The following is a 40,611-nucleotide window of genomic DNA, read 5'->3' on the forward strand; positions in this document are numbered from 1 at the left end:
GAAAGCAGAAAGGCGTTCGGTCGCTGATGCGAAGTAACTTTTCCAGTTCGGAATGTTCTTCTTAAACGGTAGATTGGTGAGATAAATATCTTCTTGCTTAGTCGGTACTTTCATATCGTTGGTAAACGCTGGAAAGACCTTCTGAAGATCGTTTAGATCGATACCAGACTTTGCCGGGTTCTTATAGTAGTACGCATGAATACCATCATCATTTTGCACTTCATAAAAATGGGCATCCATTAACACTTGTTCAAATTGCTTAGAACTGTTTTGTTCAATAGATTTTTTGAATTGCTCAAATTCATTAACAACAAGCATCGCCGTTTTTGGGCGAAAATTGTTGGCTGGCGATACTACAAGACGCGCACCAAGACCAGTTAAATTAGGCCATTTAACTTCATTCACTTTATAGTCTCCTACTTGGTCACATAGCATGATCCAAGACTTTAAAACGACTCTTACGAGTACTTATATGTGCTTATATTAAACTAAAAAATTAACTTTGAGGGAGGGTTTAGGCGTTATTCTTTAAAATAGTATATACCGAGTAAATAGCACTGTTTAAATACCTATCATTTTTAATAAAACCATCTAAAACCGTGCACTATTCTTTCTTTTTTTATAAATAAAAATGCCACCGTATAGGTGACATCTTGCTTAAAGCTGATGGTTACATTTTAACAAATTCGTTTTTAGCGAGTTCGTCTGGTTGGGTGCCATCTTCTACACCTACAATAATTCCAGTACCACGAATAAAGTAGCCACTATTATTCGGATATTGGACCAAGGTAACATTATGCTCAAGGTTACTTTCTAAAAAGGTAGTGCCGTATCCCCAAAACTTATTTAATCCTTGCCATGGAGCATCCTTAATATAATTGTTTTGGGCATATTGAATGGTGTATTGACCAATTGGAAGAGATATATTGACAGTTTGCTTTTTGGGTACCTGAACAACGGCTCGTAACCTTTTAGTGGCCTTATCTCGAATGATAAACACAGTATCAACATTTTGAGATTCCATTGAAACAGGACCAAAATGTTGTGTGTTTTCCATACTGGAAACATTAATCACTTCTTTTTTAAATGGCATGGCTGCACTATTGGCTACCATTTTTTGATGTTCAGCATAGTCTTTTGCCATTTGTAGACCGTTTTCAGGTTCATTCGGTTGGCCTGGATTGGCTGACTCTACTGATTGAGCTTGTTTCGATATTGCCCGTGTAGCACTTTGAGCAAAGAGATCGACCAATCCGAAATGATTAGCCACAGATATAATTGCAACTGCTAGACCAAAACCAGCAAATTGCTTTGGAATTGCTATTGCCATAGTGCCCCCTGATTCCATTTATAAGATTTAAATAAAAAAAAGATGCCACCCACAGGGGATAGCATCCAAGATCTCAAAATTGCTTATAGTGCCAATTCAGGATCGCTATTCTTTTGTTTGCTTAATTCTGGATCTGCTTGTACTTCAATGTTGGTCATGAGCTTAGTCCAATATTCATCGTATTCAGCTTGTGACATCTCATTAATGACTTCATTCCATTTAACTAGGTTCTCATGTTGATCTGTACCCGGTTGGAAGAAGTGCATTGCATTTCTGACATACTGCTGATGATCAGCAAAACGCAGTTCAGCAATATTTTCCTGAATATAGTCCAGGCCTTTCACCGTAAATTCGCGAATCTCCTTCATGATTGCATCTTTTTCTATACCATGCGGTTGAGTTACAGAAGATGAACCACCTTCAGGACATGGGTAAACAAGCCAATCATTACGCAAGTTCATTTCTGCTAAGGTCACTTGTAAGTACTGCTCACCACTACGGGCAAACATTTCATGTGCGGTCGTCCAATACGGCTTCTTAGCACTTGTTAAGCCCTCTAATACCATCGCATTTTTGTAGAAATCAGTTTTTAGCTGAGATTGATTAGTTGATGTTAAGCGATCGTTCGTCTGTAAGCTTAAAGAAATTAACTTTAAGTGTTCATCTGACAATGGTTTAGGGCTGTTTTCTTTGATGAAGTCGAGTGCACATATCGCAAACTGACTACGCAACATTTGTCGATAATCACGGAATACAACTGATCTAAAGACTGTACTGTTCGCTGCACCAAGTACTTGCGCTGCAAAGACACGATCATGATCAATTTCAGAACGAGATTGCGAGATATATTTGTTGAGCTCAGTCCGTGGGATTGGATACTCATTTTCAGACAAGAACTTATGCAAGCCTTGGGCAACGTGCATATAACGTCTATGTTGTATGGCGTCCTTTTGGAAAAGTTCAGGATCTTCATGACGATTAGCGAAGTTAATCAATGAAGATAGTTCAGTATGCAACTTGCCACGTTCCGCAATAAACGTATTAATTTTCTCTTTTATGCTGTCTCTATCTGGCGTAAACAAATCAACAATGTCAGGTTGATCTACCAATGTTTTATCCAAAATCGTTTTGATGCTGGTTTCATAAAACTTGACTTGATTCTCAAGATTCGTGCGAAGTACTTCTATCGAGTCATCCTTTTTCATTGGCAAGTAATACATCGCTTGATTTACTTTGGCTGCAGCTTGCAACAAATCTTGGTTAATGTTGGCATACTTCTCAGACTTAATGTTATTCAATTCTGCAAAACGAGTTAGATAAGGCTGTACGTTTTCCATCATCATTTTTGGTTGATTGCGTGTCATCGCACTAAAAATGAGATGGTCATAGGCATGGAAAAATTCATGACCAAACGAGCCAAAACCTGAATTCTTGGTTAAGTTAATCACACGGTTAGATGGCTCGTAATGTGCCATCGCAGCGGAACGTCCACGCGAACCAAAAGCAACACCCAACATACCGTTAAAGCCAACAAATTTCGGATCTATATCAAGTGCCTTAGCAAGAGCGAAACAACCGTCATATGCGTTATTTAATGCGATTTGACGATCGCTCTGGTTCAAGTACTCGCCAAACTCTACGGCTTTAAATCCAAAGGTCGCTTGCAAGGTATGTGCTGTAACATCTTGGCCATTACGTGAAGCAATGTTTTCCGTCACAACCACATCACTGAGCTTGAATGCCTTACGCATAGTACGAGGCTTAGCATACTCTTTGAATAGGGCATCTAAGGTACTCGCCGTGTCATCTACAATGTTCGATACATTCTTTTCAGATAACGAGACTTCTTGAGTATCATCATTCTCTGCAGTTGCGTCTTTGGTTTTTTTAGCAGTTAACAGATCCATTACTTGTTCAGATAGACCAGCATCAGATCTGCTAAATAGCGTACTCGAATCTATAATGTTGCCACTTCTAAAAGTAACAGTCGCTTTTACTTTGTCTTGGAACGGTTTGGCATCAATCGCACTACGTATTTTTTTATAGATAGAGTAGGTGCCTTTAACTGGCGGTAACTCTTTCCGTAAATGATGAAGTGCTTCAGTGAGCGTTTTACGTGCTTCACTACTATCGGTTTTCGCCAATTCAGAACTAATAATCATGTCAGTGGCAGCATATTCAGCATAGCTTTCTACCAATGAAAATAATGACCGATCTAATGATTTAAACGCCGTGAACAGATCTTTGTCTTCATTCAAACGAACGTATAAATCACATGCATTAGGAATAAATTCACGAACTGTTTTTGCTTCCATTAAAGCATCACGCATACTTAAAACAGCGTCATAGTATCCAGCACCTACTTTTTTAAACTGTTCTTCAGTGGCATTTTCAAGCGGATAACGTGGCTGATCATTCGTCATCTTGCGTACAGCGTCAGTCAGCAAGTGAATGTAAATATCTCGACCAGCTTCTTTTGCTTGTAAAACCGATTCCTTTTTCCAAATTTTGTCACGCGTAATTAGGTTTTTGACTTGCAAAAGCGACATATCTTGAATCTGACTGAGCGATAAACGTGGACCATACAGATCCTTTTTCGCACCAGGCATTTTCATACCCGTATCTTCAATAAGTCCAACTTCAGAACGTGACTCAGTGGCTTTCGGTTTGGTTGTTTTTGGCTCTTTTGGTGCTTCAGCTTCAGGCTTACCCTCAGACTCAAACAGTGATGTTTGCTCTGGAGCAACTGGCTCAGTCGGCTCTACAACTTCTACCGTTGCTTCCTGTACTTCTGGTTCAGTAGGCTTTTGAACTTCAGGTTCAGTTACGATCGGTTCTTCAACCAATGGTTCTTGGGCAACTTCTACAACAGGTGCGCTTTGAACCATATGTTCAGGTTTATATACTTGATCGCGAGACTTAAATAATTCTGCTTTTTTGAATGATTTTGCAAAATCAGTAATTAAGAAGTTCTTAGAGTTCGGGTGCTTTGGCGTAGGAAGAATTTTATAGCCTTGATCAACAAATTGCTGATGTTCGGCATTATTCACAATGGCCAGTTTTAACGGAGATTGATCATCGGCAACTTTAATCGCGAGATCGAACCGGTCTTTAGATTCAAGTAGCTTTTCACCAAAGGTAAAATCAATTTTATTGACCAATGTTGAAATATTAACAGCCACAATCTCATTAAGGCCTTTAACATCAATATTTTCAAAACCGGGTGATAATGGCACCTTGATTGTCTGCAGTATGTTTTCACGTAACCCAAGATCATTTAATACTTGGTCCACAAGATGCGCTTTTATCCCGTTTAACTGGAAGTCTTTAAACAATCCACCACGCTCGTTGAATTTAGCAAACTGCTCAACATTATCAAAAACCCGTAATTGATCATGCTGTAAAACTGGTGTGTCTTTATCTATGACAGAAATCACTAAATCAGCACCGTCATTGGCCACAATAATTTTGGAGCCGTTTTCAAACGCTTGATCCATTTCTTTTTGATGGATGTAGTCGGTAAAGACGTTCATCAAATCAACATTGGTCATCACATCATTGCTTTTCACAAAATCGATTAGATCTTGTTTCGCCGTTGGATCGATGTATTGATTATCGGCATCACGCAAAGTTAATGCCTTGTAATCGTCCAACTCAGGGTTAAACAATACCTTTTCTTTAAGGTGTAGGTTTTCGATCGACTGGAAGATCTGATAGCGTTTTTCTAATGAGTCGATCAAGTACTGCATTTGCTCTTGCGTACTTAAAACTGAATCATTGCTAAGCGTCAAAGCTTTAAACAGCGCCTTATCGTCTGCAGCTAAGTCATTCAGACTTGATTTAACGATTAAGCGATCGGTAGACGGAATCTGTTCACCGCTGAAATATAAGTTAATCGCACCGTGCTTTTGTTCATCAGCTGGTGAAACCGTGAGATAAAAATTTATCTCAGGAAACTCAAACTCTTTGATACGTTCTGGATTGGTGATAATGCTTAAAAGAGATCCCGTTTTTGTCTCGAGAGATTTATTTTTTAGTGCCGTCCATTCTTCAATAGAACGATTTTCAAATGACTGCAGTAGGGCAGAATTGATTAAATCACGGTTGAGGTTAAATCCATTCTTGAGTGAGTCTGGAGTCGATTGTAATGCTTCAAGCACAAGCCCATGTTTAAAGAGATTGCCAAAGTCATTTTCACTGTTAACATCGGTCTTTTCAAGTGGCAAGAAACTTGATGCATGCTCATAGACATTCTTAACTTCAATATCAAGCTTTAAGCCTTTTTCATATTTCGGTACCGCTTCCTTGGTCAAAATACGATTAAGAATTACATTCTTAAGGTCATCATAGGTCAGCTTGTTTTTGCTGATCGGATTAGAGCTCAGGATATGTTCAAACGAAGAAGCACCATTAATCATAATGGTTTTTTGCTTTTGTAATGAACTAACCTTTTGACCTAGATCCATCGGCAGTAAGCGAATGAAGTTCTGATCAGATGCTATCGTACTGCTATACACCGCCAAAGAACGTGCGCTAACTTCAGGCTCAACCATCAAAGCGTTACCTTCAGCTAGGTAGGTTTTTACCGCTTCTTCAGTCAACGTGACGACATTTTCAATTTTCGAGTCTTTTGGCGCCGTGACTTCATTGTAGGTCGGTGTTAGATAACCTAGTGCCATCAAAATATGCTTGTGCTCATTATTAATAATGGCAGTAACCGCTTCAGATTTAGACTCTTCACCCACGGCATTTTGATAAAAGTCTTGTAGATAGCGCTTATACGCCATACTTACCGCGACCTTTTTATTTAAGGCAAAAAGCTGTTCTTGTGTATTTGAGTTGAAGTGGTCTTTATGTATCACCTTAGGCAGATAGTTTTGAAAGCTGTCTACCACATAGATTTCATCTTTTTCGAGTGTTTCTTTTAAAGACAAAACTTCATTGGTCGCAGCAAAAACAATCGCGTTGGCCAGTGCATTACCAGGATTCGTGCGTACACGTAATTCCTCATTTATCGCATGATTGAGTTGCGACCTAATATCAGGTAATCGGTTAAGGATAGGGGAGTCAGGATTGTTGCCAATATTGCTACTCAGCTCAGAAAGCACATGAGCCACATCGATACGCTTATTAAAACCCTTGTAGTTACCGTCCTGTTCTAACAGGTTATAGAATCGCTCTAAGCTTTCATCCGATAAATATTGTGATGCAATGCTATGGGCATCACCATCACCAAGCGCCGTAAATTGGCTATTAATACTATGCAGTTGTTGAAGAATACGAGGCATTTGCTGATGAAATGAAAAGTAGTTTTTACCTACATTTTCAGCACTGGTCGCAATCATGTCCTCAATACTGTTATCCAGCACTGATACAGCATTCGAGAACACCATATCGTTAAAATCTGGCATTGCAGATTCTTGAGATGGTGAATATCCCAAAATAGAATATTCAAACTTTTCGACTGCAGATAACTCTTGATCTTGTTCATCATAATAATGAACCACATCAAACTGGTTAACAGCTTCATTCCAAAGCCCGTTAGGTTCTTCACCTAGATCAACGTTGAAATGATAAATGTCAATGTCATTTGAGGTGTGAGTAGCTTCAAACTCGTTCGCCTCATCCAATAGACGTTGCATTTCATCTTGCAATTCATCATCGGTGACAACGCTTTGTAGGAAGTTATCCAGATCCGTGCCGTATTCTTCACGGTCTATCACTGAATCAAAAAAACTATCATAAAGATTGTTCAGACGCGTAGAAGCAATGTTTAACTGACTTAATGCCAATTCCATTTCATAAGCTTGATCGTCATAGGCTTGCTGATCCAAAACATACGCATTTTCAGTAGCAACAGCGACTTGAATCGCAACCGCTTTTTCAATACGCTCACTGATGGTATGTGTTGCTTTCGCTTCAACAATCGCTTGACGTTCTTCTTTGAGCTTTGCAATTTTTTGTAGGTATTCTTGCTTAATTTTTCGCATTAAAGCGAGTTTAGTCAAAGAGTCCTTAATGACTGGTTCTGGAATGTTCGGCTTAAACTTGGTGTGTCTAAAAAAGTGATCAATTCGATTGAACAAACGTTTTACTGGAACCTTAGGTTCAGGCGGTATGGTTTGCTTAATTTGATTGAGATCCAAGCTTTCTAAACTTGTACCGATGTCATCCAAACTTTCATAAATTAATTCACGATCAAAACTGCTATCACCAATTGAGTAGGGATCAAATGTTCTTAAATTATTAATATTATTTTGAACGCTTTGGATCAGGTCCTTAATCTTATCGGCAAGGTCGAATTCTTCTACATCTAAAGTTTGGTTGTTGTATTCCCAAACTTTCCAATCATTGTCCACCAGCTGTAACGCAGTTGTTTCTATACCAAATGGTGCCAATGCTGACGGGATGCTGTTTTCTTCGTATGAATACAAACAGTCATTGATTTTCGTGACTAAGGTTTGAAGCTTGATCAATCCTTGGTGATTAACGGCATGATCATCCGATCTAAGCGCATTCACAATTGGATCAATGCTCGTATTCAGCCCCTTATTCAGCTCTCGAATATCAATAAATTGCTTCGGTAAGCTGTTATACGCTGGCCATGCTGGATGTGAAGATATTTTATAATTGGTCAGCTCAGGAATTTGCGTAATATCTTTTAGGGCAAGTACTTCACCGCCTGAATTAACCGAAATCACTAGCTGTTTGCTTAGTTCAATAGGCTCTATCGTATCTTCTATGAGTCCAGCATTTAGCGCTGCTTCTTTATCAACATAATAACGAGTCAGTGTTTTATCTGCTTGGTACCCGTAATTGTCTAAATCAGCCAACGGCAATGGATCTACGGACTGCAGTAATGTCGGTAGCTTATTCCAGCCTAAATCTGCTTTATTGAATTGTTTAACCGCACCCATAATGGTTGTATTTGGGGCAAACGGTTTTTGCTGTTTTGCTTGGTAAAGCACAACGGACTTTTGATTATTGAGTTCAAATAGGGATTGCCACTGGTTTTTTTCAGCACTACTCATTGGGTTTTGCAGATATATATCTGACATATCCATTTCAATGAGGTCATTTTTAGAGTCGTAAGGAAAAACAGATTTTATGTCAGCAAGAGAGAGACTATCTTGCGAACTCTTATACATAAAACTAAGGTCGTTATTTTGCTCATTGGTGATATAAACAAACTTTCCAGTCTTTTTTAAACCTGTTAAGAAGCTGTTTAAGGATGTGTTCAACTTTTTCTCTAAAAGCTCAACATCTTTAATCTTAATAATGGCTGCTTGGTTTCTTAAATCAGTTTTAGGGGTTACTACAAGTTGAGCGCCAAAGCTACTCAGATCCAACCATTTCTTTTTAGTTGACATATAAACTCCATGGCAATATGTATAAGCATCTTTTAATTAAAATATCAAAGCACCATCGGTTACTTTTGAACGGTATATACTAAAGATTATAAGAGAATTTATATAAAGAAACTATCTAAAAGGGTTTTAAACAAAGAAAGGGATGGCTTAAAACCATCCCTTTTTTTTAAGTTTTTTTCATTATCAGCCTGATAATGAAAAAATCAGGCTATTTACTTGCCATTGTTTGTGAAAGTGCAATCCTACGAATGTTACCCGTAGACTTAGAACGATCAGTCACTTCAATTGAGCCGTCAGTTAATTTGCTTTCAGCAGAAACTAGCGCAGCCAATACCGCTTCTTTACGTTCATTTGACTTGTATTGTTGATATTGCAAGTTCAAGCGTTCAGTACTTTGAATTAAACCATCGACCATCAAACCACGTTCATCTTTAATCGCTTGTGATTTAGCAAAGTCTTTGTAATCTTGCCCTGAACCTAAATAACGAGAGACACTTTTTTCCAAGTGTTGCATCGGTGCAAGTTTGGTACTTGAATCATGACTATTGGTACCACCACCAGCAACAGGGGAGTATTGCGCTTGAATTGCTTTCAAAGAGGTAATTGCTGGAGAAGTTAAAGCATCTTTCGCCAGTTTAGCCATCACATAATCTTGACCAGCAGATGTTTTCGCAATTCTACCGTCAATTGGAGCATCAGGTAGACCAACCATGTTGTTGATCAATGCATTTTGAGCACGAGCCATCGCCGTGTCTGGCGCTGCAGTCGTGAATAAAGTTGAAGCTTGTAAACTTAGACCAGCATTTTCACCAGCAGCACCACATAGTCCAGACGCAGCCTGAGAAGTGGTACAAAACTCATTATGAGCTTGTAACATAGCTTCTTGTGCTTTGTGAGGGTTCATGTAGACACCAGGCGCAGCAACCACTTCAGAGCCAACTTTATTTAAAATTGAACTATCAGCAGATTTATTGTCTTGTTGAGCTTGTTCACGATCGCCTAAAACTTCACACGCTTTAAATGCTTGGCCATGTGCACCAAACTCAAATTGAGCTTTTTTCATTTGCTCACTTTGTTTAACAGCTTGGTACGCCGTTACAAGACTTTGTGCGTTTTTATGTGCGTTATCTGAAATACCTTGAGCAGATACAGCCTCTTGTTTCGTCAGGATCTTAATCGCTGCCGTCACATCATCTTGTTGCTTTTTAATGCCCAAAGATAAGTTTGTGTCCAACGCACGTAACGCAGCGCTTTCCACCGCATCAGCCTGTTGAATAAGCATATTCAAGGTATTTACTGCCATCGGGTTGCCCACGGAAGCACAGTAATAAGCAGATGCAGAACCGCTAATAATGGCGAGGGTTAAACCGAGTGCACTAATTTTTGAACGAGAGCCGTGCGCTTGTGGCGCTTTCATAACTTTACGTGATGTTCTTTTCGGAGTACGCATTATTTAGTCTCCTTAAAATTGAGGCATAGTTTGTGAAAGCTTAACTTTCACTGACTGGCCGTATTTCGTTTTCACATCATCTTTTATCGGCTGAGATTTCGCTAAAAGTAATGCAGACAATAAACCTTCTTCACGCAAACTTTGCTTGTAAGTTTGAAGATCTAAATAAACAGAAACGCCGTTAATGATATTGGCTTCTTTAAGTAGACCGCGTGGATCTTGCATCGCCATCGCCATTTGCCATTTTTTAGCTTCAGGACCACCGTAGTAACGTGCGATTGTTTGGTCGATCAAATCGTTGGCAGACACCATTTTGCCGTCAATATCTTTGAATGATTTTGTATTTTGCGCGTCAATAACCGCCAAGCTATACGCTGGCATAGCAAGTAAAGCTGTTTTTTGGTTGGTTGCTTGCAAATAATCTCGACCAGCTGGAGTACGTGCCGTTGCATTAGACAATGATTTATCTGGTGTACCTAAAATGTTTTCACGCACGTAATGTCTTGCAAGAGCTTCTTTTGAGCCAGGTGCAACAGACTTAAACAGTAGGGAAGCATTGGTATCGCCACCCGGTAATTTAGACAACGTACATTGACCAGCTTGTGCTTCAGCAACCGTACAGAATTCAGCTTTATGCACGTTTAGGCGTTGATTAATCACTTCCTGTTGAGAGCCAACTAATTTACCGCCGACTTGAGAAGTTTGAGTCGCCATATCAGCTGCTTGATCAATCACTTGACCAGATGCACTCGACATATTTGTATTTTCAGCCAAAACCTCACAAGACTTAAAGCCTTGACCAGTATTGGCGCCATAAGCAAATTGTGCTTTTTTCATGGTATCTGACTGTAAAAGCGCTTGAATACCAGAGGCAATAGTTTGGGTGTTTTTAGTTGTCGCATCGGTAATTTGGTTAGCAGCTTGCGCCTTTTGCTTCACCGCAACTTTAAGCGCTGCAACGATGTTTTCAGTCGAATCATCTAACTTTCTACGGGTACTTTGAGATACTTGTTGAATATCATTTGCTTGGTTGCTTGCATGCTTAGGAATCTGAGAAGACATCTCGCTCATAATCGTACCCAAACCAACCGTAGCCCATTCAGCAAAAACAGGACTACTAATCACCAAAGTTGCACCTAAAATGACAGGTACAAACTTTGATTTTCCTTTAGGCTGTCTTAAAGTATTTTTACGCTTTCTCATAGTCATTACTCAAAGAATTTGGCTGAAGCATTGGAGTTTGGTGTAGTGCGTTGCATCACATTATTAGCCACCGAATAGTTAGCCAGTGATGAAAGAGTACTTCCAGCCATGTATTTATTTTGAAAATCAACGCAAGTTGATGAAGAGCATTCCATCAATCCGACTGGAACAACGTTGTTAGATGCAATTGACGAGTAGTTCAATGCAACAGTCGCTTGCTGTTCAGAAAGTCGAGAACGAGAAAAAACAAAAGCAGTATCAATGTCGCCATACTGCAGACCATTTGGAATCAAATTACAGACACCCATTTTTGCTTCTTCTACGCCACACGAGGTCGCCAAGTGAAACGCATATGGTGAGGTTGCTTCATCTGTTGAATTTGAGAAAAGTTTCCCTGAAACATCTTGCATGTATTTAGAAACGTTAAAGTCTTTTAAGTTTCTATTGAGATCGGTTTGTTCACGTTCTTCAAGAGCCGTACAAAAAGCTGAATCAGGGAGGGCAGCATTCGTACCAGAATTTAAAATCGCTTTTTTGATCTCAATATTTTTATCGACACTTTGAATACCAGCAACGATCATTTCTGAATCACGCGTTTGGTTATCAACAATTTGATTTGCACTGACCGCTGTTTGTTGAGTAGATACACGCACAGCAGAACGTACCATCAATTGCTGAGCTTGTATTGCAAGCTCAGAAAGGATAGTGCCAAGACTAAAAGCATTGGTAAAAAGTGGTACGGATAATAGACCAACCGTTAAAGTACCCACCGCAATTGCTTTAACAGGTGAAAACTGATTAACAGTAATTCTTCTTTTACGCAGATTATTTCTATTTTTCATACCACCCCCAACTTAAGAGAAAAAGTCTTTAATTGATTGGGTGACAGAAGTAGATTCTGAACTTGAAGTTTTTGCGTTAGACGGTGTGCTAGTACTGGCTTTTTGATCAGTTGAATAAGAAACTGGACTAGTCGAGCTACTACCATTGATTGTATAAGTATCTCCACCCTCAAAAGCACCGCTAGGCATAACTAGACCAGGATCAAGTTTACCAAGTTGACCATTCACAGCAGTACCAAGCGCACCCGATACATCAGTATATTGACCAGCTTTGTTGATTTCACCTATAACATCATTCAATGGGCCAACAAGTTCAGTACTTGCAGTTTTCATTGCGTCACACGCTTTTTTAGTCGCGTAATCGACAACCATTTGTTGCGCTGCATTGATGATTGTATCAAGTGATGGAATAGTCACAGAAAGGTCAATGATTTTACCGATGTCAGCAAAACAGCCACCTTGACTAGCTGGACTGAACATTTTGTTAATATCGATTGGACGACCCCAAACCGTCATTTGTAGATCTAAGTTGTCTTTAACGACTTTACCGATCCCATCAGTTGCACATGATTCAATATTGGTTTGAATGTTTTGAGCAGCTGCTTGTTCACCTTTTTTAACCGCCATGAAGTTGTTTTCAGCAGCAGTAGAGTTGAATGACGAATTAGAACTGGTAGACGAATAATATCCGCTATTTGAATTCGACAAAGGCGTATCACCACCAGAGCTACTTGCAATGGTCGATGATGTTGCGATGTTTAAGTTACCCATGTTTTGAGTATTACTGGTAACAGAAGCAACGGAACTTTGTTGAACTGCAATAGCACTTGAACACCCAATAACGGTAGCAACAAAAATGCTTAAAGCACTTTTAGTTTTAAAAGCTGGCTTAACATTTTGTAGATTAGGGTTAGTCCTTAAAGTCTTGCCCCGAACTTGTTGTAGCCTTTTAGCTTTCTTGTGATTGTTACGCATATCTAGCCCTTTAAAAGAGTTATGATTAATGTTTTTTAGAAGCAAGTTCGCAAAGCACTACAACATCTTTTACTACAGCTTCACTACTTAAATATAAGGTAGCTATAAGGTGTTTTAACTCATATATCCTTTTAGCGAACTTATATATAGAATCATAATACCATTCTTCACCATATTGTAGTATATACTTCTCATTGGTTAAACATAGTTTTATGAATTCTTTTAAAATAGGACGCTTAAAAATAATAGCTGTCGTAATATATATAAACTGAGTACTAACCAAACACATTAAAGTATTAATTAGCTCTACTTCCTCTTTTAAGCATTCCTGTAAAACCGATGGCTTTAGGGTTTTAGAAAAACCTTCCTCAGTCACAATATCTTTTAAAAAACCTGAATCCGAGTACTTATTTTTCAGAAAATTACTTAATTCATGCACGTTCTTTAAGTAAATATTGATCTGATCTTTAGACGCAGTTTTGAAATGTTCCTCTACACGTTTTGGATCGTTTAACGTGATGTCGAGCATTTCAGATTCATTGTTTTTTTGATTTAAAAGCACAAAAGCGGTGAAGCTGGTAACTTTGCGTGTTTCGCCAAGATAGCCACTACTGCAAGCATTCAAAAAAACAAGGCAATGCTGTTCAGTAAGATACAAGCCGTATTCTTTTGGTGTACCTGGTTCAAAGAAATTGAGTGAACGCTTATCAAAATGAAAAGTGTTCTCTAAGGTCTGACAAAAGTAGTTAATAGAGTGTACAAAAGCTTCTGGTACAAAGGTTGTAGGCTCTTGAGACAATGCTATGTTTTGGCTTTCTATGCTCATTCCCACGATTTAGTCCTCTTTGAGAGGTAGGGCGTAATAGCCCATTTGACTTAAAACACGTAAAGGAATATCAAAGTTAAGACTTTGCGTTAGACCAGATTTAGGGTTAAAGGTTTTAGCTGAAGCTATAAACAAAGTTTGCTCATTAATAAACACTTGAATGCTATTCGTGACTTTTTGTTCATCAAGTATGACGCCACATACAATATCTAATTTCACATCAAACGTATAAGCATCCATTTGAACGTCTATTGATTCCCAATCGATCGTCATGAACAAGTTTTGGTTTTCAAATTCCAAATTACCTTCTTCAAGAGCTTTATGGATTAATCCCTTTTCTAATAATTCCAAGTAAAACGCATGTAAAGGCGTTGCATCTGCAAAACCATGAGGATTAAACGGCGTTCTTGTCGGTTCAGTGATTTTAGTTTGAATCATGTTTAACTCCATTAAAGGGTATTTAGATTCTATCTTAAAACACCCTAAATGTTTTTATTTAAAATTAATTAAAACCCATTGCTATAAGTTGAAGCGCTTTCTTTAGTTTTAACGTTTTCAAGATTGCTTTGCGTAATAGTATCTTTGTAATGCTGACTAAACGTATTTTTACCCGTTTCGTTTATGTTCTTAAGCTCATTTTTAATGACCTTAAGATAGTCTTGATATTTTGGTGACTGTTCTACATAAACTTCGGTCGCTGCAATTGAGAACATGTTCTTATCATTGGTTGCGATCGGAAATAGGGCAGTATAGGAAGCATCTTGCTTGAGCTGGTCTACAGTTGTTTGTTGCTCAATGATCTTCGCCTGATAGTCCAACAATGTTTTATTGATGTTTTCATGACTATGGATAACGAAATTCAACTGTCTGTCATTCGGACGTTCAAGGGTAAACGGCTGATCGATACCAGAAAGCTTATTACAGATCTCCATATTGTATCGGTAGGCTTCAAACGAGTCTGAAAAGTGATTAAAGTCTTTTCGGAGAGCATTATTGTTTTCTAAGTCTTGCTGAAAGTCTTGAAAGCATTGCAATACATATTCATCTTCATTTTTTTCAACGAATAATTGAGCGATGTTGGAGCACTGGTGCCGTTCGCAGAGATCCGCAAGCTTTTGAATGCTTTTAACCTCATTTTTCTTTTCTAAGATATTGCGTAAATGTAGCTGAGTTGCCCGATACTCTTGCATCAACATATTGTGATGCTCGACAAATAGCTCATAATCGCTTTTAAGGTACGGACTGGCACCTTCAATCTCACGCTCTACCTTTTCATGCTTAGAGTTGATTTGAACACGCTCACGCGTGGTATTCACTGTATTTTGACCAAAACCACCTAAGATTTTATCAAAAGTAATCATCGCATCGATGTCGCCAGTTACGTTTTTATAGAGATCCATGATTAACGCCCCAATGTTTGATCATTGTCATGATCGTTTCTACGTGCGACTTCTAAATCTATATGCTTATCAAGGTCACTCAAAAATTGAGATGTCGTATTTTTCTCAAGCTTTACTTGGTCTAAGTAGTTTTTAGTATTGAGATTCAAACCATCTTGGAGCGCTTCTAAGCGTAGGCCAGTTTTATCAAAATCAGCTTCAAGGATCTGATTCACTTCTTTGATTTTTTCCATGTCTTGCTGTTCTAGACGGTGTAACTTCACATCCTCATGAATCGCAGCGATATAGTGATCGGTTAAGATCTCTTGCTTTAAGTGCTGAAGCGCAATTTCCACGTTTCCTGTTTCGGCAATCACGGCGTTGAAGCTGTCAAAGATTTGACCTGTTTCAGCCGAGTTTCTAAATTCAACACTACGAGGCTCAACACTATTAAGGTTTACAAACTTGGCATCACCATACGCAGTAGGTAGTACTAGATGATCATCCATACATTCAAAAAGTTGCTTATATTCAGCATTCATAAGATTTGATGCTGCTTGAAGCTTTAAATCTTGTTGTAACGTGTCTAGGCGTTGGTTGAGATGTAGAAAGCTTTGAACATACATCTCGTTTTGAGAGTTTTCAGGCGCAACAACGGTTGAGGCCATACCTTTAACAACATTTTTCAGTTGCGTATTTTGAATCTGATCAGCAATTTGATTAAGCGCGTTAATGTGATCGGCTTTCACAAGGTTATTGTTTTTCAGTTGTTCAATAAATTGATTTTGTTCAATCACTTTTTCACTTTCCTTTTCGCTGAATAACGAATCTTTAATTTGTTGTTTCACCTGGTCCAAGTTAGAGAAGAGGTGAAGTACTTCTTGTTCATTGCTGTTATTGACTGCATTTAGCAATGTAACAAACACATCATGGCTGATTAGTTGTTGCTGATTATTTTCCGCATTCTGAAATTCAGCAATTTGACTACGGCTAATGACTTCAACACCAACATCATTGATATAGCTTGCGCCAATCGGGGAGAGTTGATTATCTGGAGCTTTTACGGCGTAGTACTCGCCTGATTTGCCATCATCTTTGGCGCATAGACCAATATATGTATTGCCATCTTGCGTAATGATTTTTGAACCGATGCTATTGAGTGCTGCAGAGGGTTGTAACGTACTCAAAGTTTGAATCAATTCTTTTTCGCGATTTTGATGAATTGCATTACTTACTGCCTGGTAAACTTCAGGATCTAAATAAGTCACCTGATTGGCAGATTCTTCATTGAGCGCCGTGACAGTATTCCACTCTAAAATATCTTTACGCGGTATCGTTGTAATACCGGCATTAATAATATCTTCCGTGGTAATTTGACGATCAAGGTTAGTAATGGCCACGGCGTTGTATTCGGGTGCAATTGATTTATGACCTTCCGAATCTGAAGTCAGTACCACGAATTGACCGTAATCCGTTTTCACCATGGCACCTACAACACTGAGCTTGCCTTCCAAAATCATTTTTGAAAGTTCAAGTTCACGTTCGGCAGATCTGGCATAAGTATTAGTCTGTTCTGCAGTATTGTTGATGGTATCGGCTTTGAGCTTGTCTAAATATTCACTTGAAAATTTACCAAGCGCATTTAACTCGTCTATCGGCTCGACAGACTCCAGCTCATACAGTGGAACGGTAGAGGATTCATTCACGATGTCTTTAAGATAAAGCACATCTTGTTCAGTGATATTTTCGAGATCTTCAATCACCGAAAGAGGCACAACGATCGCACGTTTATCCAGATTATCGGAAGCTATATCCAAAACAACCATATTGGTTTGGGTTGTTTCATCTTCATAAACCATACCGACAAACTGTTCAATTTCAGCATAAGAAACATTGTTGTGACGGTCTTTAAAGAATGCTTCTAAGTCAGAATCATGATCAACATAAATACTGTCATAAGGGTTCATTGGTTTACCGTCATTGTTTTGGTCTTGGCTTTGCGGTGCTGATTGAGTTGCCGACTGTTCTGCAGTATTGCCTTTAAACTTACCCAAAAGGTTTGAAAGTTTAGATTTGACTTTCTTTACTTGATCCGAAATTATTTGACCTGATTGATAGGCACGTTGAATAAACTGATCTTTGTATGAAGCTTTGGCTTCTTCAGTCATTTGTTCTGGATCTTGCCCTAATGGATATTCGGCACCAAGGAACATACGTGCTTGTTCTAAGTACTGAGAACAAATGGGTTCAAAAAAGCGACCTTCAAACTCATGGATCTTTTCAGACTTAATGCCTTCATGCAGTTCTTCAATTGAGAGAAACGTTACTTTGTCTTCAATCGCTTCTAAATAGAACGGCGTAATCGGGGTAGGTGCATCGCTACCTTCCACTTGAGGCGGTAAATCTGCTTCTTTAACTAGTTTGATAAATGGGGTAGAGGATTCAACACCTTCGACAGAATCCTTACCGACTACATCAATCACGATGTATTGTTCACCGTCAATGGCATAGACTTTACCGACATTTAGATCGAATTCTTCTAAGGTAACGCCGTCACGGTCTTTATTCAGTTGAGTGGTATATGGATCGTTTAAAAGAGGCAACATTTGCTCTTTAGAGATCGGTTTTAAAATATCGGCATTCTTACCAAGTTCAGTCAATTTTGATTTATCGGCTGTATTGGCAAGCTGTTCGGGTTGTTGTGCGTCTGGATGGTTACTTTTAACGGTAACATCAGGATTGATTGGTTTATCCCAAATGTTTTTCAGGTTATCAAGGCTTTTGTTCTTGTTGAACATGGCCATAATCGCTGCAATGATCAACTTGATTGTTTTCTTAACCAGTTCAATCATGACTGCAATCATTTTTGCACTGAGCGCAGCGAGTTCATCAGCGACCGTTCGTGGATGGCCGTGGCTATTTTCACGCGCTAAAGGAGGACGTTCGTTACCTTCCTCATTTCGCATATCCTTAAAGCTTTTAGAGGCAACGCTACTTGCAGCCAAACTTGCTTTGTCTTGTGGACCACCAGCAATGTTTAATGTGCTCTTTGGTGTACCTTTTGGTGCATTCGGATCAGCTGATTCAACATCTTCCTTTACTGTCTCTTTAGTCTTCTGATTTTCTTTATGTTCTTTCAAAAGTAGAGCAGCTTGTAACTGGTCGCTATGTTCACGGGTTTCTAATAACTGAATTACTTCCTTGGTTAACGTGTCCGTATTGAATTCAAGATAGTGAATCTCAAGTTGTTCAAGTCGAGCAGCTGTATGGTCGCTATTCACACGCCATTGATCCATGACGATAGATTTTGGCACTAAGCCAAGTTCTTCAGCTTCAATCCCACGAATTAAGCAAAAGTCACGCACTTGGCGCATCAATGCGTTAATTTGGTTTTTATCGGTTAATTCACCTGAAAAATAGGTATTCGGTGCACCCGTAACTTCGTTGTAGATCTGCTGTTTTGCTTCACGCACGACTTGGTTTTGGTTAATCAGGCCTTCAATCGCGAATTGACGATTACTCAGGAAGTTGAGGGCATTTTCTTTAGTTGCACCCTTCAGGCTTAAACCATAGTAGGGCTGAGTGATAAAAGATTTTGTCTCAAAGTTAAAGAGGGTTTTTTCAGCCACTTGAACGGCTTCAAATGGATTCTCTTCTTTGGAAAGGAGGAAATCAGGATCATTGTCTGATAGGTATAATTTAGAGTCTGCAGTTGTATAAACACGGTCTTCAACTGGCAATGAACTGTTATTTTCAGCAATATTGCCTAATCCTTGGTCCAGTGCGTTTTTAGTCTGGATTTTATTCAGAGCCGCAATAAACTTAAGATCATCATCATTCTGCAGATCAAGCCCGATGTCTGCAAAGAATTCTAATTGACTGGCTGGCTCTCTTTGCTCAAGTGCATCAAATACTTTACCAATCAGAACAGGATCAAGTTCAGCTAAATCATTGACAGTGACAGCGGAAAGATCAAACGTGTTTTCAGGAATGATGGACCGTTCATTCTCGTAATTCGGGTAACTACTACGCTCATAATCACCTTCGTCAAAAAACATCGGTTCATCATCGTTCAACCGAGTATCTTCAAGAGGGGGAGCGTAATCATAATCTGGGTGCCCAGGAGGTACAGAGTTACCGCCCATAGGCTGATCATATTGTTCATACTGATCATACTGATCATACTGATTATTTTGATACCCATCATCTTGCATGACTGGCGGTTCTTCCATTAATGGAGGTTCAGATAGGGGATCATTGGGATATGGTTCAGACTGGTATTGTTGCGATTGATCTTGTGCAACATTGTTTTGTTGTGGCGTAGGCTGGATGGATTGAAATTCCACGCCGTCCAAACTTAAATCATCCCACTGTTCCAGGCCCTCATTGAAAGTTAATGATTGGCCGTCTTGCAGTTGATCAAGTGTTTGCTCGTCAAAATTATCTTGTTTAGGGCTTTGGTCCATATTTGATCCTTATGACAGGTGGCCTTCCTGGTTTTAAGAGTCCTTTTTAGAATCTGTATCAACATTCCAAATAAAGTCTTCTTTAAAGTCAGAATTAAAACCAGTTGTGATGTCTAATTCACTGTCAAAATCCACTAAATCTGAGTTATTAGAAGATTCCTCTAAGGGATTAGAGTTGCACATAAAATACCTGTATTTGTTTTTTAAAACGTCAATGTGATCGTCACGGATATGATACATGGTATATACGAACTAGACCACACGTAATTGTTATTCACGTATGGTCTGGTATATACCTTTTAAGGGAGGGTTTTAGAAAGATAATTGCTGGATTTCTTGATCGTTATCTAAGGTTTTACCCTTAGGTAACTCAGCCTTATAAGCTGGCTCTTCTGGAGGATTAAGCATACGGTTAATTTCATTTAAAAAGTAATCATTACCATCAGGAAGCTTAGATTTTAAATCCAAAAAGGCAGCTTCAATTTTGGTTGTACTGTCCAGCTCGTCAACAAAGCGTTCAACATCCTTGAGATCAAGCGCAAATCTAAACTCATTACGGCCTGGCTCAGTAAAGTGGATGTTCAACGATTCATCTGTTTTACCGCCTTTAGGATCATGGAATACGTTGGTATTCGACATAAAGCGATTGAACTGTTTTGCAACAGATTTCACCGTCACATTAAAGCAGTCTGACCCGTTGTAGTAGAACTCAATACTTGCTTTCTTGTACGGGAAATTAACCTTAGTACCCACATAGTTATTGCGGTTGAAATCAATGTTTACAGGCAATTGATTAAAGAAGTTCGCAATCTCTTTAACTTGCTTAAACGTCACTTGGTTTTCAAGAGAGCTTTCAAACAAGTCAGTTGGTGTATTTGATGGCAATAATAACGCACGGTTACGCATACCATCAGCATCGGTAAATATAACGGTTGAATGTCGTAGATCTAGTGAGCTGACAATCTTATGTGCCTTGAACATATTGCCCGTTAAGGTAATCGCTTGTCGTGTGACATCACCAGACGGCGCTTTCTCAAAATAGGTACGCGTATAACGGGAATAATTGTTTTGTTCAGTAAATAAGTTCACCAAGGGTTGACGATCCTCAACATGACGTCTATTCACATCAGCATAAGAATAAAATTCAGGATTGAAGCGTTTTAGGATAATACGTCCTTTTTCACTCACTGGAGCTACCCAATCCAAGTCTTGCTTGGCATTTTGCATGGTGTAATTGATCAGTGGAACTTTAAACGACTTCTTATCACCAGGGTAAACCAAATCAAGCTTAACCGCATTCGGTGTGATTGCACCTACACGTAACGGCGGTAGGTCTAGACGTAGCAAAGCACCTGTTTTGTGATCTGGCGTCACTTCATCATCAAAAAGACTAGGTTTTGAGATAAGGAACAATAACCCATGCGCTGAATGACCTTCTTTTTCGTTCCTTTCCATAGAACGAGCCAAGAATTTTAGATCCTGAACAATTCGATACATGCGATCAAAGTTAGAGGTCAAAATAGGATCATTGGCAAGATAAACCGCTTCAGCTACTTTTTCAAAAGCATCTGCAGAGTGATCATCAGGTTTACGAAATTGAATATCATCAATGTGTTTTACATTGGCTTCAACAACACCGAAATGATCAAATACTTCGTGTCGATAATCACGAATCACTTCACCACGCATTTGCCCATTTTTGAAAAATAACTTTTGCTTAGCAAAGCCTTCATATTTTTGGTACATCAATGCCTCAAAGTTATAGGCATAGTGTAGTAGTCCGTGTACCGTTTCATTGATGTTTTCATTGATACGTTTAAATTGACGCACCAGATAATCATCACTTTCTTTGAACATGAGTTTTAGATTGTCAGCACGTAATGGCTCAACATGTTCAATGTATTGCAGACCTTCAAAACGCACAGGTAGATCAAAGGTATTGATCTTGGCTGCTTCTGTTTCTGAAGTCACGGTAAAGAAGTTGTCCTTCACTTCAAACTCACGGACTTTTTTAGCTTTCCAGTCTAAAAAGTTGGTCTTGAGAGGGTTACGACCCAACAAGTCTAATTCACGGATCTTATCGTTATAGTCAACAACCAAGTCTTGATAAACCTGTTCTTGCTGACTAATCGGCATCAAAATCAGTTTAGATAGCAACTGGTTCACATGATAGTTTTGCGCCGTGCGATATGATGGTCCTTTTTCATCATCCGAAATATCAATATCAAGTGTGTTCGCCAAGTTTACGTTATTTTTTAAATAGTCCAACGCTACCCGGTTGCCAATGTAGTTGAGCATGTCAGGATAATCGTTTTCGTTAAACTTGGTTTCTGAGTTGGCAGAGACGTTCGCTGATAGGGTAGACAGTTTACGCATCATCATTAAGTGCATACGTGTTTCTGCTGGAATACCCGAATCTACTGTCGTCATAATCGGATGTGATTCTTCACCACGGCGACCCACACGACCGATCATCTGAATCGTATCGGTAGAGTTCTCAGGTTTTTGCAAGAAAAACAACTCACGTTGGCGCAAGTGATCCGATGGAATTGTAGGATCAGGGTTTTTGGCTGCATGTAGAGAAATACCCGTACAACCAGAGCGAGTCACAATAACAACATCGATTTCACCAGATTGGAATTTTGATTGAACCAAAATCTTACCTTGTGTCGTATTGTTCTCTTGTTTATTAACCTTCCATTTGCCGTCTCTTGTTTCCGTTAAGTGGATCTGACGGCCAGAGATTTCATCAATCTTGAAGCCAGCTTTTGTCACCTTGTTACGTAGTACGTCCAAAGGCATCAAAGGTAGGTCAGGGAACTTTTGAATCTTTTCTTTGATACGATCCAAAATGATTTTATACGGACTTACCACTGGATCGCCGTTTTCATTAAATGTCACTTCCGTACTGAGCTTCTTAACGAACGAGTTACCGTAGTTATCTTCAGCTTTCACCACATCGATGCGATCTAACATCACTTCAAGCAAGTCACGGAATTGTGGGAGTTCATCTAAAACAGAAATTTGACTTTGCAGATAGCTACCGCGCTTATATTCAAGCTTAGTCAATTCCTTTTGAATATTTTTCGCTGCTTTTTCATCGCCAGCGTCACGGTTTTCTTTGATCATGAGTTTTTGAAGCTCATTTTCAAGAAATTCAATTTCTGACGATACCGACTTGAAGTTATTAAACGCTTTTTCTTTTTCAGGCGAATCAGCGGTAACGTCTTGCGCCGTATCTGCTTTTAAAATCGCTTCCATGCGACTTTGCATCAAAATGTTGAATAGACTCTCACCCGTATTTTCCAAACCAATCACGGGCTTTCTACCCTCATGTAATGCCTGAATCACAGCATCACTTGTAGAGTCAGTTTTCAATGCCAATAGGAATTGCTTTTGGATCTGGTACATTCGAGATCCAAAGTTCATCACACTCAAACTTAAACGGTTTTTCGGATCGTCTGAATCCTGATGAAAGTCTAAATTGGCAACAGCATCATCATCATTGGCAATGTTTTCTAGCGCATCGAGGCGAATATCTTTAGAAAATTTCACCATGTCCGTCAAGATGTCAGAAAGAACATCTGAGTAATTGTGAAATTTCTTAATTTCCTCTTCAGTTGGCACAAAGGTTTGAATGGTAATGTGCGAGAGATCTTGCTCTCTACGAATCATGGCAGAGCTGTCTACCAAACCTTCAGAAATAAACTCCAAAATTGGACCATCTGCATTATCGATAACCTTTTGTAAGTCATTACGAGATACGGATCGAGGGAACAATTTATGGAAGAATTCAAGATTTTCAGGTTTCTTAATTGCCGATGCAGACTGGAAATTAATTAGATTGGTCTGATCAATAACATCTAAGAAAAATTGACTTGTAGCTGATTTCAAGGATGCTGCACGGTGCGTTTCATCCATCACCAAAACAGTGTCTTGATTAATAAAACGAGTCAATAACGCACGTTTCCGGTTTGGTCGGTTAAATTGGCTATACGTTGCCAATACCAAGTCATGTTGCGCTGGAATATCTTCAATTTCCTTAGGTAGATCTTGGCCAGTGAATAAAACCTCTTCAGTACCAAAGCGGTTAATCACAGCATCCGAGTTAAAGATAAACGGATCTTTAAAGAACTTGTCACTGTCTGTAGCAACAATATCACGCCAAATGTCGTTCAAGAGTTGCGTTGTATCTGTAAGGAAAACAGGGGGCTTTCCTCTTAACGCACTATATCGTAAACACGCAGCTGCAATACGACCTTTACCTAAACCCGTCTGGTCGCCAATAAGCACAGGTAAGTTTTGGTCAAAACGTAAAATGATATGGGCAACCGCATCGACCTGTTCACATGCAAAAGCGGACTTTAGTGCATCAAAATTGTCATATTGCAATTTCTTAGCGACATAGGCATCAACAAGAGTAGGGTAGTTACCATTATCGACTTCAGCTTGGAAATTGATACCCCCAAAACCTAATACATTTTGGATGTGTGTAGTCAATTGAGCATTTGCCTGATTAATCGCTTTAATCTGGTTTTTAGCCACTAAAGCAATTGGCTCAGATGCCATAGACATCGGTATATACTTAACTTGGTATATATTTTCCGGAGTTGGTTCTGTTGTGTTTTCAGCATTAGGAACAGGAACAATCGGCTGTAAATTTGATTGGTCAGATTCAACAGTCGGTTCTTCTTTTTGCTCAGTACCGATCGCTAATTCAGAATTTAACTTAGCAATCTCTTCAGCAGTTAAACCCGGTTCCTGTTTTACTTGCTCTACCGCTGGTTCTTCAGCTGGTGTTTGTTCAGGTGTTTCACCCTCATTGGTCGCCGTGGTATCACCTACTTGAAGATTAACGTCATCGTCAAGGTCTTCATCCAGATTTTGGTTCTCGTGCGGATTCTTTACCTCAGGCACGAAATCATTGTCATTTTCATTTTCAAACGTTGGTGTAGCTTCAGTTGGTGTAGGTACATCATCATCTGAACTGGTTGTTTGCGTACTAACTTCAACGGTTCCGAAGTCAAAAGAAACTTTATTCGGTTTTGATTTAGGTTTACGACCAAACATCGGTTTTGGTTTGACAGCTTCCTCTTGCTTAATCTCTTCTTCTTTAGCGACCACGACTTCATCAAACATAGTGACTGCAGACGTAGGCGTTACACTTGATGCAATATCTTCAAGTGGCGAAACAGGCTGTTCATCACCTAGACTGGCAAACAAATCGTCATTTTCTTTTTCAACAGGCTTAACCTCAACAACAGGTTCAACCACTGGTGCTTGTTGTGCTTGTTGCTCAACTGGAGTCGGAGTAGTTGGCTTGAAGTATAGATCCTTATTCGGATTCAAACGATTATAGATTACGTTATTAGCCCATCCCCAAAGTTCGTCATAGTCCGTAATGACTTTCAACTTATCTGGTACCACAGAAGATTGGTAAGTTTGTAGTAACGCTTGTTCGTTTTTACGATTGCCTACCACTAACATACGAACATTTTGATTAGCGCCGTTTCGTGCATATGCATTGCCGTGGATTTCTACAACCGCCTCAACTTCATAATGCTTATAGAGATAATTAAGTAAATTCTTTGATTTACGCTCAACCGTACCATCTGAAATCTGTTTATCTGAGCCAATAATGAAAACTGAACGCCCTTGATCGTTTCGTGCGTTTAGTGATTTAACCAGAATGGCATGGTCCAATTTATCCGTACTGAACCAGACGTTTTCTGATGGATCTACCAATAATGGGTTTGGATCTACGCCGTTACGCTGTTGAACCAAAATTGGTGCAACACGTTCTAGTTTATCCATAGCACCAAAAGGAGGGTTGGCAATCACATAGTCAACTTTTTGCTTAAACGTTTGCTCAAAATCAATTTGTGTAGCATCTGCAGTAACAACCGTGCATTCATAATTTTGAGTCAGTGCTTTTGTACGTTCAGCACGTTTGGGATCTAACTCAACCGCATAGACAGAAGCATTACGCTCTTGGGTTAATAAACCGATTAAAGATCCATTACCCACAGTTGGCTCGAGCACGGAAAAGTTTTGTTTTGTTCGGTTATCACCCTCAATCAATAAGCGCTGAGCCACAAGTGACATCGGGATTGGAGTCGAATATTGCTGTAACATACGAATCGTATTGTTTCGCATGGTCTTAGTCGGCATGCGATTGTATAACGCTAAACTCGTTTTAAATGAGCTCTCAGTAAAATCAAGCTCACCTAACTTTTCGACCATCACTGTTTCAAGCGCTTCTTCTGCAGTATGGATCTGTTTATCTGTTACCTTGGATACATCAACGTCAGCATTTTTGGCTTGCGTGATTAGAGCTAAAAACTTTAAAAAGTCCTGGTGATTATGGCTCTTTGTTTCATGTTCTAATTGATAGATATAGCCTCTTAAGCATTCTTTTAAATCTTTTTGCTTGGTCGCACGTAAGTACAGACTAGACGGCTGATCATTAGGACCTTCAGGTATTTGCGTACCTTGGGCATTCACGTAAAAACGGTTATGAGCTGAAGCATAGATTTTGTTGCCATCAGAGTTATAACCGAGTGGAGTTGCACTATTCAACGCAACGTTCAATCGTTGTGGCACCAATGTTTTTGCTTGGGCATTGAACAAATCATGCAATTCTTGGCGAGTCGCAAGCACACTACGGATAAATTCTTTTGGAATACCCAAAACTTCATGAAACAGTCTTGGTTTGATCGTTTCATTCAAATTGTATTGATACAAGTGACCGTCAAAGTGAGGATAAGCCTCAAACTTCATCGGTGTAAAACCAATGTTATTCAAATTTTCTTTAGATAGTTTTTTTTGAACGTCCAATAAGAGTAATTGGCTATCCGTCTGGCCAACACGCCGTACATCGAGATATACACCAGCTTGTGATAAGTCGATCCATTTAATTTTTTCGTTTAAATCATGAGTAGTCATAGCGAACCTGAAGAAGAATTATTAAATTTGATTAAAAAGTCATGTCGTTATAGACATCAGAAGTCGCAGCCTTTTCTTGGCTTTTCTTAACATCCATTTCTGGCTGTCTGACTTTCATCATTAACTCTTGTGGATCAGGTAAAAGATCGTGGTTGAAGTTCTTAGATAACGGACTATCGATTGAAGCTTTATGTTGCTGTACATGCTCTACCGTAATTTCTGAAAAGTTCAACGCATTCATACGGGTTTGAGTAAGTTCAACAGGCTCGATAAACGAGACAAAACAATTATTCGAGTTCCGTTGGTGTGGTTGAATAACAATAAACGCTTCAGCAAATTGCTGTTTTGCATGCGTCAATTTATTCATGGTCTGACGATCAACTTGACTTAAAAATTGAGGATTTAAGTCGTGCGGTTTTGGATTGCCGTAGTCATCGGTAAATTGATTCACTAGGGGAGGTGCACCAACACCACGAACACCCTCACCAGTACGTAAATCTATTTCTGGATCTACCTTGCGAAAACCAGCGTGAGGCGTTTTATTGTTGAAAAATTTCTTTAAGAACGTGTCTTTGTAAAGCGCACCTAGTTGTAGTTGTTGGCCATGATAAACCTCAGGCAGTAATTTTTGACTCACCAAGCCAGCGTAAAGACGTTTTAAATTTTGATTTTTTTCTTTGTCTACATCTTCATTGTAGAACACTTTAATTTGTCGATCGCCAAGTAATGCAAACAGGGCAATACGGGCCTGGTCCATAACATAAACGTTCTGAGCCTGTTTATCGAACTGGTCTTTTTCATGCTGGTTGGATGGTACAAAATTTGGATCAAAAGTTGCGGTGTGAAAGTCATTGCCGTTCAAAATATCTTTGATACTTTCAATCGGATCTTTAGCAACCCGATAAGACTTTTTAGTTTTATCAATACCGCCACGTTGCATCAACGGATCTGGCTTAGCGAATTGCTTAACACTTTCACGATCAGCACTGTCATAGGTTGGAATCAATGGGATTGTAGTTAATACAGAACCAGACTCATAGCGCACAACAATTTTTGAAAATGGAATGCGCTCAGGTTGGTTGTCAGTACTATTCGATAAAGATTTAACAAGAAGCTGTAAATTATTTTTAATAATAGCGTTATGAAGTGCTGGAGAATTAATTTTTACATTGGGCACTTGCATATGTGCTGCATCTTCAATGATTTGAGCTTTAACAAAGAAATCGCCGTTTTTTTGTTGATGCACATTGATAGAAGTGACTGCTTTGATTAATTGTGAATTCGGGTTGTTACTCATTACGTTGCACCACTGAGCAACATAAGTTTTATAACCGTCAAGAGATTCGTAGGGTGAGTCAACACATTTGTCAAAACAGATAATTCGACCACGGTTAGCACCGCGATTATGTGTGTCTAATGAAGTACGTTGGTTACGTCCAGAATCAAATTTTGCGTGGACTTCATCTACTGAAACATTCTCAGTATGATGCTTGTTGAGTTTATTAATGATCTTCGTGAATTCTTCAGATGAACTCATTCGTATGCGAACTGGTTCATTGGTAGACATATCAAAGCCGTATGCATACAGCTCGTCTTGTTCATCATGTTTGTAAAATTGATCTACAGTCATGACGATACGTTTAATCGTATTATCACTTTTACTCATTTCTTAAATTCCACGCTTTATATTTTTGATTGCTGGTCATTGACTCAAGCTATTTATAAAATACTACAAAACCTCATTGGTATATACTAAGGAGGCAAATAAAAAATTAAAAAATATATTAAAAAGTTTAAGAGTAAATTTTTAAAAAGAAATTTTTTGTTTATTATCTTTCTAATTAAGGGAAGTTAATTAGGGACATTTTTTATGCTTATTTTTCATGATATTACAGGATTAGTACGGAAAAACACAAATGGTACGAGCGAAAATCAAATTCATTTGAGCGCAAATTGAATTTGAATTTTTAGAAAATAAGGCGTTTTTAGCTGGTTTTTGATGTTTTTATCCACTTTCCTATTAAATTCTATCCACAAATTAAGTTCTTGTATATTAGAATGAATTTAAAAATATGAGTAAAATATTGTTCATTTTTTAGCTTTTTGCAATATTGGAAATTTGCAAACTAGCAAGTGTTGTAAGTCGCTGTTTATAATAAAATTAAATAGAATAAAAAATACTTCCAGCGCAAATTAAATTCATTTGAGCGCAAATTAAATTCAAAACGTTGCGGATAACTTCTCCAATTTCCTGAGAGCCTTGATAATAAAGACTTTCAGATTTTATGAGGAATAGCCCTTATATATGACCCAACGATCGCTATTTAGCTTGTTTTACGACAAATCAATAACTTACGCCATTAGGACGGAAGAAAGTTTACAACCCATTTATAAAAAACTTTCGCTGAGTTCAGACTATAACAGAAAATCAATGAGTTACGCCATTAGGACGGAAGAAAGTTTACATCCACTTATAAAAAACTTTCGCTCGTATTTTGACACAACTATAAATCAATAACTTACGTCATTAGGACGGAAGAAAGTTTACAACCCATTTATAAAAAACTTTCGCTGGAAGTTAGGTACAGCCAAAAAGTTATAACCTAACCTTAAAACATACTAAACATACTATCTATGATAGTTGAGCTATTGGATCTGGACAAAAAAGTAAAATCAATAACTTACGCTATTAGGACGGAAGAAAGTTTACAACCCATTTATAAAAAACTTTCGCTCGTATTTTGGCACCACTATAAATCAACAACTTACATCATTAGGACGGAAGAAAGTTTACACCCACTTATAAAAAACTTTCGCTCGAAATTTGCCAGCAATATAAATCAACAACTTACATCATTAGGACGGAAGAAAGTTTACAACCCATTTATAAAAAACTTTCGCTCGAAATTTGCCAGCACTATAAATCAACAACTTACATCATTAGGACGGAAGAAAGTTTACAACCCATTTATAAAAAAGTTTCGCTCGAAATTTGCCAGCACTATAAATCAACAACTTACATCATTAGGACGGAAGAAAGTTTACAACCCATTTATAAAAAAGTTTCGCTCGTATTTTGGCACCACTATAAAACAATAACTTACGTCATTAGGACGGAAGAAAGTTTACAAACCATTTATAAAAAAGTTTCGCTGGGTGCCTATCTTGAGCACATATTTATTTGATCAAGTATTACATTGGTTAACTTACATTGTAATTGTGAATATTACTCATATAAGGCACTGTTTTTCATAGTCTTATTTATTAAGAAATTACTGTTAAAAATGCTTTTAATCGTAGTCTAATTAACGAATTGATGCTATAATGTCTACTCAGAATGCCTATGGGAATTCGAGATATGCAATATCAATCATTTAGTCTTAGACATCAAAAAATACTCATTGACTTCAATGTGTTTAGCTCTGGCTCGTCTGATATTTTGCTAAAAGGTGTTTTATCTGCCGAATTGCTTATTCTAGTTGATAATTTAAATGCATTTTATTCTGCAGAAGACGGTAGATACGTTGTATCAGCTGAAAAAGTTAACCACGTTACAGGTCTAGATTTTAATAAGAAAACTATCAACCAGATCATGCGTGAAGCTTGTGATTTATCATTTATGATTGATACAGATGCGAAGCAAGCTGCAGCACCTATGATTGACGAAATTCAAATCTTATCAAGTGGCGATATTACTTTTAAACTCACTAAAAGCTTTGATTTTTTTAGAAATTCTCTTAGTTTTAAAAGCATATATGAGAAGCTACCATACAGGTTCACTACTTCTAAACTAGAGTTACCGCAGATCGGTCAACAAATAATGTTAATTGCGTAATTAAGCCTCTGACGAGGCTTTTTTATTGTCTAAAATTTAGTTAGTATATACACAGCTTTAAAGCGAAAAGACTACAACGTTAGTTGGGTTGCAAATATATTTTTATTTTTATTTTTTAATTCAATCTCAGGCAATGTACGTTGTACGTTGTCTAAAGTGGAGCAGTTATGCAAGATTCTTCACAAGTCTGCATAAGTAAAGGAATTTCAGAAGATGAAATTTTTGGACTATCGCAGTCAATCAAAGACTCAATTATTAATGCCGAAACAAAAACCATGGATCTCTTGGGTTACGGCAACAAAATCAGTAATTTCATAGTCGAATGTTATCTAGATATTCCAGTTGTTGATCAATTCATTTTTTACTTAATGTTGGTGAATGCCAAAAATAAGTATGCACATCAGCTGCAGCGCGTTATCGCTGAAAAACCTGAATTATCCCAAATTGAAGCATTACAACTAGCGAACAACTTTGTTCTGAATTTTGAATACATCCGTCAAATTCTTTTATTCAAAAATAAAGCTAATTACCTTAGCAATGGCCGTATCAAATCTTTGGCATGGAATACGCTAAATAGTGTTGGTAAAGTGATGCTACCAATGAGCTCTTTACGCCAAATGGACAGCGAACCATTTTCAAGAAATGACGTAGACAGCGTAACTCATAAAAGAATGTTTGCCAGTACGGGCTATTTTGAATTAGATAACAATGCGTTTATTTGCTATCAGCTTGAAGAAACGTTGATTGCCAATCTATCTGAATTAGATTTTGATAAAAAGGGGCGCTACACAGTTCTCGACACTTTAACGGTTCTTGGATTTAAGGACCGTTTTGATCTTTATATGTATAACTTGATGAAGATCAATGAGTTTCGTGGCGAAGTGGTTATTCCTTACATTGACTTCAAAGCATTAACCGAGTTTTCAGTAGAATTTAAATACAAAGCAAGTGATTTTTACCGTAAACGACTTCTTGTTTCATTAGAAAGACTGAATAACAATCCATCTATTGAATTATTTATTTCTGTTAAGTATGAACCATGCAATAAGCGTACACCAGATCGTGACAATTTTTGCAATTATCGTTTTCAGATTCAGTTGAAGTCCAACTATCGTAAAGCGCTTAATACATTAAATGAAATGTGTGCAAAGGTTCAGGATGAACAGGGCAATGAGCTTAAAATCAGTAATGCGCTCTTCACTTCAGCAATTCGATTGAATAATGGTGAACCTGAAAAAGTAATAGAACTTGTTAAGGATCGTTTAGCTGCTTATACAACTAAGAATGGACCATCATATTTAGCTAAAAATCTTAATTTGGTTGCGTCTTATGTTACGCGAGCTCTAGAAGATCTATATAAAAGTAATCACTTCTTTGAAAGATTCCTAAACGATATGAAGCAAGCAGATAATTTACTTTATCTGAGAAATCGTGATAAGAAAGTTGAGATCGAAAACAAAAGTGCATCTACTTTCTCAAGCGAATTCATTAATATTCGCGACAAAGTTGATGTTACCACTTGTGAAATTCTTACAAACGCTGAGTACATTTCAAAGAAAACGGAAGCTACTGTAATTATTGATTATGCTTTCATACGTAATTCTATTTTTATTACACATCCTCATTTGCGCCACCAGCGAAATGCAGACGAGAAAAAATACATAGATCTCGTGTGTGAAAGTACAAAGCTTTGCCAAATATTCTTTGGTACGGGTAATGAAAATAAAAAAACGTTAACTCAAAACTATTTAACAGAACTCCTGTTTGAACATTTTTTTGATGATAATTTCCACTTGAACTCAGATGTATTAAAGAATCTTCTAAAAAAAGATAAGGACTATTGGGTACAAGAAAAGCAAAAGACATTTATGCGGTTGTGGAAACTTGCAAATGAGTTCAGTTTAAAAGCTATTAGTCCAGCGAACTACAACGGTAAAGAGAGTTCAGACAATGAATAATAAACTTTATTTATGTGCAATTTTTACGGCTACTATATTGAGTAGTAGTGCAAATGCCGATTTTAGTGATTGGTATAAAAAAGCAACTTCAAATGAAGATTCAACTCAGCAAGTGCCAGCTCAACAACAGCAAGCACCTGGTCAAATTCAACAGCAAGCACCAGTTCAGGTTCAGCAACAGCCGATACAGCAAAGACAATATAATTCTAATCGGAACACCACAGCTACGCGTTACCAAAACAATAATGCAAATGTCACTGGTGATTCTGGCCTTGAAGCACGAATGAATAACTTGAATTCGACCATTGAGAATCTAAACAAGTCATCAAAAAGTGGTGACAACCTCACGAATAACTATCTAAATATTGTTCAATTCATAGTGATAAACGAAGAAACACGTAAATTGGATGGTAAAGACAATACATCACTGATCAATAACATGTTGGCTGGTATTGTGAGTTGTCAGAATAAATACAAAGTCGATGTTATACAAAAAGTGAATAATCAACTCCCAAGAGATGTTGCTAACACCGTACAACGGTATTTAAGCCAGAATGGACGCTCTATTGGTGCAAACGGCAACTGTTTATACTAATTAAACCCCCTTTTAAAACCGTCCTTAAAAGGCGGTTTTTTTTATTCTTAAAACATACCTATTTATTTTAAAACCACATTCTATATACTACTAACAGTTTAATGAATATTAATGTGGGTTTTATCATGATCAGTTCTAAAACAATATATGAACTATATCAATTGCTGAATCAATCCGAAGTACAAGAATTAAAATCATCTATAACTGAGACTTTTGGTGCAGATGTGGAAAGTGAAGTTGATAAAAGCCCGGTCTTACAGCAAAAGATCAATTATTTTATTTATCAATATATACATCTCAAGCATCCAGAAAGAACAGACAAGATCTTATTCGATGCAAATGAGTCGGCTCACGAGGTTGTAAAAACAGAACACCTTAAAAGTGAGCCAGTACCCTTATTAAAAGATTTTGTATCAAACAGCAGCAATAAAAGTTTAGCACCTGAAGAACAAAAAGATGTAATTGCAGTCACTTTACCAGCCGAATTATCTGACATTCCTGTTGAACCAACAAATCAAAACCATACAGGAAATAATGAAGTAAAACATGACTATAACATTATCCTTGATGGTCGAACTAAGCTAAATATATTGCTCGAAAGATATTTAAGTGGTGTTGATGATGTGGCTCGTGAAATCATTGTGAAGTGCTTTCTTGTTATCTCTATATTTGTAGCACTGATCTCTCTTGTTATGGTTCTTCTGAATACGACCAATATTAACCAGATCCAAGAAATGTATGATATTGGCCATAAAACATTCCTATTCCAATATGCTGAAGTCTGCAATGTAAATGTTGAAGTTGCAAAAGCGAATCCATGTGTTATCTCAGAAATCAATAAACGTATTTCTGAACTATCAAATAGCAGATTTTGGAACACGTTCGGGGTGGTGCTTTTCTCACTTTTATCGTGCTTTTTCTTCTACCATATCTCTACTTACCGTGATTCTAAAGATAAGCACAACGGCTAGTCTTAAAAGGAGGGTAGGGTGTTTTAAAATGGTCTTAAAAGGCCATTTTTTTATTTTAATAACAAAGTTTTATAGTTGATAAAAGGTATTCTAAAAGTATAATAGATACACTCTTAAAACTGGAACGCGTTGTGCTTTTTAAAATTCCAAAAACGGGTGAGATTGATTCAAGTGAACAATCGATGACAGGCCTGGTACTCAAATCGGCATACAACTTAGTTGCCATTTTCAATATTTGCTACATCTTTGTAGTTGTATTCTTTGTGTTTGAAATGTTTTTAAATACAACGATATACAAGATTAAATATCTACCAGAAACCCTCAATACTCCATCATATATATTGCAAATCATCATATTCATTTTATGTTTTTCTTCACTTCTGTATGCGATAAACAAAATGTTTGATGAAAAGTATATCCCTACACGCAAAGAAATCTATCTATTCCTTATCTCTTTTACTATCAATAGTTTATCAATGTTTAATTTTTTAGCTACCAAATAACACTGTAATACCAAGTTCCCACCGTAGCCTAAGCAAAAGTTACCTGTTTTTTTGGGTTTTAAAAGCAGTGAACAAGGGCAGAATTAAAACACAAAAAAATAAAATTAATAGTTTTAAAAAATATTTTTTAAAACTAAATCAGTGATAATATGTAACCAACGTTAAGTTTAAGAAAGTATATTATGTCTGATATTCGCAGCATCTATTTTTACGGTAATAATAAAAGCATCAAATTGGGTAAAAACCCAATCTTAAATACTGTCTTTGAAATTTTTCCAGCCACTAAAACCCCTTTAAAGCGGATTCTTAATCATAACCACCAGTGGGTTAGTAATTGCGCTTTTTACGTGCCTAACGATGTGAAAAGTGAATGGGTTAAAACGGTAACACTTTCAATTTTGACAATCTCAATTATGGCTTCCTTCCGTAATGCAATTGCACAGCAAAAAGGGTTGTCACCAAACGATGAAGCACTTGATGAAGAGGTAGAGAACCTTGTGCCAGATTCGTTATTCAATTCTGCTATTGAATTATCGGATCTTAAAAAAAGTTTATTAGAAGTTCTGCCAAATTTAATGAGCGAATACCTTGCACAAAACTTTGGTGAATACGAAAGCATTATTACAAACGGTGTAGCTAAGCTTTTTATTGATAACCATGAATTTTTGGATAAGCAACTTGATTCTGATGCTGGAACAGATAATCAGATTTCAATGTTAAATTTTACTGACAATGCAGATGAATTATTTCACACAACAAACTATATTTTAGTCCGTATTGCTGATTCAAATGAAAACTTGAAAATCAACTTTACTAACAGCAAACCACATGCAGAACACTTAGGCCGAATTCTGCATACATTGTTGGGGGATGAAAGTTTTGAGATCTCAAAAGGTTCAATTGAGATACCTAATGACGAAGATGGCCAAGAAATTTTCATCTTTGAAAAAGAAACGAACTTTATTGATTTTTACAATTCATTATTGCTGGAAGTTAGTTTTTTTCTAGATCATGCAACAGTCTTAGAGCATATAGAAAAGTATGCACCAATTAACCAAACACTAAGCAGTTTGAGTGAGAATTTAGAAAAGAATATTAACTTTGTCATTTCTTCATTCAAAGAAACTCGCGATCTATCTGCATATTTAGAAAGCCGTGCTCAAATCATAGGGTTAATTCATGAAGCTGCACAAATCGCCAGCATTGAAATACAGCCAGTTGCTCAGGCTAAGGACCTTAAATCGTTAATTGAATCGCATCACCTGGTTACTTTTAATGATAAAGACACCTTTAAACAATTTAATTTATTTTGAGGTGAATATGAAATTTGTTATTAAAAATGGCATTGGTACACGTAAAGTCGAAGTGGATCTCGCATTAGATATACCATTGGTGCTACAAAAATCCATTTCTGTAATTGAGTATGAAGATTTCTTTAAATATTTTAGTGAGCAACATTTTCACATTTGCAAATTTAGAACGTTGAACTTTAAAGATAATAGCGTAGAGGGAAGTAGTAAGGAATTAAATCGCTTTATCTGGCTTGCTATGGCACATCAAGCTTATATGGAGCGTAAAGCTTTACTACCAAGTAAATATATTGCGGATCTAGAAGCTTCAATTTCAAGCATGTTTAATTTAGAGAGCGAATCGCGAGAATGGTACCGAGCTATTCACAAAGCCATAGATGCTTACCTTAAATCACAATTTCCTGAAGCAATAGAGTTTTTACCTTCCAACATTGCACCACTGGATGAAGTGACTAAAATTCTTATGCAAGAAGTACAGCCAGTGATACCAGTTGCAGACGAGCCAGCGAAGCTTTATAGCTGATTCTAGAAATAATTAAGACATAAAAAAACCATCTAAAAATTAGATGGTTTTTTTTGTTTGTGTTTTTATAATTTTGCGAATACTTCAGGATTGTCATTCATAAACTGTTCAATGAAATCATTGTCTAATTCGACATGTTTTGGAAGCTTCTCATGTTCACGAACAATGGATTTTATAGATTCAATATTTTGCTGATTGAAAACAGGTGTTGTACGGCTCATATAGCCAGTATCAGCCATCGCATAGCGATCATCAAACATACCTGAAGAGGTATTAGAATCGACTTCTGAGTCGCTTATAGATAGTGTTAAGTTGCGGTCTTCAGCTAACTTTAAAATGAATTCGTCAGAGATAAAGTTACGTAGCTCATGCAGCATAGATTCAACTTTATTGTGTTTAAAAAGCACCTTTGCAATTGAACGACAAGATAAGAAACCTTTTGTGATGTTTAGATCTAGTAATTTTTGAGGAATGATTGGATCGCTTTTCTTGTTGCTATTCGCGATCTGTTCAACTTCTTCATCAGTCATAGAAGCTATAATGTTTTTAAAGAAATTGCCATATTGAAACTTTTCAATTTTCTCCAGCATTGTCACTTGTTCTGTATCTAATAAGCAAAAAGAAATAGGTTTAAGCTTGCGTTGGTCGGTTTTGCTTAAACTGCCATTTTGGTTTAAGCGGTTCTCTTTGGTTTTAGCGTTAGTTTTAGAGTTAGTCATTTTAAACACCTTTCAATATGTTTTAAACTTTGGTTAATACCAATAATCATATTATAAGTGGTTTTAGCTAAAATACAAAAAATGAACATTTTGTTTTTTTAAAAAAATCTTTTAAATGTTTTTCGTATATACTATAAGAATATCTATCTTAAAAGGTATAACTCGTGATTAAAACTGATACAGGCGATACGGTTGGAGGGGGTTTAACGAATCCTCAGGATGAAGTTCTAGCATTGTTAGAAGAGTGCTTAAACTCTGAACAATATACAGCTCGTATTACTTATATTTGTGAAGATGGCGGTCAATTAGTAGGTAAAAAGGCAGCTTTAAAGATTTTAAAGGAACAAGAGGACAATGGTTTAATGCTGGTTCCAATACCAGTCTTAGGAAAACAACTAAGAGTCTGGAGTGGTTTAAGTAAAACCAAAATGTCTAGTCACACAGGATTGTACAACAATATACAGTGGTCAAAGTTTGAAAGTGGCGAAAAGTTAATAACAAAGCAAGCGTGGACATTACTTCAACTTAGACTTGGGGTTCATCCAAAATACAAATTGGTTTTAAAAAATGAATTAGATGTCGAGTGAATTATATGTTAGTGAAATTAGCCCTTAGTGGTCATGCTTCTCCAGAAGCTTTAAGTAAATTTGAACGTATCAAAGCGTATGTGCCAGATAGCGCACCTGTTTTGGTCACATACTTTAATAAACAAGTTTTATTAAGTGATTTACTGGTTAATTTTTCTAATTTTTTACCATCGCTCGAAATCACAAAAGATAAAGACATGCTGGTTACGATTAGAGGAAATGAAACACCTTTAGTCGAATTTATTGTCAATTTAAAACTATACAGCATGAAATTAGGCAAACTTTTCTTTGAATTTGAGAATCAATTTAAAGAAAAAGAGCAAGACTTTAAGGGCTTTATTAAACGTCACAAACTTAAAGGTTTTGATCATGCCAATTTTGTTAATTACGTGAAACTAGGTGCATATGATAGTGCTTTAGACATTATCAAACACCAGTACGAAAGCGTTAAAAAAACATTCTTTGTACTGTTTAAAGATCGTTTCACCCTATTAGAAAGCAAGGGTTTTATTTAAGGATATTCTATGGAAATGTTAGATCCATCAAACACAAACCCTGGGCTCTTTTTAGTCATAATGGCTACGGCAATTGGTACCATACTTTTTGGTTTTTTAATTGTCGCTTTAATTGCACGATATAAGTTCAAGATTAGAGTTACGGTATCTAGTTTTATAGCTGCAGTTACTTTATCTGTATTTAGCTTTATATGCTTTGGTTCACTTGGTCCGATGGAACCTAAATACAGTACTTCAGTTGTTCAGCTTTATGCGTTGGGCTTACTGGCTGGTACTTTAATATTAAATATAGTTCTTCTGAAATTATTCAGCCCTAAAACTATTGAACAGTTAGCTTTGAAAGGTTTTAATAAGTCAGAAAATGAACAAAAAGAGCATTACAAAAACATCTTAAAAGAGTTTAAATGTATTACTGATTTGGAAGATAAAAACAAGCTTAATAAGCGCAGTTTTAACTTGTTAAATGTTTTTAAACATAAAGGAAAACAAAATGTTTGATTTTAAGATGAAATCTTTGTGTGTTTTGGCTGTTGCCGGATCTCTTTTAACTGGTTGCGTATCTAGTACTATTGATGGAATGGGTTCTAAACGCAAACAAATCATGTTGTATTCTGAAAAAGAATATCTTCAGCAAAGTACTCAGTCTTACAACAACATCATCACGACTGCTAAACAGCGTGGATTGATTGTGAATAACGCTCAAGTAAATAGAGTAGCAAAACGTCTTATCGCACAAGTTCCACATTATCGAGCTGACGCAGCAAATTGGAATTGGGAAGTTAATACAATCCGAGATAATGAAATCAACGCGTTTTGTCTATCTGGAGGCAAGATCGGTGTGTTGACTGGTTCTATCACAAAAATTAATGCAACTGATGATGAATTGGCTGCACTGATCGGCCACGAAATTGCACATGCTTTACGTGATCATGGGCGTGAAAAGGTAAGTAAAAAGCTTTTAACTGGTTTAGGTGTGCTTGCAGCTAGTTCGGCTGGTCTTGGTGACATGGTTGTATCTGGCACAAGTTTACTAGGCGATTATGGGGTTAACTTACCTGGTTCGCGCAAACTTGAAAGTGAAGCGGATCTTCTAGGTGTTGATATTATGGTTCGTGCTGGTTACAACCCACAGGGCGCAGTCAGCTTTTGGAATAAAGTAGTAGCCCAAGAAAAACAGGGCACTAAAATTGATTTCTTATCAACGCATCCTACTTCAGAAAAAAGAATTGTAGCGATCCAAGAATACATCAACCAAAATTACAGGAAATAATATAAGGAGCTGGTTATGGATATTTACACAGTTATCCGAGTGAGCAAAAAGTTGTTTGACCACGGTTATGTTGTAATACCAGAACACAAAGTAGATTTTAAATCGGCTTTACTGCTCTTAAATGAACAAACCGTTGATGATCGATTTCTAATATCTAAAGATATAGTAGGTGCTGAAATCAGAGGGAATTTTGCCTTAATTGAAAAGGAGGGGAAGTTTCAATTGTTTACCAAAGGAATAGATTACTTTTGTTTGAATGTTGAGCCTGAAAAATCCAGTACTGATCCTAAACCTGAAAAAGAGGTAAAAAAGAGTAAAGTAGTTCTCAAAAACCGTTATTTATATAAAAGTGGCGTGAAGAAGATAGGGGAGCTGGACACGTACAAGAAAAGAAGCGTCAAGATTACGAATGTAGGAAAACCATTTGTACTAAAACAAAAATTGCATGACGTTCCAGATTGGCTTTTTGAAAAGCTAAAAGACCAAGATGTATGTTGGATCTATTTTGAATATGCTGAAGAACAATTATCAGAGGCACCAATAGAAACTGCACCAATCAATTTAAAAAGTGACATTGAAAGTTGTGTTAAATACTTTAAGTTACATGGTGAAAAAACAAGAAAAAAACCAATTATCAATGCTGAAGCACCAGGTAACGTAAACCTATTCAGATATTGTGATTTACGGCGCATTGATCAGGAATTAAAAGTCTTATTTGTTTGTAGTGAAAACTATCTTTGGTTACTGGAACAAAATAGACAAGATCCACTACCTAACATCAAATTAAACAATATTAGTTTTGGCGGTTGGATCATTCCCAAGACGACAAACCAAGATATGTTGAATAAGCTAATAATGTTAGATAAAGAATTAAAAACGAATCCAGATGCTTATCTTCTAAGTGTACGAGAGAGAGATGGATCCGTAAATTTGAACAACTCCTATAAGTGATATTCTGCTCCTCAAATGATGTTATAAACATCAATATATGGAGTATTTTATGGCACGTAGACCAAGAAGAAATCATTCAAATGATTTT

The 40,611-nt window shown here is 37.4% G+C and carries 25 protein-coding genes (1 of these 25 cut by a window edge); 11 read left to right on the forward strand and 14 right to left on the reverse strand.

Features of this window, described 5'->3' with window-relative positions:
* The 13 genes from FTU46_RS10450 to FTU46_RS10510 form a co-directional block, all read right to left on the reverse strand.
* Positions 1 to 405: the 5' portion of an LPD1 domain-containing protein gene (locus FTU46_RS10450; protein ID WP_227504984.1), read on the reverse strand. Its footprint begins 6,822 nt before the window's first position; the window shows 405 of its 7,227 coding nt (coding positions 1-405); its start codon is at positions 403 to 405; the stop codon falls past the left edge of the window.
* A gap of 265 nt (positions 406 to 670) precedes the next feature.
* Positions 671 to 1,330, reverse strand: a complete 660-nt coding sequence (locus tag FTU46_RS10455; protein ID WP_005028677.1) for a hypothetical protein — start codon at positions 1,328 to 1,330, stop codon at positions 671 to 673.
* 83 nt (positions 1,331 to 1,413) lie between these two features.
* Entirely contained in the window at positions 1,414 to 8,388 is a 6,975-nt protein-coding gene (locus FTU46_RS10460; RefSeq protein ID WP_257224645.1) for an LPD1 domain-containing protein, read from the reverse strand.
* 520 nt (positions 8,389 to 8,908) lie between these two features.
* Positions 8,909 to 10,150: a hypothetical protein gene (locus FTU46_RS10465; protein WP_180087402.1), complete on the reverse strand. Its 1,242-nt coding sequence runs from the start codon at positions 10,148 to 10,150 to the stop codon at positions 8,909 to 8,911.
* A gap of 12 nt (positions 10,151 to 10,162) precedes the next feature.
* The gene (locus FTU46_RS10470; protein WP_005028684.1) at positions 10,163 to 11,353 is read right to left on the reverse strand and encodes a hypothetical protein; all 1,191 of its coding nucleotides are present in this window, start codon (positions 11,351 to 11,353) and stop codon (positions 10,163 to 10,165) included.
* A gap of 5 nt (positions 11,354 to 11,358) precedes the next feature.
* Positions 11,359 to 12,195: a hypothetical protein gene (locus FTU46_RS10475; protein ID WP_005028686.1), complete on the reverse strand. Its 837-nt coding sequence runs from the start codon at positions 12,193 to 12,195 to the stop codon at positions 11,359 to 11,361.
* Between the two features lie 12 nt (positions 12,196 to 12,207).
* Positions 12,208 to 13,170: a hypothetical protein gene (locus FTU46_RS10480; RefSeq protein ID WP_005028689.1), complete on the reverse strand. Its 963-nt coding sequence runs from the start codon at positions 13,168 to 13,170 to the stop codon at positions 12,208 to 12,210.
* 25 nt (positions 13,171 to 13,195) lie between these two features.
* Positions 13,196 to 13,996, reverse strand: a complete 801-nt coding sequence (locus FTU46_RS10485) for a hypothetical protein (protein ID WP_024160804.1) — start codon at positions 13,994 to 13,996, stop codon at positions 13,196 to 13,198.
* Positions 13,997 to 14,005: 9 nt separating this feature from the next.
* A complete protein-coding gene (locus tag FTU46_RS10490; RefSeq protein ID WP_005028693.1) occupies positions 14,006 to 14,434 on the reverse strand; it encodes a hypothetical protein in 429 nt (142 codons plus the stop codon).
* Between the two features lie 68 nt (positions 14,435 to 14,502).
* Positions 14,503 to 15,396: a hypothetical protein gene (locus tag FTU46_RS10495; RefSeq protein WP_005028694.1), complete on the reverse strand. Its 894-nt coding sequence runs from the start codon at positions 15,394 to 15,396 to the stop codon at positions 14,503 to 14,505.
* 2 nt (positions 15,397 to 15,398) lie between these two features.
* Complete coding sequence (locus FTU46_RS10500; protein WP_180087403.1) at positions 15,399 to 19,841, reverse strand: hypothetical protein; 4,443 nt, start codon at positions 19,839 to 19,841, stop codon at positions 15,399 to 15,401.
* Between the two features lie 312 nt (positions 19,842 to 20,153).
* On the reverse strand, positions 20,154 to 26,786 hold the full coding sequence (locus FTU46_RS10505; RefSeq protein WP_005028698.1) for a strawberry notch C-terminal domain-containing protein: 6,633 nt from the start codon (positions 26,784 to 26,786) through the stop codon (positions 20,154 to 20,156).
* Positions 26,787 to 26,817: 31 nt separating this feature from the next.
* Positions 26,818 to 28,353: a hypothetical protein gene (locus tag FTU46_RS10510; RefSeq protein WP_257224647.1), complete on the reverse strand. Its 1,536-nt coding sequence runs from the start codon at positions 28,351 to 28,353 to the stop codon at positions 26,818 to 26,820.
* 1,791 nt (positions 28,354 to 30,144) lie between these two features.
* Here FTU46_RS10510 and FTU46_RS10515 point away from each other — a divergent pair.
* From FTU46_RS10515 to FTU46_RS10540, 6 genes are all read left to right on the forward strand, one after another.
* A complete protein-coding gene (locus FTU46_RS10515; protein ID WP_005005780.1) occupies positions 30,145 to 30,621 on the forward strand; it encodes a hypothetical protein in 477 nt (158 codons plus the stop codon).
* A 167-nt stretch (positions 30,622 to 30,788) separates the two neighbouring features.
* On the forward strand, positions 30,789 to 32,579 hold the full coding sequence (locus FTU46_RS10520) for a hypothetical protein (protein ID WP_005005779.1): 1,791 nt from the start codon (positions 30,789 to 30,791) through the stop codon (positions 32,577 to 32,579).
* Positions 32,572 to 33,174: a hypothetical protein gene (locus FTU46_RS10525; RefSeq protein WP_005005776.1), complete on the forward strand. Its 603-nt coding sequence runs from the start codon at positions 32,572 to 32,574 to the stop codon at positions 33,172 to 33,174. Before FTU46_RS10520 ends, FTU46_RS10525 begins: the two co-directional genes overlap by 8 nt.
* A gap of 125 nt (positions 33,175 to 33,299) precedes the next feature.
* A complete protein-coding gene (locus FTU46_RS10530; protein ID WP_024160863.1) occupies positions 33,300 to 34,145 on the forward strand; it encodes a hypothetical protein in 846 nt (281 codons plus the stop codon).
* 685 nt (positions 34,146 to 34,830) lie between these two features.
* Positions 34,831 to 35,961: a hypothetical protein gene (locus FTU46_RS10535; RefSeq protein ID WP_005005771.1), complete on the forward strand. Its 1,131-nt coding sequence runs from the start codon at positions 34,831 to 34,833 to the stop codon at positions 35,959 to 35,961.
* Between the two features lie 7 nt (positions 35,962 to 35,968).
* Positions 35,969 to 36,481 (forward strand): hypothetical protein, encoded by a 513-nt coding sequence (locus FTU46_RS10540; RefSeq protein ID WP_005005767.1) that lies wholly within the window; start codon positions 35,969 to 35,971, stop codon positions 36,479 to 36,481.
* Between the two features lie 65 nt (positions 36,482 to 36,546).
* Here FTU46_RS10540 and FTU46_RS10545 read toward each other — a convergent pair whose 3' ends face one another.
* Positions 36,547 to 37,200, reverse strand: coding sequence for a hypothetical protein (locus FTU46_RS10545; RefSeq protein WP_180087404.1), 654 nt, complete (start codon positions 37,198 to 37,200; stop codon positions 36,547 to 36,549).
* Positions 37,201 to 37,364: 164 nt separating this feature from the next.
* On the opposite strand from FTU46_RS10545, the gene FTU46_RS10550 reads away from it, so the two are divergent.
* Genes FTU46_RS10550 through FTU46_RS10570 form a run of 5 tightly spaced genes read left to right on the forward strand, consistent with a single transcriptional unit; the run spans position 37,365 to position 40,523 of the window.
* Complete coding sequence (locus FTU46_RS10550; protein ID WP_005005760.1) at positions 37,365 to 37,787, forward strand: hypothetical protein; 423 nt, start codon at positions 37,365 to 37,367, stop codon at positions 37,785 to 37,787.
* 5 nt (positions 37,788 to 37,792) lie between these two features.
* Positions 37,793 to 38,302, forward strand: a complete 510-nt coding sequence (locus FTU46_RS10555) for a hypothetical protein (RefSeq protein WP_005005759.1) — start codon at positions 37,793 to 37,795, stop codon at positions 38,300 to 38,302.
* A gap of 9 nt (positions 38,303 to 38,311) precedes the next feature.
* The gene (locus tag FTU46_RS10560) at positions 38,312 to 38,800 is read left to right on the forward strand and encodes a hypothetical protein (RefSeq protein ID WP_005005757.1); all 489 of its coding nucleotides are present in this window, start codon (positions 38,312 to 38,314) and stop codon (positions 38,798 to 38,800) included.
* On the forward strand, positions 38,793 to 39,572 hold the full coding sequence (locus FTU46_RS10565) for a M48 family metallopeptidase (protein WP_005005756.1): 780 nt from the start codon (positions 38,793 to 38,795) through the stop codon (positions 39,570 to 39,572). The genes FTU46_RS10560 and FTU46_RS10565 overlap by 8 nt, the downstream gene beginning before the upstream one ends.
* A 15-nt stretch (positions 39,573 to 39,587) precedes the next feature.
* A complete protein-coding gene (locus FTU46_RS10570; RefSeq protein ID WP_005028393.1) occupies positions 39,588 to 40,523 on the forward strand; it encodes a hypothetical protein in 936 nt (311 codons plus the stop codon).
* Positions 40,524 to 40,611: the final 88 nt, after the last annotated feature.

This window comes from Acinetobacter sp. YH12108, assembly GCF_013419055.1.
Lineage (GTDB): Bacteria > Pseudomonadota > Gammaproteobacteria > Pseudomonadales > Moraxellaceae > Acinetobacter.

Excerpts from the sequence above, each read along its gene's own strand:
- FTU46_RS10455 (WP_005028677.1), bottom strand. The coding sequence starts at position 1,330 with ATGGCAATAGCAATTCCAAAGCAATTTGCTGGTTTTGGTCTAGCAGTT.
- FTU46_RS10460 (WP_257224645.1), bottom strand. The coding sequence starts at position 8,388 with ATGTCAGATATATATCTGCAAAACCCAATGAGTAGTGCTGAAAAAAAC.
- FTU46_RS10465 (WP_180087402.1), bottom strand. The coding sequence starts at position 10,150 with ATGCGTACTCCGAAAAGAACATCACGTAAAGTTATGAAAGCGCCACAA.
- FTU46_RS10470 (WP_005028684.1), bottom strand. The coding sequence starts at position 11,353 with ATGAGAAAGCGTAAAAATACTTTAAGACAGCCTAAAGGAAAATCAAAG.
- FTU46_RS10475 (WP_005028686.1), bottom strand. The coding sequence starts at position 12,195 with ATGAAAAATAGAAATAATCTGCGTAAAAGAAGAATTACTGTTAATCAG.
- FTU46_RS10480 (WP_005028689.1), bottom strand. The coding sequence starts at position 13,170 with ATGCGTAACAATCACAAGAAAGCTAAAAGGCTACAACAAGTTCGGGGC.
- FTU46_RS10485 (WP_024160804.1), bottom strand. The coding sequence starts at position 13,996 with ATGAGCATAGAAAGCCAAAACATAGCATTGTCTCAAGAGCCTACAACC.
- FTU46_RS10490 (WP_005028693.1), bottom strand. The coding sequence starts at position 14,434 with ATGATTCAAACTAAAATCACTGAACCGACAAGAACGCCGTTTAATCCT.
- FTU46_RS10495 (WP_005028694.1), bottom strand. The coding sequence starts at position 15,396 with ATGGATCTCTATAAAAACGTAACTGGCGACATCGATGCGATGATTACT.
- FTU46_RS10500 (WP_180087403.1), bottom strand. The coding sequence starts at position 19,841 with ATGGACCAAAGCCCTAAACAAGATAATTTTGACGAGCAAACACTTGAT.
- FTU46_RS10505 (WP_005028698.1), bottom strand. The coding sequence starts at position 26,786 with ATGACTACTCATGATTTAAACGAAAAAATTAAATGGATCGACTTATCA.
- FTU46_RS10510 (WP_257224647.1), bottom strand. The coding sequence starts at position 28,353 with ATGTCTACCAATGAACCAGTTCGCATACGAATGAGTTCATCTGAAGAA.
- FTU46_RS10515 (WP_005005780.1), top strand. The coding sequence starts at position 30,145 with ATGCAATATCAATCATTTAGTCTTAGACATCAAAAAATACTCATTGAC.
- FTU46_RS10520 (WP_005005779.1), top strand. The coding sequence starts at position 30,789 with ATGCAAGATTCTTCACAAGTCTGCATAAGTAAAGGAATTTCAGAAGAT.
- FTU46_RS10525 (WP_005005776.1), top strand. The coding sequence starts at position 32,572 with ATGAATAATAAACTTTATTTATGTGCAATTTTTACGGCTACTATATTG.
- FTU46_RS10530 (WP_024160863.1), top strand. The coding sequence starts at position 33,300 with ATGATCAGTTCTAAAACAATATATGAACTATATCAATTGCTGAATCAA.
- FTU46_RS10535 (WP_005005771.1), top strand. The coding sequence starts at position 34,831 with ATGTCTGATATTCGCAGCATCTATTTTTACGGTAATAATAAAAGCATC.
- FTU46_RS10540 (WP_005005767.1), top strand. The coding sequence starts at position 35,969 with ATGAAATTTGTTATTAAAAATGGCATTGGTACACGTAAAGTCGAAGTG.
- FTU46_RS10545 (WP_180087404.1), bottom strand. The coding sequence starts at position 37,200 with ATGACTAACTCTAAAACTAACGCTAAAACCAAAGAGAACCGCTTAAAC.
- FTU46_RS10555 (WP_005005759.1), top strand. The coding sequence starts at position 37,793 with ATGTTAGTGAAATTAGCCCTTAGTGGTCATGCTTCTCCAGAAGCTTTA.
- FTU46_RS10560 (WP_005005757.1), top strand. The coding sequence starts at position 38,312 with ATGGAAATGTTAGATCCATCAAACACAAACCCTGGGCTCTTTTTAGTC.
- FTU46_RS10565 (WP_005005756.1), top strand. The coding sequence starts at position 38,793 with ATGTTTGATTTTAAGATGAAATCTTTGTGTGTTTTGGCTGTTGCCGGA.
- FTU46_RS10570 (WP_005028393.1), top strand. The coding sequence starts at position 39,588 with ATGGATATTTACACAGTTATCCGAGTGAGCAAAAAGTTGTTTGACCAC.